Origin of the sequence: Wolbachia endosymbiont (group A) of Crataerina pallida, from assembly GCF_964028475.1 — a bacterium.
GTDB lineage: Bacteria > Pseudomonadota > Alphaproteobacteria > Rickettsiales > Anaplasmataceae > Wolbachia > Wolbachia pipientis.
Map to the genome: position 1 here is coordinate 749731 of NZ_OZ034785.1, position 57671 is coordinate 807401.

Here is a 57671-nt window from a genome sequence, read left to right on the forward strand (position 1 = left end):
TAACACGTAGCGGGATACTTAACCGTCATACCGTGATTTATTCACAGTATCTCTTAGCCACTAACAAGCAGCGGGATGACAGCAATCCTACGTCATGCCGCCGCGGTACCTCTAGATCCCGCTAACTAGTAGCAGAATGACGAATTTTTGTTTTTCAAATTATAGCTAAACATACTGTAATTGCTATTGAATGATGGAGAGACATACTCCATTATTTTAGCACGAAGTAACAAATTCAATGAATTGGTTCTTCAAAAATAATTTAAACTTTTACAGTAGGTCATGAAATATTATAGCGATCTCATTAAAAGAAACTTTTATAAGTATCGTTGATGAGAAAGGAAAAGTTGTTAAGGAAGAAGTTGTTGCAAGCGAAAGTAAGGCAATAGCAGATTAGCCAAGGCAAAAAATACGAACCCATAGGAATAGAAAGTGGATAGTTGTCAATATCAATGTGCAAAGAGTTAAGGAGTTTTGGATTACCAGTAATTTGTGTAGATGCAAGGCATATGGCAGCAGCGTTGTCTGCAAGAATCAATAAGAATGATAAAAACGATGCGAGGGGTATAGCGCAGATGATGAGAAGTGTTAGTAAAATCAGTTGTCAAATTAAAATAGCGCTTGGAAGCAGAAGACAGCTAATGTGTAGCAAACAGCAGGTTATTGGAACAATAAGAGGGTTGTTGAAGATACATGGTCGGTAAAGGATCAAAATTTGAAACTTTCGCTTTAAGAATACAAGAGGCAATAAATAATTTGGATGAAATCAGTAGGAGTTCAATTGAAGCGTTAGTTTGTAGTTTGGAAGCAATAGAAAAGTCATTAAGAAAGCTTGACAAAATGCTTTCAGAACAAGGTGAAAAAGACGATGATTGTAAATTGTTAACTACTGTTCCAGGAGTGGGGATTATAGTAGCAATGACGTATAAAGCTGCAATTGATAACCCACATAGGTTTGAGAAATCTGATACAGTTGGAGCATATATAGGGTTGACACCAAGGCAATATTCTTCTGGAGAAGTTGATCGGCATGGCAGCATATCAAAGATGGGACCAGCGGAATGTAGAAGTATGTTATATGAAGCTGCACAAACAATGCTTACAGTTACCAAGAGGACATTTAAATTAAAAAACTGTGGTTGCGAAGAAAAAAGGAATGAAAAAAGCAATTGTAGCAGTAGCAAGAAAATTAGCTGTAATTATGCATAGGATGTTGGTTGATAAAACAGAATTTTATTATCAATAAACATCAAAAGAGCATAGGACAATAATTTTATTGAAAATAAAGATAGCAATGCCGATGGAAGGGACAAGCAAGAACTTAGTTAGACTTCGTGGTAAATATGTTGCCGTCCACTTCCGCCTAACAAGTATAATGCGGCTTGACAAATTTATTGTCATCTCAGACCGCGGAGAGAACCATATGCTACTTTTAACTTATGTAAAATTACCAAGGATTATGGAGAAGATATGCTGTTTTGATTTGTGTGAAAATTATTGTTGACTTATGTGCAATTAGAGAACCTAAGTCACTTTAGCTATAATTCAGAATTGAGAGCTTTTAATAACTCTCTAACTCCCACTTAGGTCTTGGTGCAAAATTGAGAGAATCTATATAGCTTTTCTGTAACATTTCAATTCCTGCCCATCCAACCATTATTGCATTATCTGTACATAGGTTGTTGGGAGGAAAAAATATGTTTAAGTTTATGTGTTGCTTTAATTTTTCTCTCAAGAAATTATTTGCTGCAACTCCGCCGGTAATCACAAAGTCATTGATTTTGATATTTAAAGATTCGGCTATAATAATCGCATTACTAACCCTGTCCAGCAGTATGTCACTAATACACTCTTGAAACGAAGCACATACATCACACACATCTTGCTCGCTCATTTTCAGTTCTTGCACTAAGTTTTTTACTGCTGTTTTAATTCCAGAAAACGAAAAGTTACATCCAGAACGTTTTATCATTGCCCTTGGCAGTTTGAATCTTGTGCCATTGCCTTTTTTAGCCAACTTTTCAATTAATGGGCCTCCTGGGTAGCTTAAACCCAGCATCTTAGCAACTTTATCGAACGCTTCACCCAGCGAGTCATCAAGCGTTTCTCCAAGTTTAACGTATTTGCCTACATCCTGTGCAATTAAAAATTGACAGTGACCACCTGATATTAATAGGACTAAAAATGGAAATTTTACCTCATGCAGTAACCTAATAACCAATGCATGCGCTTCTAAGTGATTCACTGCAATGAACGGTTTTTGTGCTACATGCGCAATTGCTTTAGCCATCATTGTACCAACTATTAATCCACCTATGAGTCCTGGTCCTGATGTTGCTGCAATTGCATTGAGGTCACAAAAGTTAAGGTTAGATTTTTTTACAGCGCTTTTTATCAGGCCACTTAAATGTTCCATATGAGCACGTGAAGCTATCTCAGGAATCACCCCACCGCGTTTTTTGTGTTCTACTTGAGAAAGAATCTTGTGAGCAAGGACTTGCTTGTCACTATTTACAATCGCTACTGCAGTTTCGTCGCAGCTTGTTTCAACAGCTAAAATGGTTTTCATGTATATTTAGTTACTGTATTACCAAAACTATACTTTGAAACGCTGTAGAAGTTAACTGCAAAGTTAACTTCTATAGCTAAAAGATTTACCGACAACCGTCATTCCGCTACGTGTTAGCTGATGAGATACCGCGCACAACTGTACGAACATTCATTCTTAAAGGTAAACTGCACAGCAAATGGTGTCATTCCAGTGCTTGACACTGGAATCCAGCCTTGCCGTAATCTCATCAAGAACGTTGTGTTTTAACATAAGATCAGCCACTTTTATGCTCACCAACTTAGTGCCCAATCCAAATTCCTGGATTCCAGTGTCAAGCACTGGAATGACACCATCTACTACTCAAATTACCTGCAAATTGCAATGTTCGTACACCAAAAGAATGAATCGCGGTATGACGGTTCGCGGCGGCATGACGTAGGAAAACCTGCACTATAAGCTAATCATCATCTCCAAATATAGAGCTAATTTTTTTGCCCCCAGGAGAAAATTTATTAGTCCAACTGCTTTGCACTTTGGTTACGTCTTTAGTGGCAGTTTTATTGCTGTATTCCTTGATTTCCTTATCTATTCTCTCCATCATTTGTGAATCAAGGTAGCTCTTTTTCCATTGGCCAGTAGCAAGGAACACTTTGTTTAAGTCTTGAGTGCGGATTAAGTATTCTTTATCTTTAGGGTAAACCTCCTGCGCCCAAGCAAATAGCTCAAAATAGCGTGCAAATAATTCAGATGCACGTGATTTTGCAGTTTGATAAGCCTGTATCTCCTTAAATATAACTTGGCCGATAATTTTCTGCACAAGAATATTTGCTTGCTTTAGGTTCTGCTCAATATCCTGGTAAACTTTATGGAGGAATTCCTGCTCCAAATTTAAGTTCAGTTCATTTTCAACCATGTGTGAAAGTTCATGCACTATAATGTATGGGTTTGACTTCCTCAGTACAATAACATATCTATTTACACTGGAAGACCTGATTGTCTTACACACTCCCTCTTCCATATCCACTAATCCCTCTTGGTATATTTCAAATGAGAGCCTGTTTTGCTTTATTAGTGATAAAGTGAGGTTTAATGTGTTTCTAAACTTCTCAAATTGATAGAGATATTCGACATACCGTATTGCATTTTCACTGCTTCCTACTTGAGTTGCTTGTTTTATTAAATTCCTGATTAGCATACCTTATTATTAAAGGAATTCTTTTTATACTCAAGAATTGATTGGCTACAAAGTGTTTTTAGGAAGCCTGATTGCATAGCTAAAGTAATTCATGTTTACTGATAACCGTCATACCGCTGCTTGTCAGCGGGATCTATGGTGAGATACCGCGAATGAATCCATAGCTGTACGAACATTCATTTTTGAAGGTAAATTGCACAGCAAATGGTGTCATTCCAGTGCTCTTTTTTTGTCATCCCAGTCTGGGATCTATTTTGCATGTAACTCCAATTGTGTTTTGGCATAAAACGCGACACGTATTAGACTTATTTGCAAGCAAAGCTTGCTAGATCCAAGTAGTCAGGACACTGGAATGACACCATAGGGGCACTGCCGTCATAAAGGAACCAGTGTCAGCTACTTGGATGACAGCTAGCCTAACAACCGTCATCCCGCTGCTTGTTAGCGGGATCTAGAGATACCGCGGGGTTGTAAAGTAATTTTTTACATCTAATGCTCGGCCAGTGCCTGCATGATACCACGTATTATCTATACCAAGGTGTTCTGCTTGTAGATATTATACCAACAATCCACTATTTTTTTTATGTCTTGTGGTTTAGTTTCTGGACCTATACTGATTCTAATTGAACACTCTGCTTGCTCTTTTGTTGCCCCCATTGCAAGCAAAACATGGGAAGGCTCAACTTTTCCAGAAGAACATGCGGAGCCATTACTAACTGCAATATGATTCAAGTCAAAATGCATAAGCTGCACATCACTCTTTACTCCTGGCATATAAATAAAACTTGTGTTTGGCAGCCTCTTAGAGTTTTTACCGAAGATTCTTATGTCACTGGCAAGATTTAATAATTCACACTCTAATTGATCACGTAGCTCCTTTACTTCATCCATTTTTGATAGAAGGTCTGGAATATTTTGCAGTGCAGCAGAAAGGCCTGCAATCGCAACAATATTTTCCGTACCACCACGAAATCCCTTCTCTTGTCCACCACCTATTATAATAGGTTCTATCGCAAGTTCTTTATTGAATATTAAAACTCCACTGCCTGCTACACCGCCAAATTTATGGGCGGATAAAGTGAGTAAATCCACTCCTAAATCTTCCATATTAACTTTAATTTTCCCAACACTTTGAGCAGTGTCAGTGTGGCAAATTGCTCCAAACTTGTGTACTATTTTAGCCATTTCCTCAATAGGTTGAATAACTCCGGTTTCGTTATTTGCCATCATAACTGAAACTATTGCTTTGTTTCCTTTAAGTTCGCTTAGAATTTTTTCTAGCTCTAAAAAGTCAACAATGCCCTCCTGATTAACAGGTATTATATATGGATTACATGCAGAATTAAGAATTGAAGGATGCTCTATAGCTGAAATTATATGCAGGTAGCCTGCTATTCCTCTCATAACAAGGTTATTCGCTTCAGTTGCACCAGACGTAAAAACTATTTCTTTATCACTTGAGACGCCAATAGCACCACGTACGTTATCTCTTGCATCCTGAAGAATCTTCCTCGCTTCTTGTCCTCTTTTATGTAGTGATGATGGATTGAGCGTTTGTTTTAACAAGACCTCAAATATACTTTTTTTTACATTTTCACTAATTGGAGCAGTTGCATTGTAATCAGCATATACGCAACCACTATTTTCTAAAGAGAATGGACTCATCTGTCACTTAAATAAGTTTACCATCAACTATAGCCATAACTATGTACGTTAGCTTTAACACGATAAAAAATTTATTGCAAAAACAGCGAAATTAATACATAATTAATAACTCACGTCATCAATACCTGTCAAGCGGGTTCTTATTAGGAGTTACCATGGTTGAAGTTTTTTTAAATAATGCAACAAGAAAGATAGAAGGTGAATACCACCAAAGCAAAGATGCCAACGCGCCGGTTGTGCTGGTTTTACATCATCATCCTCAATATGGTGGTAATATGGATAGTAAAATTGTACATAGTACATATACGTCTTTTATCGATAACAATTTTTCTGCATTGAAAATTAACTTTCGTGGTGTGGGAAAATCTACCGGAACTTTTGATAAGGGTATAGGAGAATTAACTGACGCTGCGGTAGCCATTGATTGGCTTCAGGAACATAATCCTAGCAATGTTCCAATTTGGATCGCTGGTTTTTCTTTTGGAGCATGGGTGGCTATGCAGCTAACAATGCGCCGCCCTGAGATAGTGGGTTTTATTGCTCTTTCTCTTCCGGTAACTAAGTACGATTTTTCTTTTCTTTCTCCCTGTCCAGTTTCTGGGCTTATAATACAAAGCAGTAATGATACAATCTCAGAAGAAAGCGATGTAACAGAATTAGCAAAAAGGTTGATAAATTCAGTAAGAAGTGATCACATGAAATACTATATAATAGATGATACTAATCACTTTCTAAAGGATAAAGAAGAGGAAGTGACTCAAATCGTGGACAATTATATAAAACTGCGCTTGAATAGTGCAACTATTTCTTCTCAAAAGGTCAAAAAAGAGGTAAGGGTAAAAGAATATGCCTAATCTTTACAAACAAGAGAAATGAGTGTAGTAATATAAATGAAAAGGTTTTGTTATGTTTAAAAAGCTATTATTTCTTGTTTTAGCTGTGTTTATGTTATCGGGGTGTTCCCTAAGTAAACAGCGTAAGTTAAAAAGTCCGTGTATAAAAAGCAATGAAAGCATTTCATGCGAGTTGTACTCTGTTAATGATCATTGGTTAGATAAGTATAGGGCATAGAAATTGTGCTATTTTTCCTATTCACAACTTCACTAATGATCGATCTCTCAATTGGAAAATGCAGTCTGCCTTTTCTGCAAGGAGATGATTGTGTGTTACTATAAGCATAGAGCTGTTATTTTCCTTTACGTATGAATGTAGCAGTAAAAACACCTTAAAAGAATTTGTTGGATCTAAATTTCCTGTTGGCTCATCTGCAAGTAAAAGCTTTGGAGAATTTACAATGCTTCTTGCAATTGCAACTCTCTGCCTTTCCCCACCCGAAACTTCAGATACCATGCTACTTGCTTTGTTTTCCAGACCAAATTTTTCCAACATTGCTTGCGAATTTTTTTTTGCTTCAGCTTTGCTTTTTCCTGCAATGAGTTGAGGAAGCATAATATTTTCCAACACCGATAACTCTTGTAACAAATAGTGAAATTGATAAACAAAACTAAGAAAATTTCTTCTTACATGAGTTTTATGCTTATTACTGGCTTGTGTGCAATTTATTCCATCTATCGTAACTATACCTGAAGTTGGCTTGTCCAACAAGCCTGCGATTTGCAATATAGTTGTTTTCCCTGCACCTGAATCGCCAATCAGCGCTACTACTTGCCCTCTTGTGACACTTAAGTTGATATCCTTTACAACAGCAGAATTGTTCTTGAAGCTTTTATCTACGGAAGTTAGTTCTAGTGCTACATTACCACCCATGTTTAAAAGATCCAGAAGGCATCTAAGTTTTAGTAATAATTAAACCGAAAAACTGTTACCACAACCACATTGAGACTTAGCAAAGGCATTCTTTATTTGAAAACCAGAACCACTGAGATCCTCAGTATAATCTATAACTGAGTTATTTAAAAATTTTGCTGAACAATTATCAACCATTAATACAGGGTTTCCATTTTCATCATTAATTACTATATCTTTACCTTTTTCGCTAAAACTGGAGTGGCTTCTATAGTCCTCACTTTCTTCATAGTCATCATCTTCGTCTTCGTCATCAAACTCATCATCGTAATCATCGTCTTCATCATCCAAAGATAGATTTTTATTCATTTGATCCATAAGAAAATTGTATTTGAAGCCAGAACATCCACCACCTGAAACTGCAACCCGTAAAATGGAACTCTTATCCCCTTCCTGCTCTGCAAGAGAGTGGATTTTTTTTAGTGCATTATCAGTTAAGTTGATGTTGTAATTTGTTGACATAGTAACCACCGTTTATTATTGATAACTTATTATAGTAGAAATTTTACATGTCAAACAATAATTTTCTATTAAATTATGCATGTTTTCCAAGCAAAACAAAAGGGAGATACTTCAAAGAGCCAGAAGATGAGAATCGCAGCTGCTTTCAGCGTGATAGGGACCGTATCATTCACTCTAATGCGTTTAGAAAATTGGAGTACAAAACACAAGTTTTTATCAATTATGAGCACGACTACTATCGCACTCGGCTTACTCATAGCCTTGAAGTTGCACAAATTGCAAGGTCCATTGCGCGTAGACTTGGCTTAAATGAGGATATCACTGAATGCATAGCGCTCGCACATGATCTTGGTCATCCTCCATTTGGTCATGCAGGTGAAGATGCTCTAAAGAAATCAGTTCAAGATTTGAATCTTGATAACGAGAAGTATGAGTTTGATCATAATGTTCAAGCTATAAGGATTTTAACTTACCTCGAACAAAAACATGCTGATTTTGATGGTATGAATCTAAGTTGGGAGGTGATTGAAGGAGTTGCAAAACATAACGGTCCCTTGCTTGGTCAAAACGCGGAGTCTTCTACAAATAATCAGCTGTTATTAGAATACAACAAAAAATATGATCTAAAACTTGAAGAATTTTCAAGCATTGAAGCGCAAGTTGCTTCAATTGCCGATGATATTGCTTACAGTGTTCACGATCTTGATGATGCACTCAGGGCGAATTTAGTAACCATCGAAGATTTGCTGAATGTTCCTTTAATTGAAAAAATGTTTAAAGACATAAGGAGCAGATATTCAGAATTGCCTCAGAGCAAACTCATACATGAATCACTGAGTGGAACTATAGGAACTATGATAAGTGATGTTGTTTCTCAGACTGAAAGAAATATTGAAGATCACAAAATAAAAAGCGTAGAAGACGTAAGAAGTCTAAATAAAATGCTAGTCACATTTTCACCAGAAGTTGCGAATGCTACAAAAGAAATGAAAAGATTCAACATGGAGAAAATATACAGAAGCTATAAACTGAGTAGAACGATGAACAAAGCAAAACGCATAATACAGGAACTCTTTCAATGTTTTTATGAAAACCCAGGATTACTTCCCACAGAGTGGAGCAAACTCGCTTGTGAATCTCAGCGTTCAGTAATAATATGTGACTATATCTCAGGTATGACAGATAGATTTGCTATACACGAGCACAGAAGAATTTTTGATACCTCATACGAAATGACTTCTTTCTAATGACTGATGATCATTTCATGTCAATTGCATTAAGGCTTGCAGAAAAAAATCTTGGAAATGTTGCACCAAATCCTGCTGTCGGGTGTGTTATTGTAAAAGATGGTACAATTGTTAGTGAGGGATATACAGGGATTGGTGGGCGTCCGCATGCGGAGGTAGTCGCTTTGCAAAACGCTAAAGATTCAACTCATGGCGCAACTATATATATCACTCTTGAGCCATGTTGTCATCACGGAGTCACGGGGCCTTGCACTGCAAAAATCATAAAAGCTGGCATAAAAAGAGTAGTAATTGCAACTATTGACCCAGATAGTAGAGTTTCAGGCAGAGGCATGAAAGCTCTGAAAGAAGCAGGAATTGAAGTTGAGCAAGGTATTATGCAAAAAGAGGCAAAAGAACTGAATGTCGGTTTTTTCACCACTAAAGAATTACATAGACCATTTATAGCTTGCAAAGTCGCAACAACTCTTGACGGAAAAATCGCAACATTTACAGGCGATAGCAAATGGATAACAAGTGAAAATACGAGAAACTGGGTGCATGAGCTCAGAACGAAATATGATGTAATTATGATCGGCAGCAATACTCTTATTAATGATGATCCACTCTTAACTTGCAGATTACCAGGACTCGGAAGTAGATCGCCAATAAGGCTAATTATAGATAGTCAAGGGAGATTAAAGGAAGAGCATAACATTGCAAAGACTGCAGACAAAGTAATAACTTGGGTCATCACAAATAAAGAAGTAGAGAAAAAAATAAAAAACATTAACTACTTGAAAGTCAATTCAAACGATGCAGGCAAAGCCTGCCTAAAGGACATGGCATTAAAACTTGTTTCAGAAATCGGTATAACAAGGTTATTAGTTGAAGGTGGAGGAGTGTTAATCACAGAACTATTAAAGTGTAATTTAATCGACAGGTTGATAATATGCCGCAGTGGTAAAATTTTAGGCAATGATGCCACTCCTTTTGTAGGAGATTTAGGGATTCAATTCATTAACAACTGTTATCAGTTTAAAAAAACAAAGATAATAGAGTTTAGTGAGGATATAGTTGAGGTTTGGGATAGGTCGTCATAATCCTTACATACTCAAACAGTAAAAAAAAGGTATCCGTTCAGCCAATGGCGTCAACTTAAGGAAAAATATCAGCGATAGTGTATAAAATTTCTCTCTAAAACTTTTACCATTAAATTATCCAGAAGCCGCAGGAAACAGCACTTTTGTTTCTATTTTATTTCAACAAAGAAGTTTAAAATGTGTCCTTTTTAGGTGAAACATGCAAAAAGGAAAAAATTTTATTCTACAAATTAAAAATATAATATACTCGAAAGCTTTTCAGAGAATCCATTGTGTTGGAAAAAACAGTTTTACACGAACAAGAAAACTTCCTTTTTCGACAGTATTTTCTATGATTTTAAAGTTAGTTAAAAAAAAGTTTGGGAATAGAATGTGAACTTATGGAGCCATTGACATGTACCCTCAAAGCAAGCTTTTTCTAAAGCAAGATATAAGATTTGCCATACAGGCTTTCAAGAATTTAAGCATCCAAACAGCCTATCAGGATGAACCTGAGTTGGAGAGGCTATAGACTTATTGCAGCAGATGGTTCTGGTATGAGATTACCCAGCTCTGAGGAAATTGCATCCGAGTTTGGCCGCTTTAAACCAAATGGAACAACAGGCACAATGCCACCATTGGCAAGAGTTTCTTTGTTTGTTGATTTGTGTACTTCGCTGATTTGTAGTGCTCGTCTTGCGGCTTGGAATATAGGTGAACAAACGTTGGCGGAAGAGCAATTACCCGAAGTTATCACTCAAATGCGTTCATTAAATCAAATTATTTATCTATGATCGTGGTTATCCTTCAGTAAAATTCATTCAGCAGCATTATGATTTGGAAGTAGATTTTATTTTTCGCTTGCAAAAAAGAAATTATAGCAAGCTATGGGAACGCTGGCGAATTAGATTTCGATTTTATATTAGAAAATGAAAAGCTAAAAAATAAAATGAAAGGACAGAAAGTAAGAGTTATAGTGCTGACATTAGCCAACGGAGAAACAGAGGTATTGATTACTTCACTTTTTGACCGAGTAAAATTTACTTTGGAAGATATCAGCAAAGCTTATGTGTTAAGGTGGCATATAGAGGAGTGCTATAAACGACTCAAAATAGGTGCAGAATTAGAGAATTTTTCTGGCGTAAATTTAGAGGCTGTATTACAAGAATTTTGGGCAAACTTAGTCATGTGTAATATATTGTCGCTTCATATGTGTGATGCACAAGGGCCTTGGAATCCAGATCAAATTGCTGAGTATCGTTTAAATTTTTCAGTTTTATTTGGTGTAATGAGGCAGAAACTCTATCAGGTACTTATTGCGCCAAAAAACTTTCAAGCCCTTTTTAAGTATACGCGCTAAAGTTAAAATCCGACCAGGACGATTGTATAGCCGCGATAAGGTAGATAAGCCCAAACGCCATCATGTCTTTAGGAGAGTTTGCTAATGGAGGCTCTTAAGTTGACGCCATTGCCTGAACGGATACAACCCAAGAAAGGTTTTTCTACGTCATACCGCCGCGGTATCTCAGCATAGATTCCGCTAACGAGTAGCGGAATGACGAATTTGTTGTTTTTCAAATTGTAGGTAAACCTAAGCCACTTTAGCTATATAGGATTACTACGATGGATTTTTAAGATAGTTTATGGCCTTCTTAATATCTTCAGCCTTGAATATCGCCGATCCCGCAACTAAAATATCTGCACCTGCTTTTATTATATCAGCTGCGTTAAAAAAGTTAATTCCACCATCTACTGAAATTTGTGTTTTAAGGTTACGCTCTTGTATCATTTTTTTTATAGTAGATATCTTGTTCAACTGTGAATGAATGAATTCCTGCCCTCCAAAGCCAGGGTTGACTGTCATAATCAGCACAATATCTAGCTCATGTATTATATATTCAAGCACACTTGGAGAAGTTGAAGGAACAATTGAAACTCCAACTTGAATCGGTTTTTTTTCGTCGTTTACATTTTTGTATGACTTTATCTTTCTTATCAACCTCTCAAGGTGTGTCTCTGCTTCTGCATGTACAGTGATAATATCAGCACCAGCATTTATAAAGCTTTCAATGTGGTTACCAGGAGATTTGACCATTAAATGCACATCAAAAGGAAGATTGCTATATTTACGTATTGCAGAAACAACGCTAGGACCAATTGTAATATTTGGAACGAAATTCCCATCCATAACGTCTATGTGTATGTAATCCACACCTAAATCGCTAATTTTTCTTACTTCTTCCCCTAATTTTGCAAAATCTGCTGAAAGTATAGAAGGTGCAATTTTAATACTCATGAGCTGCCTTTTTTGCTAAAAAATAACTTATTTTTAAAACTCTGTCACCCTAATACTATGCGCACCATCTGAGTAGCTATAGAAACTGGATACTGATATCGGTATGCCTATTTAACTAGATCTTAAATTAGATAAAAAAAGGTAGTCTTGATAAAACTTATTTACAGCAAGTTTTTTTACATTTGGACTTTCTGTTTGTTCTTTTTTGTACCCTAATTTATAGCTTATTGAATCCTTGTATAAACTGATCGTTTTGTATGCTTTGTTCATCTCTCTAGGAAAGATGCCGTTAGCAATTACGACGCATAACCCTGTAGCTGTTGCAAAAGCTAGAGTGGTAAATGCTAGATTTTGTAAAAAATTCCTTCCACTAACTTTTTTTTCCTGTATATTAGCAGAGTGCTGTTTGTTTGACACTTCTTCTAGATATTCATACCATATGTGATTGCAGTTCGTACATTTTACCTTTCTTCCAGATGCACCTATTTGCTCGTGAGATACTAAATAAGTCTTAGTACAATTATAACATTGTATTTTCATAGTACTTACGTATAAAGTAGTAACAAGCTTAAATGATACAGAGCTACAAATTTAATATCAATATATATATAACAAATGGAAGGTTTGCAACTAAAAAAAGCACAGAGTGAGATAGAAGATATTTGGAAAAATAGAGAAAAATTTAATGACTGTAATCTAAAGAAAACAGCAAGAATAGCAATTAAAGAGGTAATTGAGCTCCTTGATAGTGGCAAAATTAGAGTAGCAGAAAAGCTATCAAGTGGAGAATGGGTAGTACATAAGTGGATAAAGCAGGCAATATTATTACATTTTCTCACTGAAGAAAGCAAAATAATAGACAATACCAATTGCTGGTTTGATAAGATCGGTAACAAGTTTAGTGAATGGAATGAGGAGAAATTTCGCCAGTTAAAAATTAGAGCAGTTCCTGGGTGTTTTGTCCGCCGATCTGCTTATATAGGTACAAATGTTGTTCTAATGCCAAGTTTTATCAACGTTGGTGCATATGTTGATTCAGGAACAATGATAGATACCTGGTCAACGATTGGTAGCTGTGCGCAAATAGGAAAAAACTGCCATATTTCCGGTGGAGTGGGAATAGGTGGAGTCCTTGAGCCTATTCAAGCTTCACCTGTCATTATAGAAGATAATTGCTTTATTGGAGCACGTAGCGAAGTGGCCGAGGGTGTGGTAGTGAGAGAAGGATCAGTCCTTGGCATAGGCGTGTTTATTGGGGCATCAACAAAGATTATTGATAGAGAAACTAGCAAGGTATTTTACGGCGAAGTGCCACCTTATTCTGTAGTGGTACCAGGGTCTATTCCATCTAAAAATAATATTTCAACCTATTGTGCAGTCATAGTAAAAAAAGTGGATGAAAAGACGAGATCGAAAATCTCTATAAATGAAATATTGAGGGATTAAACTATCTTACTCCTTGTCGTCACTTTTTTTATCATTATTACTAACCACAGTAATGGCATACGCGCATAACTCTGAGAAAGAGACTCCATTTTCTTGAGATAGTTTATATAATTTTTGTAGACTTTCTTTTACTTTATTAGGAATATTCCCTCCACGTTCTTTTACAAGCCAGGAATCTTGATGATGAATTGGATGAGCATCACTTTTTGGATTTCCTATGTATATTGCAAAAGGTGAACTTTGTCCTTTGAAGTCACATTGTACAGTAAATTTTTTTATAGATTCAGCCATCTAAAGACCTCTACTTTTCTTTTTGGTCGATTTTATAGCAGGTGGAAGAGGTGGTTTCTTTATAAAATCTTGTCTATTGACAACACTTTCTCTACCTTCCAAAGCTCGGCGAACATCAGCTCTGCTTAATTGCGACTCTTTTGCTACCTTCATTCCATGCTTTGCCATAATATTAGCACATGCTAGTACTTTTTTTACCAATTCTAGATCACCATTTAGCATTTGAACTAGCACTTGAAACACTTCCGCTAAAGTTAGCCCATCAGCATTTATAACCTTGTTTTCTATAAAATTGACAGCTTCTTCAAATTTGTATTCAATACTATCATCTTGAGGTATAAGGGCAACATAATCGGTGTTTTTGTCGTCCATAACTGAAGCACTATTACTCACAAACTTAAGTTTATACTATATATATAAATACTCTACTATTTTATATTATGGCACGCTATAGTTAAACATTTATTAATAACATGCTCACTTATATACACGAATTAATTGACAAAAGTCAAGGATCAATATCCATCAGTGATTTCATGAATGCCGTTTTGTACCATGAAAAATACGGCTATTATACAAGTAAATTACCGCTTGGTAAGGATGGTGATTTTACTACCGCACCTGAGATCAGCCAATTATTTGGTGAAGTAATTGCAGTTTGGATAATGCATACATGGGAAAAATTAGGAAAGCCATCAAAATTTTCTCTAGTTGAACTTGGGCCAGGCAAAGGAACACTCATTCACGATATAATAAGAGTCACTAAAAAATACAGCAGCTTTTTTAATTCAATGTTGATCCACTTAGTTGAAATAAGCCCTACTTTACAGAAGATACAAAAGGAAAAATTAAAGGGTTTAGGTATTAATTGGCACAAAAATATTGACAACCTACCAGAACAACCAACCATTTTTTTAGCAAATGAGTTCTTTGACGCTCTTCCGATAGATCAGTTTGTATATCATGATGAGGGGTGGTATGAAAATATGGTGACAAAACAAGATGATGGCAGTCTCTTGGTGTCATGCCAGTGCGTGACACTGGAATCCAGAAAAAAAGAATCATGGATTCCAGTGTCAGCTACTCAGATGACAAATGGAAAATTTTTTAATGGTGCAGTGGTGGAAATATGTTCAGTTGGGGTTGAAATATTAAAAAAACTTGAGAAGAAGATATATAATAATAAAGGAGCTGCTTTGATTGTAGATTACGGTTATGTATACCCCGCATATAAGAGCACTTTGCAATCGATAAAACAACATAAGTATGCTAATTTTCTTGAGAATGTTGGTAATAGTGATATTACCGCACTTGTGAACTTTCAAGCGTTAAGAGATCCATTAAAGCATGTAGATTGTGAGATTTTAACTCAAAGGGAATTTTTATATCTTTTTGGCATAAAAGAAAGAACCCAGGCTTTAATGAAAAGCGCAAGTGATGAACAAAAGAATAGGATCTTTAGTGAATTCTTAAGGTTGACTGAAAATATGGGCACTCTTTTTAAAGCAATGCTATTGATATAGCTAACCCAAGAAAGGTTTCCCTACATCATACCGCCGCGATATCTCAGCATAGATTCCGCTAACGAGTAGCGGAATGACGAGCTTATTGTCATGCTGCCGCGAACCGTCATACCGCCGCGGTATCTCAGCCGCTAACAAGTAGCGGAATGACAACAATCCTACGTCATACCGCCGCGGCGCTAACAAGAGATCCCGCTAACAAGCAGCGGGATGACGGTTGTCTCCTAGCTGTCATCCCAGTACTGGTAGACTCAAATCACAATGCTCGTATAGCTGCAACCCTGGAGGTACTGTTTCTCACCCACTGCAAATATTGCACGGTACTGTCCACTTGGTCGTCGTGGCGCGTTTCAGGAAACATTAAAATCTCATACTCAAAATCGTTCAGCCATACTGCTTGATGTGGCAGAAAAACCTTGCCAGACTCTATAATCGGAACAATTTGATGAAATCGAGTGAGCTTGTCATCATGTGGCACTATTTCAATAATCGGTAAATCACTGTTTGTCTTTAGCTCTTGCACCAATTGCTGACCACTCGTTTTTGCTTCAATCAAAATTGCGTGTGGTGACCATCTTGCAGCTAGTGACAAAACCTGTTCTTTAAGCTTTGGATACTCAAGCTTTGCGCGATATACGTCGAGTAAATAGAATTTATTATCTATTTTTGCCCAGGTGGTGCAGACACTAAAGTTGCTCATGTTACTTGTTGAAACCGCAGTATCCCAACTTTGTGTTATATGCGAGAGATTATCAGGAAATTTTTTATAGCGTTTCAACCACTCTGGTTTAATTATACCACTTGAAAGCGGCAGAGGGTTTTGTTGATATTGAGCAGCAAAAGCGTAACTCCCAAGTTCAGCTTTTATTATCTCAACTTCTTCTTTTCCTCCATCGAGGGGATATAGCAACTGACCTTCTTCTCTTGAATATAATATCCTTACAGGTGACGCTGGTTTATTATATAATCGCCTGGTCGCACAGTGCTGAGCTACTCGGATGACAGGAACGGGAGGCATTGGCTTTTTGATTGAATAAATAACCTGCTTATTTTCAGAAATCATTGGCAAACAAATATGATGCCATATGTTTTTTGGCTTGGAGAGAAGGTGTCCAGTTAAGTCCTCCTGGTGTAGCCTGTGCATTACAAGAACGATGACTCCTTTTTTTCTATCGTTCAGCCTGGTTACTAAAGTCTGATCAAACCAGTTTGTGGCACGCTTTCTAAGCGTTTCACTCAAAGCTTGAGCAGAACTGAGCGGATCGTCCACAATGATAAAATCACCACCTTCACCAGTTAGTGTTCCACCAACTGATGTTGCGATTCTGTATCCTCTCTGCACTGTTTGAAATTTATATTTTGTATTCTGGTCTTTGGATAGTTCTATCTCTGGAAATAGCGCTCTATACCAACTAGACTGCATCACGCACCTGGTGTCGAGCGAGTGCTTTTCGCTGAGCCGCTGAGAATAACTTGCAACTATTATTCTCGCAGTTGGTTGGTTTCCCAGTATCCATGCGGGCCACGCAACGCTTATGCACATGGACTTCATCGAGCGCGGAGGCATATTGAATATTATTCGTTTCACTTCACCAGCGCTCGCTGCTTCCAGCCTATCTGCTATGACTTTTATATACTGATAATCGTTATACTCACACCCCGGCACTACCGTTTGAAAGCACAGTTCAATGAATTTTAGAAAGTTCATGATATAATGTTGAAACCAACGCGTGACGCTGGGATGACAAAAAAAGGAGCACTGGAATGACACCTTACTTAACCGTCATACCGCGATTCATTCGCGGTATCTCTTAACATAGATCCCGCTAACACGTAGCGGGATGACGAATTACTTAACCATCATCTACACCGTCATACCGCGATTCATTCGCGGTATCTCAAAGCATAGATCCCGCTAACACGTAGCGGGATGACGAATTACTTAACCATCATCTACACCGTCATACCGCGATTCATTCGCGGTATCTCTTAACATAGATCCCCCTACTATACCTTAACATAGATCCCGCTAACAAGCAGCGGGATGACGAATTACTTAACCATCATTACACCGTCATACCGCGATTCATTCGCGGTATCTCTTAACATAGATCCCCTACTATACCTTAACATAGATCCCGCTAACAAGCAGCGGGATGACGAATTACTTAACCATCATCTACACCGTCATACCGCGATTCATTCGCGGTATCTCTTAACATAGATCCCGCTAACACGTAGCGGGATGACGAATTACTTAACCATCATTACACCGTCATACCGCGATTCATTCGCGGTATCTCTTAACATAGATCCCCCTACTATACCTTAACATAGATCCCGCTAACAAGCAGCGGGATGACGAATTACTTAACCATCATCTACACCGTCATACCGCGATTCATTCGCGGTATCTCTTAACATAGATCCCCTACTATACCTTAACATAGATCCCGCTAACAAGCAGCGGGATGACGAATTACTTAACCATCATCTACACCGTCATACCGCGATTCATTCGCGGTATCTCAAAGCATAGATCCCGCTAACACGTAGCGGGATGACGGTTGTTGTTTAGCTATAAATATTAAGAAATTTACCAAATGAAAAAAAAGGCAAAAGAATCCCCGTGGTTATTATCCGCTTTAAAATATTGGCGTTTTTTATGTTTTAAACGCTTGACAAGCGAGATTCAGCCGCTTTTAATTGCAACTAACCTACGCTGCAAATGTTTAAGAAATTTACTAAGCAGAAAAAAAGACAAAGAATCCCCGAGTTAGCTAGTCTTTTACTATCTCTGTCGAGTATTGGCATTTTTTGATGTCTTGTAACGCTTTATAAGCGCGTTCAGCTTATTTAGATAAAAATCTAGATGTAGATGAAGTTTTGTAAAGACATACAGTATCTATATACTGCAAAAAATTGAACATAAGACGCCGATACATTAAGTAATCCTTACCTTTTAATCTGCAGATTGGCGAAAGCAAATACAATAGCTTCACTATCATGATAAGGGCGCTGGCGAAGGGTGTCAAGTAAGTTTTTTCGTTTCTATTCCCAATAAAAGTTTGTTATATGGTTATGCAAGAAGTTTAATACTCATAGTTTCAAGCATATACTGAAATATTTCATTAGCAATTGCAACATCTTGGCGTGGGGCTTTGCCGTGTTCTATAAACACAGAGATTGCATAGCGCGGGTTATGGTAAGGGCCATAAGCGATAAATAACTTATGACTTTCACCCTTAGAGTTTATCTCTGGTGTACCGGTTTTACCGGCAATTTGTATACCGCTTAGCCCTTTCTTATAGGTTCCAGTTTTAGAATTCACCACATCAAACATAGCTTTTCGAACTATGCTAAGATGCTCACAATCCACATCAATATCGGGAAAATCTTGTATCGTTTCATTCATCTTAATGCGGGGAATTACCTCTTTTCCTGTTGCAATCCTCGCTGCAAGAACTGCAAGCTGTAGTGGTGTTGTAAGCATATACCCTTGTCCTATAACTAAGTTGATAGTGTCACCTAAATACCACTGCGAATATAGCTTTCGTGTACGCCAATCTCTATCTGGCAACAACCCTGGAGCTTCTTCTTTAAACGTTCCAATCAGTGGCCCACTTCCAATACCAAATTTTCTGGCCATTTCTACTAGAGAGTCTACACTTATTTTTTTCCCTATATTATAAAAGTAAGTGTTGCATGATAATGCCATTGCCTCATTTAAAGATACATACCCATGGACTTTGCTTTTCAGACAACGAAATTTCCGCTCACCTATTTTCATATAGCCCTTGCACGAGAATTTCTCTTCTGGTGTTATTATCCCGTCTTTTAAACCCGCAAGCGCAACTATTACTTTAAATATTGAACCAGGTGGAATTTGATATGATAACGCACGATTCACGAGCGGCAATGAAGGAGCATTCAAGCTCTCCCAAGTCTCATTTGATAGCCTGCTAGCAAAAAGATTATTATCGTAAGAAGGTGAATTATATAATGCTAAAATTTCTCCATTATTTACATCAATTACCACTGCGGAGCCTTGGTGATCTTTAAATACCTCTGCGGTTTTCTCTTGCAGATTAATATCAATTGTCAGTTGTACATCTTGTCCGTCTTGTTGTGGTATGCTTGATAATTCTTTTATGACGCGTTTTTTAGAATTTATTTCCTGCTCAGATTTTCCTGACTTGCCTTTCAATATATGATCATATGTATATTCAATACCGCTGATTCCTACTTCGCTTATGCCTTGCTGTCTTTTTGTATATCCGATTACATGAGAACACATTGAACCAAACGGGTAATAACGTTTATAAAGAGCAGTTATTTTTTCTGACGATTTTGCTATTTTAGACTCGACTTCTGATAATGTCTGCAAATCAACTTCCTTACCAGAACCATCAAACAAAACAACATACGAAATTTTGTTTACCGCAAGTTCAATGCTATTCCTATCTAAAATTTTGCCCCGCTTAGGCATAATAGTAGCAACTCTTATTCTATTACTATTAGATAGTGCTTCGTACTTTTGTCTGTTTCGTATTTGTAAATTATATAACCTGCAACTAAAAACCGCAGAAATGGTAAGCTGAATACCACCTAATATGAATGCTCTGCGGTTAAAGACTTTGTTTTTTGTCCACATAACATTCCTTCAAAACACACTTTTTTCCCCTCTTTTATTGTTACACTTCTGGCTTTTACCGTATTACAAACCCTTTTTTCCCACTCACTTAAGGTCACAAACTTATAACCTGATTTTTTTAGTATTTTAATAATATGAGGTAAAGCTTCAATTGTGTTTGACCTGTTATTGTGATCATGAAACAGTATAACTGCTCCATTATGTACATTACTTAAAACTCTTTCAACTAAAGTTTCTGGCTTATCACCTTGCCAATCTAGCGAATCAACTGTCCATAATATTGAATACATATTTAATTGATCAGTATTTTCAATCAGATTATCGTCATAACATCCATATGGCGGACGAAACCATTTTACATCTTGTTTTATTGCATTTTTAATTGCTGTATTTGTCTTTTCCAATTCTTGCAATTGTTCCTCACTTGAAAGTGATGTCAACTTCCTATGCGACCAAGAGTGATTGCCTAACTCATGACCTGATTCATGAATTTTCTTTACTATTTCAGACGTTTTTTCATTTATACGTTCACCAAGCACAAAAAATGTTGCTTTTGCTTCATAGCTTTCCAGAACATTAATAATATCGTTTATTCTATTGTTGGAAGGTCCATCATCAAACGTAAGCGCAACAAACTTATCGTCGTTATTCAATAATTTTTTTATATTACTTAAATTTCTATATGATAGATCTAGATTACAACTGAGCCCACAGTATGGTAAATTAAAATTACAATCACTACAAAAAGCCGTACTTGAATATAGTAAGAAAAAAGTGATTATCCTTATAAACATTTGTAATCAGCAAAGTGATAGAATACTACACTTTTTTGCTAAGTTAAGCCATCTTTAATTGCTGTAGCCTTTACTTCATCGCTTCTTTAATATATTGTATTAACAATTTTATATAATATATTATGATTGCAAATATAAATACCGTTGCGCTTCAGGGAATTAGCACAGTAAATGTCAATGCACAAATTCATATGGCAAATGGTATTCCAGCTTTTAATATTGTTGGATTGCCAGATAAAACTGTTGCGGAATCCAAAGAACGCATCAGAGCAGCGTTAAATTCAATCAATCTACTACTACCTCCAAAAAGAATTACAGTTAATCTCTCCCCTGCGGATTTACTGAAAGAAGGTAGTCATTATGACTTGGCTATTGCTATTGGACTACTTGTTGTAATGAATGTGATACCAGTTGAAAAAGTTCAGTCTTATATCATTATGGGTGAGCTTGCCCTTGATGGCAGAGTTATTCCAGTTTCAGGAGTGCTGCCAACAGCGATCAATGCAAAACAGGCAAATAAAGGAGTAATTTGCCCAAGGGGAAATGGAGTAGAGGCTTCATGGGTAAAGAATGTTTCAATTCTAGCTATAGAGAAATTAACTGATATTATCAGACACTTTAAGGGTGAGCAATTAATTCAGCCAGTAATTTTTAAATATAGTGATGCACCCAAAGAAAAAAGATTGGTTCCCGATATGAAGGATATTAAAGGCCAAGTTGTTGCAAAAAGAGCAGCTGAAATTGCAGCAGCAGGTGGGCATAATATGCTTCTTGTTGGCCCTCCTGGTACTGGAAAATCAATGCTTGCTAAGCGCTTTATAGGATTGCTGCCTGATTTAACCGAACAGGAGATGATTGATGTTAATATTATTTCCAGCATAACAAAAACTGGTAATGAAATATTCAAAGTAACTCGCCCCTTTCGTGAACCTCATCACTCATGTTCCATGCCAGCAATGATAGGAGGAGGAAAGAATGCAAAACCCGGAGAAATTACCATGGCTCACAATGGCGTGTTATTTCTTGATGAGCTACCTGAATTTCCAAGACTCGTGCTTGATTCTCTGCGCCAACCACTTGAAGATAGAAAAGTTACCGTTGCAAGGGCAAATGCTCACATAACCTACCCTGCCAATTTTCAACTGATAGCTGCAATGAACCCTTGCAGGTGCGGTTATTTAGGTGATGCAAGCAGATCGTGCAACAAAGCTCCAAAGTGTGGCACAGATTACAAAAACAAAATATCAGGCCCATTGCTTGATAGAATAGACATATGCATTGAAATGCCAAACGTTAGCATACTCTCTCCTGAAATCTCTGTGGAGGGAGAAAGTACTAAAATTATAAGAGAAAGAGTGATAGCAGCAAGAAAAGTTCAAACTGAGCGCTATAGTGAATTAAATATTCGTTGCAATTCAGAAGTAAGCGGTGAAGCATTTAATAAATTTACTGAACCAGATCAGGCAGGGTTAGAATTGCTAAAATACGTACTGAAAGAAAATTACATTTCCAATCGAGGCTACACACGCGTATTAAAAGTTGCAAGAACTATTGCAGATCTTGCAAAAAGTGAAGAAGTAAAAAGAGCACACATTGCTGAAGCGCTCAATTACAGAATAAAGGTATATTAAAAAATTAGTTTACTTGACAGGCAATTTTTTTTACTATATGCTTCCTTAATGAAATTTTAACATTCTATTTAAGGAGTAGAGTTATGGCATTAACAAATTATGAGTATAGAAAAGAGGATGGCATTTTTCATGCTATTTCAGAAGGATATATACAAGCTGAAAAATACTGGGGAATTCCTGGTGCTGCTGGTGGAGCTGGTCAGTACGCTATGCATAATAAAGGGAGAACAGCATTATTTCCGCTTGCAGTTGCAAGTGTTGTCTTTACAGCAATGCATATGAAAGCAGGCTTTGTTAGTGCAGCAGAAGCTTCTGGGTTTCTTGCTAAGACTGCCAGTTACTTTGTTGGAACAAATCAAGCAATAGCTGCTTCATTACCTGGATTTATCGGAACAGGTGTTGCTGGTCAGATAGTTGCGGGTGCCATAATGGCAATTGCTGCAGTTGCTGCTGTTTATGGAACATATCAAGTTGCCTCAAAATTAAAAGATGTTGCAGTTGAAGCATTGAAAGGGAAAGATCAGACAATATAATAATCTTCAACAAAATAAAAAGGGATAGGTTTCTGTCCCTTTTTATAAACGTTTTCTATTTTTTGCATCGGTTAAGTGATGTCATCTAAGAATCTAGTTATTATAATTAACGGCACTTATTAGTATAAATGTTAAGAATAAGTAAATCCCGTTTACTATTTACGCCTATAGAAGTGAAAAGTATTTGCATATTATTAAAAAAGCGGTAACTTATTATCAAGTGAATTCGCTAAATTTGAGTAATTTAAATGTCTATTGATCTTAGTCTGCCGGAGTTGCCTATATTACACCCAAGGATTACCGTTGTGGGAGTGGGTGGTGCTGGTGGAAATGCTGTGAATAACATGATCCAATCTAATTTGCAAGGAGTGAATTTTGTTGTCGCAAATACCGATGCTCAAGCACTAGAAAAGTCGTTATGTGATAAAAAAATTCAGCTTGGCATTAATTTAACTAAGGGGCTTGGTGCTGGTGCTTTGCCTGATGTTGGCAAAGGTGCAGCAGAAGAGTCAATTGATGAGATTATGGAGCATATAAAAGATAGTCATATGCTTTTCATCACAGCAGGAATGGGCGGTGGTACTGGAACCGGTGCAGCACCGGTAATTGCAAAAGCAGCCAGAGAAGCAAGAGCCGCAGTTAAGGATAGAGCGCCAAAAGAAAAAAAGATATTGACTGTTGGAGTTGTAACTAAACCGTTCGGTTTTGAAGGTGTGCGCCGTATGCGCATTGCAGAGCTTGGACTTGAAGAACTGCAAAAATACGTGGATACACTTATTGTCATTCCAAATCAGAATTTATTTAGAATTGCAAATGAAAAAACTACATTTTCTGATGCATTTAAACTTGCTGATAATGTTCTGCACATTGGCATCAGAGGAGTAACTGACTTGATGGTCATGCCAGGGCTTATCAATCTTGACTTCGCTGATATAGAAACAGTAATGAGCGAGATGGGCAAAGCGATGATCGGCACCGGAGAGGCAGAAGGAGAAGATAGAGCAATTAGTGCTGCAGAGGCTGCAATATCTAATCCATTGCTTGATAATGTATCAATGAAAGGTGCGCAAGGAATATTAATTAACATTACTGGTGGCGGAGATATGACTCTGTTTGAAGTTGATGCTGCAGCCAATAGAGTGCGTGAAGAAGTAGATGAAAATGCAAATATAATATTTGGTGCTACTTTTGATCAAGCGATGGAGGGAAGAGTTAGAGTTTCTGTTCTTGCAACTGGCATTGATGGTCGCAATAATAAATCAGAAACTTCACCTATAAGTCAGAGCGAAGACTCAGAGAAAGAGAAATTTAAGTGGCCATATAGTCAAAGTGAAAGTACACAAGACAAAACACTGGAAACAAAACCAGCTGAACAGGTAAGCGAAGGAGCTAAGTGGGGCAGCAATATCTATGATATACCAGCTTACTTAAGAAGAAAAAAATAATGCAATTTTGGCTACTTAAGTCAGAGCCAAGTGAATACTCATGGCAAAAAATGGAAAAGGAGCAGGTAGTTGAGTGGGATGGTGTGCGCAATTATCAAGCTCAAAATTACATGAAAATTATGAAAGCAAGCGATCTTGCGTTTTTTTATCATACAGGTAAAGAGAAAGCAATACTTGGAATCGTTGAAGTATTTAAAGAGTATTATCATGTTAATGATCCCAAGTTCGGATTAGTGAATGTAAAGTTTTTGAAACCTTTAAATAACCAAGTAACGTTAAATAATATAAAACAAAACCCACTTTTGAAAAATATGACTATATTAAAACAACCACGTTTATCAATTGCCCCAGTTTCGGAAATTGAATGGAATGAAATAATAAGGATGAGTGATGTGTAATACTTGTCATTTCAGTTCCTAAATGATGTCATCTCAGCACACAACGCACAGCTGTATGAATATTTGTCTCGAAGGCAGTGCATTAAACGTTATAGCCGATTTTGCATCAAACACAAAGGTGTCATTCCAGTGCTTGACACTGGAATCCAGCGTTAATGCAACCACATTAAAGCCGTTGTGTTTTAATATAAGATTAGCTACTTTTATATTCACTAACTTGATGTCTAATCAAAATTCCTGGATCCCAGTGCCTAGACACTGGGATGACATCCTTCTAGTGTACAATATTCGTACAGTTGTGTACATGACACAAGGGTCTATAACTCTTCTTTTTTGGATTCCAGTGTCAGCTATTTGCATGACACCCTTACTGATGTGTCACTCATGTTAGAAGTAAATATTCTTGACAAGAAATGGTGCAGCATTATAGAAAATCCTAAAAATTTTGTATTAGGTGTCATCAATGCTTCTCTAAAAGAATTAAAAATAGACCACTATAAACCAAATATATCAATAGCTCTGGCTGATGATGACTTGCTACATCAACTTAATTTAAAATTTAGAGAAATGGATAAGCCAACTAACGTACTATCATTTCCGTATGAACAATTGTCTAATGAGTGCGATTTAGGAGACATAGCAATTTCAATAGACACAATAAAAAGAGAATCGCATGAGTATTATATACCCATTCTTGCTCACATTGCACACATGTTAGTGCATGGATTACTGCATTTACTTGGTTATGATCACCAAAAAAAAGATGAAGAAATTATAATGAAAAATCTAGAAAGAGAGATTTTAGCTTCGCTTGGCTACAATATGTGCACGATTTAAAAGGAATTTAATAAAAATATAGTAGATGATAATAAAATATGTTATCTACAAAGGGTTTTAGCTATAAACAATAAAAGGTAAGTGATATGGTTCAGTTTTCTTTGCCAAAGAATTCTAAAATTAATCAAAAGGGCAAAATTTATCCTATTCCTGCTAGAGCAAAAAACATCAGAAGATTTCAAATTTACCGTTGGTCTGCTGATGACGAGAAAAACCCTAGAATAGACACATTTTTTATTGATATGGATAATTGTGGCCCTATGGTACTTGATGCATTAATAAAAATAAAGGATGAAATAGATTCGACTTTAACTTTCAGACGTTCTTGTAGAGAAGGCATATGTGGATCTTGTGCCATGAATATTGACGGAACCAATACTCTTGCATGTACTAGATCTATACATGATATAAAAGGTGACGTAAAAATATATCCATTACCTCACATGTATGTAATAAAGGACCTAGTCTCGGATTTGAGCCAATTTTATGAGCAATACAAATCAATTAAACCTTGGTTACAAGCAGATAAGCCTGCCCTACCAAATAAAGAATACTCTCAATCTTCTGAAGATAGAAAAAAATTAGATGGCTTGTCCGACTGTATATTATGTGCTTGCTGTTCGACTGGTTGCCCAAGCTACTGGTGGAATAGTGATAAATTTTTAGGACCAGCAATACTATTACAAGCTTACAGATGGATTGCTGACAGCCGTGATAATAAGACAGGTGAAAGACTTGATGTTTTAAACGACCCATTCAAGTTGTATCGTTGTCATACAATAATGAATTGCACAAAAACTTGTCCTAAAGGACTTAATCCAGCAAGAGCAATAGCGAAAGTAAAACAGCTCATGGTAGAGAGAGAAGGAGTTTAAGTATTATCTTTTGCATTCTTCGTAAGAGAACAGCAAACCTTCCGAAGCGTAGGGTATTGTTAATACCCTGAACGCTTTTCCGTTTGTGAAGTGCATCGTATCATCGTACGATTCAAATAATTTTTTGAACAACTCATGTCTTTGGTTACTAATAGTTTGAAAATCCTCTTTTTCTAAAAGCTTTTTAGATTCGAAGAGGTAAAGCATAACTTCGTGATAAGTTGGGTAAGATGCCAAAAATTTTGGGTCAAATTGAAAGGTTTTTATAAAAGCATTATTATAACATTTTAGCTTTTGATTCTTACTATATATTACTATAGCAACCGGTAACCTCTCAAGCAAATTTTTCTGTGTAGCTAAATAACTGTTTAATTCAGTATATAATTTCTCTGCATCACTAACATCTTTCCCATACATTACTATGCTACCAGAACCTTGTATTGGAATTTTAACAAAATCGAAAACCTTAGGTTCGTTCTTATAAGTTATGACATGTCTTCCTGGTTTTGTGCTATGAGCGCTACCGGTAATAGCAAATTTCTTAGAACCATCTACATATTTATCATAAAACAAGTTATAAAATTCCACCTTTCTACTCTTGTTATATCTTAGTATTGGAAATGGTAAAGAGTTGAAAACGTTTTTATAGCTCTCCACTTCCTGTGTAAGCTTACTATTTTCTAACTCAAGTCCGTTAGCCTTTATCTTACAGTCTGAGACATTCCTTATCCATAACAGTACACCTATCACATTGTTAGAATCATCTATTATGCTTCTACCGTAACATATGCAATAAACCTCACTGTCTTTTGACTTTAAATCTAGAGTAAAAGATTTATTTATTTCCTTTGCTTCAACAAAATTTTTGATTAAGCTTTCTGATTGCTCAAAAAAATTCACAAACTCATTAAATGAGTAAAAAACAGTATTAAGCAAAATTAGTAAATTGGGAGAGAACTTTTCTATACGTTTTTTTGCATCCCAAATATAAAACCCATCATTCACAGTATCAATTAAATTATTTATGATAACATTTTGATGCTGTAAGTTCTTAATCTTATTACTAATTTTTAATTTAGAATAAGAGAGAAAGAATAATATTAGAATCAATATTAAAACCACTTCATACAAAAAAAACATAGCACTTTTAAAACAAATGTAAAAATTTGTAACCGCTCAGAATTATGCTGAAGAGGTATATAAGTAAAGATTGCCTAACATTTGAAAGCCCAATCTCTTATAAAGGTTCACAGAAGATTTCATACAATGTGCTACTATATATTTGCATTCAAGCTGTTTAGCTATCTTTATTCTTTCTAAAACCATTTGGGTACCTATTCCACGATTCCTGTAAATTGGTAAAACTCCATCACTATAAAAACCAGCTACGCTGTCTTGAACATAAAGACCGCATGTCCCAATAATTTCATTATTTAGTGTTACAAGAAAAAATCTTAATCTTGAGTTCTTATCATCATAATTTGATAATCCGCGAAAAAATGTGCTGACAATTCCAACGCCATGATAAAAAATTTTAGAAGTGTGTAGATCTAACTGTTCTAAGAGGTTGCTACCATTCACAGCATTTAACCTCAAGTTTGGAATAACATCAGCAGGTAAAAAGTAATTTTTCATATTAAGTAAAGCTTTTTTTGGTGTGCTAACGTGTTTTATTTCACACTTTTCTAAAATATCTCTTATTTTCATATGTGAATTTATTACCCATGTTGCTTCTATATCTCTTGTTCTGAGATAATCTAGAGTTTTTTGTATAGAAAGCTCGGTACATTGATCTCCACAGAACACAAAATTAAATAATGACTCCCTGGTACCATTTATTGTAAATATGATGTTATCAAATTCATCGTGTACTTCCCACTCAGATAAATTCGCTGTGTACAGTATATAATCCTTTAGATTTTGAACAATTAAGCTTGAATAATAAATTTTTTTATCCTGCATACACCAACAATAAACAATAAAAGGCTCCTATAAGAACACAGGCTAAAATTGCAGCTATAACGTCATCTAGCATAATACCTAAAGGACCTTTGGTATTTTTATCGATTAAATTTATAGGCCACGTTTTTATTATATCAAAAAACCTAAAAGAAAAAAAGCACAACAACAATGAAGAACAATTCATCTCTTGGCTTAACAATATCGAAACTAAAAGTATCGTCAGCAATTGACCAACCACTTCGTCAATTACTACCTCTTTTGGATCACATGAAGTCTTGTAATGTTTTATATAATTACCTGTAGACCATAATCCAATTAAGAATAAAAAAGAAATAATTGCTGCACCTAAAATTTTGTTGCTCAGGATTACAGGAACAAGCGGAAAAGAAGCCAAACTACCCACAGTACCTGGCATTTTTTTTACTGTTCCAGACAGCCACCACGTTGATATTAATTTATATAAAAATTTCACAATATATCCAAATACAAAATTAACTTACAAGAACAGAAATAGTATCCTCTATAGAGGCGCTTTCATACAATAATCTATAGACCGCTTCACATATAGGCATTTTTATCTTTAGCTTTCCTGCTAAATTAAATATGGACTCAGCAGTGCTAAAACCTTCAATCACTGACTTGCCTTCTGACAAAATCTGCTGAACATTAAAGCCATTGTCACTATTACCTATTTTAAACCCAAAAGATAAGTTTCTTGAATTCAAGGATGTGCATGTCATAATTAGGTCACCCAGACATGCTGGCCCAAGTAGTGTATTTATATCCACACTACCGTCACCAATTTTTGCTGAGTATAAAGCCTTAATTTCGCTCATACTTTTCGTAATCAATGCTGCATGAGCATTAAACCCAAGTTTACTACCTAGAACAATCCCACACGCTATAGCAAAAACGTTCTTTAACGCTGCACAAATCTGTACTCCTATAATGTCGTTACTAAACTCCAATTTAACATTTTCTTGTTGCAGCTCTGATACTAGCTTTGAACCTAATGTGTTATTTTGGCATGCAAGAACCATTGAATAGGGTAATTTTCTTGCAACTTCTACAGCAAAGCTAGGACCTGAAAAAATAGCAATAGGATTGTTAGGTAAAATTTCATTTACTATTTCACTAGGTAATTTTAATGTAGACTTTTCTATTCCCTTACAAGCTAAAATTATTGCTACATCTTTTTTCAGATTACAATTATGCAATTGCTGACATACCTTCCTCAGAGACTGAGTGGGAACAGCGAGGATTGTTACTGAAGCATTAATTATGTCTTCAATAGCCAATTTTACTGACACATTATCAGAAATTCGACAACCGGGTAGCTTGTCACTTTCTCTTTTCCCGTTGATTGATTCAAATGTAGTTTCATTGTGAGTCCACAAAATCACATCTTTCTTACTACCTAATGAAATTGCGATTGCTGTACCCCATGCACCAGCACCTAAAATTGATATTGCCACACAATATTCCTGAAAATATTACTTATACTTTAAAATAGTAGGATAAGTAAATTAAAAATATAACACAGACATATAGAATAGTTAAATATTTATTAACCGAAGTATTCTTTTAATAATAGTAACTTTAATTCAATATTTACTAAAAATATTATTACTATCATGGTATGTCTATTATATTTTAGATCTATTTATATAACTTTGGAACAATATATTTACTATTAATTAATAAGTGTAATTTTGATCATTTGTTAATAAAAATTTGATTTATTACTTTCCTTAGTTATATATATTACTAAAATTATAAATTATTTATGGGGTGTAAAATATGCGTATATTATTAATTGAAGATGATCAAGTAAGTGCAAAGACTGTAGTTAACGCCTTAACTTCTGATGGACACTTCTGTGACGTTGTTACTTCTGCACAAGATTATAACAATAATATGGTTTCCTCAAACGGAGATTACTATGACCTAGTTATTTTAGATATACACTTACCTGGTGATATTGACGGATATGATATATTGTTAAGACTAAGAAGTGCAAAAATCAAAGTTCCTGTCTTAATACTTTCATGCATATCCGCTGTCAATCACAAAGCTAAAGGACTCGGGTATGGTGCCGATGATTACTTAACCAAGCCATTTCATAAAAGCGAGTTATTAGCTCGAATTAAGGCCATAGTGCGTCGTACTAAAGGCCATCCTGAATCGGTGATAAAGATTGGTAATATAAATATCAATTTTGATCACAGGGTTGTTGAGGTGAAAGGTAAAACGGTTCACCTTACTAATAAAGAGTATTCTATGATAGAATTGCTAGCACTGCGTAAAGGAACAGTACTAACAAAAGAAATGTTCTTAAATCATCTTTACAATGGCTTGGATGAACCTTCAGATAACAAGATAGTTGATGTTTTTATGTGCAAATTACGTAAGAAACTTGAAAGTGCAAATGATGGAAAAAGCCACATAGAAACCGTTTGGGGCAGAGGGTATGTTCTGAAAGAGTATATTGATGATGATGAATATTCTAATGTTAATGTAGGCGAAAGTAGTGATGGCTATCAAGCAGAACAAGTGAAGGACAACGCATGAAATGCCTACACATTTAAATATAGCATGGCTTATATCGCACGTATCATGTGAACGCCTAGGTGAAATATAAGCCGAGTTCTGTTTATGTAGCTATTTATCTGGAGTAAATGTTACCATTTACCGCATGCGATTTACCCGAGTAGATATGAGGAAAACATAAAATCTACTTCTATTTAATCTTGCTCCTAGTGTTGGTTACTCGACTACCAATGTTGCCATTGCCATGGTGTGCTCTTACCACACCTTTTCACCCTTACCTAAAAATATTTTAGGCGGTAATTTTCTGTAGCCCTATAACTGGAGTTACCTCCGGCGGGCATTACCCGTCACTATTTTTCCTTGGAGCCCGGACTTTCCTCTGCTATGTTTATCACACAACAGCAGCTACTTATTTCACCTAGGAATTATACTTTAACATGAAAATCACAAAAGCAAAAGACAATTTCCTAACAGTCTACATATTAAAAACATTTAGACAAATAGCTAAAGGTGATATTCCGGCACATCATCACTATCCCAAGATAAGCTTTTTTCACTTTTAGACTCCGCTTCAGTTAGTCAAGAGCCTGGTCCACCGCTTGAAGACGATGAGCTACTTCTTGATCGACTACTACTTTCTACTGATATACTATTTAGCACTGTTTCAGATTGATATATAGTTCGCATTCTGTTACCAGTGGTAAAAATTTCTTCATCGCTACTTGAAGATGATCGCCTTCTATAACCCAAATCAGTTAGTTCTAATACAGGAGCAGCATTACGACCCTTAACATATCTATATGCTATGAATCCTATAATTCCAACAATACCTATTGCTCCAACCAAAGATCCCCCTATCATTCCTGCCTTATTAGACCCTATAGCAAGTTGAGTAGGTTGTGGTGAAGAAGTAGACTGAGGAAGTAAAGTCGTGGTGAATATAGGAGTTGTTGACTCTTTTGTTCTAGTACTTGGTATACTAAATACTGTTTGTGTAGTTTTCTCTGAGCTTGTTGTTGGCGCAGTTGGTTCCACTGTTACTGTGCTTGTTTGAGTCGTTGACTCTGTTGAAGGTTTATTCGTTGTAGAAGTAGGTGCAACGGCTTCTGTTGTTGGCTTCACTGTTACTGTACTTGTTTGAGTCGTTGACTCTGTTGAAGGTTTACTCATCGTAGAAGTCGACGCACCAGTCGCTGCTGTAGGTTTTACAGTACTTGTCTCAGTCCCTGAAGTTACTATCGGCACACTAGTTGACGTTGTAGCAACCGTGGTCGCTTGTGAAGTAGTAGTTGTTTTTGCTACTGTCGTTGACTCCGTTGAAGGTTTACTTATTGTAGAAGTAGGTGCAACGGCTTCCGTTGTCAATTTATAGCTCTTTCCACAGAAGTCCGGATATGATAAGATAAGGATAGATGGCGATAAGGAGGTTGGATGCCGGCAGCATATAGTTATGATTTAAGAAAAAAAGCAATGGAAGCACTAGACGAAGGGGAAAGCAGAGAAGCAGTGGCAGCAAGATTTAAAATTGGACGAACTACTTTGTGGGAGTGGCAGCAAAGAAAAAAAGAAACAGGCGACTTTCAGTCAAAAAAACTCGGTAATGGAGGTTACAATCAGAAAATTATCGACTGGAATAAGTTTATCGAATTTGCTAAAAAACACGGTAGAAAAACTCTGTCGGAAATGGCTAAACTTTGGGGCAACGTTAGTATCCAAACGATCCACCGAGCTCTCAGAAAAATTGGATTTACGCGCAAAAAAAGACATATGGATACAAGGAAAGGAACGAAGAAAAACGTGCTGAATTCTTAAAAATTATAGCAACAAAAGAACCAGAAAACTTAGTGTATATAGATGAGTCTGGGATTGATAACACGGAGGACTATCCATATGGGTATTGCCAGAAAGGACAGCGATTTTATGCCCTAAAATCTGGAAAAAAAACTCAACGAATCAGCATGGTTGCAGCCTTAAGTAGAAGAAAGATAGTTGCTCCATTAACATTTGAAGGCCACTGTAATATGGATATTTTTAATGGATGGTTTGAGCAATTTTTGGCACCGATCTTAGAACCTGGACAAACTGTCATTCTTGATAATGCTACTTTTCATAAGTCTGATAAGCTTATCAAGCTCGCTAAAGGAGTCGGTGCAGAAATTTTGTATCTGCCGCCTTATTCTCCAGATTTTAACAAAATTGAGCATCATTGGTTTGCTATAAAAAACAGAGCCAGGAAAAACATTCCTCTATTCGAATCCTTTCGTCGTGCTGTTGATTCTGCCTTCCTATGACCTATTCGGACTATTATGAGAAATGCTATAGTAGTCTTCACAGCGTCGGTTTCTGCTGTGCTAGTAATTGCAGCAGTCGGCGTCTTCTTAGAAGTCACAACCGTTTCTGCAACAGTTATAGGAGCCACGGTACTACTAGAAATAATATCTGGCGTTAATCGACCGTTAATGATATTAACAAAATCACTGAGAGTTTTGATGCTATTTGCCGGTATTATTGTTGCTTCAGAAGATTTTCCAGAGCCGTTTTGATTAAAAGTTACAATATTTTCTCCACTTACCGCAGTTACGATAAAACCACCCTGACCGTTGCCTTTAATATATAATTGCTCTATAGGATCTGTAAATTGATAGATAGGAAAATCTGACACTGATCCATTTTTAAGTAGAGTTGCTATATGTAACCTCTGCTCATTAGCTGATTGGTCATTTTCAAGAAAAGCAACTAGATCATTTCCTTCCGTTTGTTCAACATACTGCAAAAAGCTTATTTCATGTTCTCTAGAAAGAGATAGTGCTTTATTATCTATTTGACCTTTTCGATTACCAAGTAAAAAGCCATTAACTCCATCCTTCAGACCCTGAATCACTTTAGCCATATCAAATTTAAAAATACGTGTTTTTCTCACCTCTTGATTTTCCTTAGTAATCCTTTTGCTCACTTGCGAATAAAGCATCGTGTTTCCATTTAATGCCAATTGCCCCTGATTATCAAAATTGAACAATTTTCTTTCTGTAACACCTTTTTCTCCAGTCAATACCTTAAATTTTCCGCTCTCGCTTGACTTTAAGACCAAGAAACTAAAGTTTGATCCTTTAAGTTATGGGCGATTACAATTACGTCACCATTACCAACTTTCACTGCTCTTGGTTGAAAGTAACTATTGCCCACATTTGCAAGACTATTATTATCAATATTCTTTTGTAATTTTCTTTTATCTAAATGTTCAACTGAAGGAGTATTAACTGATTGTTTAATTCCGTAAGTGTTAAAAGATAAGCCTTTAACGCATTTTTCTCCTTCTTCGCTAATTCCTTCTTCAGGAAAGATAACTCCAACTTTATCTATTTCAGCTGAATCTTCTATTAATGTGAGAGATAATTGATCTTTGAATTCATTTGCTACGCTGATATTTGTACCACATTCGTATGTTTTTGATTGATATAATGGACTAATAAGTAATTTTACTTTACTGCTCCCATTACCATTATCTTGATAGCTGAGTCCGTAAGCAACTCCATTCCCCTCAATTAATTCTACGTTTGTTGGATTAAAACCTATCGCTTCTTTAATTTCCGGTGTATTTGAGTTGATCCCGAGCAATCTTCTTAATATAGACATAATTTTATTTAAAATATTAATAAAATGCTATTATGATTACTCCTGTGTGTTAATGTCAATGAAAATTTTAACTAAAATTAAAAAATTAATATAATATTTTATACTAAAAGGTAAATATAAGCTTGAAGAGGGCTAAGAAGCTTTATGCTATTTCTCAAAAAACCAACAATTGCAATCATTGGTTCTACAGGTATAATCTGTTAAAGTTTACACGAGTCTCATGAATGATAGAAAAAGAAGAGCAGTTTAGTTTTACATCAGAAAACCTCAAGAAAGCGGGAAAGTTTATAGAGATGTATCCCAAAGGTAGAGAAGGTAGTGCTGTTATGCCTTTACTATATCTGGTTCAAGAGCAATGCGGATGGGTTTCTGAATCTGCTATGCGTTATGTTGCTGATATGCTGCATATTCCACATATTCGTGTATATGAAGTGGCAAATTTTTACACCATGTATAATTTAAAACCAGTAGGCAAATATCTAATACAAATTTGTAGAACAACTCCTTGCTGGTTGTGCAATAGTGAAGAAGTTTTAAATACCTTAAAAAAAAAACTTGGAATCAATATCGGTGAGACTACTAAAGATAATTTGTTCACTTTAAAAGAAGTTGAATGCCTAGGTGCATGCGTTAATGCTCCCGTTGTGCAGATCAATAATGACTTCTATGAAAATCTTACTCCTGAGAAAGTAGAAAACATCATAACAGAACTTTCAGGCAAATAGATGAAAGAAGAATTTTCATTCAAGAGAATCAAGCAATCAGGTTCTGCAAGAGTTGGAACAATTAAAACTCCAAATGGAAGCGTAGAAACCCCCGCTTTTATATTCTGCGCAACAAAAGCTGCAATTAAAGCTGCAGATATTGAAAGAATAAGTGAAGCTGGTACCCAAATCATACTTTCCAACACCTATCACCTAATGCTTCAACCAGGAGAGAATACTGTTGCAAAACTTGGTGGTTTGCGCAAGATGATAGGATGGAATGGGCCAATGCTAACTGACTCAGGTGGATATCAGATATTTAGCTTAGGCCACGGATCAGTTTCGGAAGAGATAAAAGGAATAAGAAAAAAACAAAAAACTTTGATCAAAATTAATGAGGATGGGGCAATTTTTCGTTCTTACATTAATGGTAAAATTTATTGCTTAACTCCTGAAAAATCTGTACAAATTCAACAGAAATTAGGTGCAGATTTAATCCTAGTTTTAGATGAATGCACTCCATTTCACGTAAGCAAAGAATACACAGCAAAATCAATGCTCATGAGCCACAGATGGGCTGAACGTTCTTTAAATGAATTTGAAAAAAACAATAATGGCAAGCAGGCACTGTATGGAATTAGTCAAGGCGGAGTGTATCAAGATTTACGTAGAGAAAGTTGTGATTTTATCAACGATTTGCCATTTTTTGGTCAAGCAATAGGTGGATCACTTGGTCAAAGTAAAGAGCAGATGCATGATGTAGTTTCTTTCACTATGGACCACCTGAAAAAAGACAGGCCTACTCATTTGCTTGGTATTGGTGGAATTGTGGACATCTTTCGCGGAGTAGAGCTTGGAATTGACACGTTTGATTGCGTGCATCCAACCCGCTTAGCAAGGCATGGTGGCGCACTTGTTAAAGTAAAAAACAGAAATTCTATTTCTTCAAAGTGCAAAGAGCATATTAATTTGCGGAATCAACGATTTGAGCTGGACAACAACCCAATTGAAAGTGACTGTTTATGTTTTACCTGCAGAAAACATTCAAGAGCTTATATACACCATTTACTGAAAGCTAAAGAGCTCCTGGCTTACACGCTCGTTACCATTCATAATATTTTCTTTATGAATAAGTTAATGGCATCAATAAGGCAGGCTATATTAGATGATAGGCTAGATCGGGAGAAAAATAATTGGATTAGTGAGATACCACTACACTGTGAATTATACACCTAGTTCATATTTTTCTACGCTTATTTTATATTCCCTAAAACAGAAAAAGCCTTCCTCTTCCTACTCTTTCTTCCTTGGCTAATCCATATAGCTCTTTCCACAGAAGTCCGGATATGATAAGATAAGGATAGATGGCGATAAGGAGGTTGGATGCCGGCAGCATATAGTTATGATTTAAGAAAAAAAGCAATGGAAGCACTAGACGAAGGGGAAAGCAGAGAAGCAGTGGCAGCAAGATTTAAAATTGGACGAACTACTTTGTGGGAGTGGCAGCAAAGAAAAAAAGAAACAGGCGACTTTCAGTCAAAAAAACTCGGTAATGGAGGTTACAATCAGAAAATTATCGACTGGAATAAGTTTATCGAATTTGCTAAAAAACACGGTAGAAAAACTCTGTCGGAAATGGCTAAACTTTGGGGCAACGTTAGTATCCAAACGATCCACCGAGCTCTCAGAAAAATTGGATTTACGCGCAAAAAAAGACATATGGATACAAGGAAAGGAACGAAGAAAAACGTGCTGAATTCTTAAAAATTATAGCAACAAAAGAACCAGAAAACTTAGTGTATATAGATGAGTCTGGGATTGATAACACGGAGGACTATCCATATGGGTATTGCCAGAAAGGACAGCGATTTTATGCCCTAAAATCTGGAAAAAAAACTCAACGAATCAGCATGGTTGCAGCCTTAAGTAGAAGAAAGATAGTTGCTCCATTAACATTTGAAGGCCACTGTAATATGGATATTTTTAATGGATGGTTTGAGCAATTTTTGGCACCGATCTTAGAACCTGGACAAACTGTCATTCTTGATAATGCTACTTTTCATAAGTCTGATAAGCTTATCAAGCTCGCTAAAGGAGTCGGTGCAGAAATTTTGTATCTGCCGCCTTATTCTCCAGATTTTAACAAAATTGAGCATCATTGGTTTGCTATAAAAAACAGAGCCAGGAAAAACATTCCTCTGACCTATTCGGACTATTATGAGAAATGCTAATAGTTAGCGTCTTTTGCACATGTGCGTTGCATTTTTTAATCTTCTTTAAAAACTTGACAATACATGACAACACTGGTATGTTAAAAATATAGTTTTTGTGAGGTATTTATGGTTAACAATAAAGAAAAACATCAAATAGCGTTTTGCGTTTCAGCCGTTACATTCTTAGCTGGGTTATCATTAATCGCAACTGCAATTGCAGTGGGTACCGTACCTGCTATAGCTGCTTGTCTAGTGATAGGAGGAATTTTGACTGTCTTGTCTGGTGTGCAAGCAGTAGAAAGCTATTTATTTTTACGAAACAGCGAGAAAACTTTGAATAAACTGATAAGTAATATACGCGATGAACCAGAAAGCAAACTTTTTATAGAAAGGATTTTGCAACCGTTCATTGAACTTTTTAGTGAGCTTAAGCAACATAATTAAAGTACACTAAGCTTTAAGCATAGAAACCACTTTATCGTAACTTGGCAATGATTCAATTTCTCCAATTGCAGCTAGAGTGGTTTTTTCATGCTGAGATAACAATTCTTCTGCTGCTTTTTTTACGTTAGCAGTGGTAACTGCACTAATTTTTTCTATTAATTCATTTTTACTGATGTACCTATTATAGTTACCGTAGTAGTGTCCCAATGTTTCAGCACGTGAGCTAACACTTTCGCGTGACATTAAAATTTGGGATTTTACTCGCTCTTTCACTCTATTTACTTCTTCTTCCTTCAGATCATCTGTAGACAACTTCTTCAACTCTGTCGTTATAGATTTTAAAAGCTTATCTAAGTTACTACTGTCTGTACCAGCAAAAATGGAAAACATTCCTGTATTAGTATAGCTGGAATTAAATGAATAAACAGAGTAAGCTAATCCCTGCTTTTCCCTTACTTCCTGAAATAAACGTGATGACATTCCGCTCCCTAATATAGAATCAAGCACTTGAAACGTGTGATATTTATCGTCATGGCGAGAAACACTAGGTAGACCAATTAGCAAGTGTACCTGATCTAATTTACGATGTTCTAAATACTCACCACCAGTACAGCTCGCATTTTGGCTTTTTTTCAGCTTTTTAGAATGAATCTTTGAGAGAAAATCTTTGGTTAATGCAACAACTTCTTCATGTTCAACATTTCCTGCAACGGCAAATAGCATATTCTCACCAAAGTAATGCTCATTTATGTAATTATCTAGATCTCCTCGAGTAAAAGATTTTACAGTATTTTGCGTGCCTAAGATTGACCTACCAAATGGTTGGTCTTTATAAGCTGCCTCAAAATATTTGTCGAAAATAATGTCACTTGGTGAATCATTAGTTTGAAAAATCTCTTGTATTACAACACCCTTCTCACGTTCCAATTCATCTTCTGGAAACGTGGAATTCATCAATATATCTATTAATATATCAATACCAGTTTTTATGTCTTTCTTGAGGACTTTTGCATAATAGGTGGTGCTTTCCCTACCGGTGCTAGCGTTGAAAACTCCACCTATGTCATCAAAAGCTTTTGCAATTTCAAAGGCAGTTCTTGTCTTCGTCCCTTTGAAAGCCATGTGTTCTAAAAAATGGGATATTCCATTTTGCTTTGCACTTTCTGCTCTACTGCCAACACCAACTCGTATGCTTAAAGCTACGGAATCAATATCACGCACCTGCTCAGTTATTATGCGCAGACCATTATCTAATTTTGTTACCCGGGGTATATTCATCTCATATATTCTTCTAAGTTCTCTTCTGCAAAATCCCAATTAATCAAATGATCAAGGAAAACTTTTATGTAGTCAATTCTACGGTTTTGACAATCTAAATAATAGGCGTGCTCCCACACATCCATAGTGAGTAGTGGCACTTGGCCATAAATTATTGGCAAATCTGCATTTGGAGTCTTGGTGATTTTGAGCTTTCCTAACCTACCTTTTTCGAGCACTAACCATACCCATCCACTGCCAAACTGGCTTACTCCATGACTCGAAAATTCTTCATAAAATTTATCAAAGCCACCGATATCGTCTTGAATTTTTTTTGCTAGAAGACTACCATCTTTAGGCTTACCACCACCATTTTTTTTCATTGAATTCCAATAAAAAGTGTGATTCCAAACTTGTGCTGCATTATTAAATATAGGCAAGTTGCCGCTATTACCATGCACTTTTGTTATTAATTCCTCAATTTTTACATGTTGATAATCCGTATTTTCAACTAGCTCATTGAGTTTATTTAAATATCCTTTATGGTGCTTATCATAATGAAAATCTAAGGTTTTTGCAGATATATAAGGCTCCAAAGCTGTTTTATCGTATGGTAATTCAGGTAAAGTAAAACTCATAAAAACCTCTTTATTTCTAACCTACTTGGATGGTAGGGCAATATATGCTTTTGTGCAACATATAATTAATAGCTAAAACATTTAGGTATCTATTGCATTATTCTAAATTATACTACAATAACGATTATTATATAAGCCATAGAAATGGATTAAATGCAAAAGTTACTTGACACCCTTCGCCAACCCCCTTATCATGAAACTGAAGCTATTTATTTATCTTCTCTGTACAGATTAAATGACAAAAAAACTCACGTATCTGGCGTCTCATGCTTAATTTTTTGCACTATGTGCACCTTATGTCTTATAAAATTTCTACCTACATAAGCTGAAACGCGCTTATAAAGCGTTTAAAACATAAAAAAACGCCAACTTAAAAAATGGATAGTGAATAACTAGCTACCCTAGGGTTTCTTTTGCCTTTTTTTCTGTTTAGTAAATTTCTTAACGTTTATAATTTAGATTAGTTGCGGTTTAAAAGTAGCTGAATCGCGGTTATTAAACGTTTAGAATAAAAAAACGCCATACTTGAAAGTATAATGTAAGTAATTAGCCAACCACGGGGCTTCTTTTGCCTTTTTCTCCGCTTGGTAAATTTCTTAATGTTTATACGGAAGGTGTCATTCCAGCGCGTGACGCTGGAATCCCCAAAAAAGGATGATGTCATCCGAGTAGCTGACACTGGGATCCAGTTTTCCATATAATCTCATCGAAAACGTTGTAACCACTTTCTATGCTAGTTTGCTTGTGAGCAACCTGGATCCCAGTGTCTGGACACTGGGATGACATCATAGGGGCGCTGGCCTGACAATCGTCATTCCGCTACGTGTTAGCGGGATCTAGAGATACCGTGACGGTATGACAAGGGAGAACAGTTGTATTCCTGCACAATTTATTCTCATGACAAAAACGTCTTAACTTTCTCTCTACTTTTTCTGGGTAAGGTCAATTTTGTGAAAAAATGGATTGAATTATAGGTAGATTTGGCTATTATTTGTAATACATGGGTATTGGATAAAATGTTTGAATTTAGTTCTGTGCTGCTAGCTCGAATTCAGTTTGCCTTCACAATAGGCTTTCACATTATATTTCCTGCTTTCACGATCGGGCTTGCAAGTTTTCTAGCCTTTTTGGAATGGTGTTGGCTTAATACTGGTGATACACGTTTCCGTGATGTTTATAAATTCTGGATCAAGATTTTTGCCGTTGCTTTTGGCATGGGAGTGGTATCTGGAGTTGTAATGTCATATCAACTTGGTACCAATTGGTCGATTTTTTCTGACCGCATAGCCAATGTTCTCGGCCCTCTATTTTCCTTTGAGGTTTTAACAGCCTTTTTTCTGGAGGCATCTTTTTTGAGTATTATGCTATTTGGATGGAATAGAGTAAGTTCTCGTATGCACTTTGCTTCTACTTGTATTGTTGCAGTGGGAACGCTTATTTCAGCTTTTTGGATTATTGCAGCCAACAGTTGGATACAAACACCCGCTGGATTCACGATTGGTGAGAATGGTCTCCTATATCCAACCAATTGGTTAGAGATTATTTTTAATCCTTCTTTCCCTTATCGCTTTATTCATATGGTAACAGCAGCCTATCTTACAACAGCTTTTGTGGTTGGTGGTGTAGGAGCATTTTATCTTTGGAGAAAACGACATGCTCCTCAAGCAAGAATTATGCTTGGTATGGCAACCATTATGGTAGCTTTAGCTGCACCATTTCAGCTGTTCATGGGAGATAGGCATGGATTAAATACACTAAAGCATCAACCTGCTAAGATTGCTGCAATGGAAGGTATATGGGAAACCGAAAAAGGGGCTGGCTTACTTTTATTTGCTTATCCGGATCAGCAAAATGAAATTAATCACTACGAGATAAAAATTCCTAATCTTGCCAGCTTGATCTTAACACATGATTTTTTAGGAGAAGTAAAAGGATTAAAGGAATGGAAAAAAGAAGATAGACCACCTGTAGTATGGGTATTCTGGTCCTTCCGTATAATGGTTGGAGTTGGAATTTTAATGATCATAATTGGGTCAGTAAGTGTTATACAGTATCTTCGTGGCAAATTATTCCAAAGTTGTTTCTTACATGGATGGTGGATATCAATGATGCCGTCTGGGTTCATAGCGTTACTTGCAGGTTGGTTTACTACTGAAATTGGCCGTCAACCTTACACTGTATATGGAATTATGCGCACAATTGAATCATTTTCATCTGCGATTACCGGTCCTCAGGTTGCATGGTCTTTGATTGCATTTATCGTTATGTATACCCTTATATTTGGAGCAGGTAGTTACTATATTCTGAAACTTATATACAAAGGAATTCCTGTCATTAAAGAAGAAGAGCAATTTTATAAACACGGTATTGGAGCTTCAGTGATTGATGCTGGTACATCTGGAAAGGACAACAATCATGTTTGATTTTTCTTCCTTAATTAATTTACCCCTAATCTGGGGATTACTAATTGCCATAGCTGTTTTACTGTATATTTTAATGGATGGGTTTGATTTAGGTATTGGTATTTTACTTCCTTTTGCACCGTCAGATAAATGCCGTGATCACATGATAAGCTCAATTGCACCATTTTGGGATGGAAACGAAACATGGTTGGTATTGGGTGGTGGAGGGTTGTTTGCTGCTTTTCCTCTTGCATATTCAATATTAATGCCTGCTTTTTATATTCCAATCATTATTATGCTGCTTGGCCTTATAGTGCGCGGAGTATCCTTTGAGTTTCGTTTTAAGGCAGAAGGAAAATACAGGCGATTATGGGATTATGCCTTTCATTTTGGGTCACTTGGTGCTGCATTTTGCCAAGGCATGATTTTAGGTGCATTTATACATGGTGTAGAAGTAAACGGACGCAACTTTTCTGGTGGCCAATTTGATTGGGCAAGTGCTTTTAGTGTAATGACAGGCATTGCTGTGATATTTGGATATGCACTTTTAGGTTCTACATGGCTCATAATGAAGACAGAAAATATAACACAAGAATGGGCACGCAAGGTTGCTTCTTATACGCTTGGTTTTGTAGGTATTTTCATGGGACTAGTGAGTGTAGTGACACCATTTTTAAATGAACGTATTAAAAACTTTTGGTTTAGCATGCCAAATTTTTATTATTTATTTTCTATTCCATTACTCACATCTTGGCTATTTTTCATGCTGTGGTTTGATCTTCAGAATACTAAACGGGAGTACCGTCCATTCTTTCTCAGTATTGCTATTTTTTTTATGGGATATTTAGGTTTAGGAATTAGTATCTACCCATGGATTATACCTTTTCAATATACCATTCTGGATGCAGCCGCTTCTGGGCCAAGTTTATCTTTAATGCTCATTGTTATAATACCGCTTTTACCAATCATTTTAACTTACACTGGTTATTGCTATTATGTCTTTCGTGGAAAATCAAATTATGAACACACATATTAAGGAGTTAGTGACCTTATGGTTAAAACGTTACCCTTAAATCAAGCAGTCGTTCAGGCAATGGCGTCAACTCAAGAACCTTCATTAGCAAACCCTCCTATGGATTTTCTGAAAAGTTTTTGAGTATATTGTATTTTTAATTTGTAGAATAAGTTTTTTTCCTTTTTGCATGCTAACCAAAAAGGGTTCTGTCATCCTTCTTGTCATATAAGTAGCTTGACGCGGGCATTCAGTTTTCTTTATAATTTTCTTTGTGAAAGAACAAAAATGCTTATTTGTAACCATAGCTGGCTTACCAAATGCTGGGAAGTCTACATTAATTAACAGCATCATAGGCAAGAAAATTGCAATTGTCACCCCTAAAGTGCAAACAACAAGGACGCAAATAAGGGGTGTTGCAACATGCAACAACACACAAATTGTCTTTACTGACTCCCCAGGAATTTTCTCAGCAGAAACAAAACTTGAAAAAGCTTTAGTCAAATCTGCATGGTCGGCAGTTAAGGATAGTGACATCACTTTGTTGCTTGTTGATGTAAGCAATTATTTGAAAAATATAGAAAGAATTAAGACTATATTTATGCGGCTGCAGCGCACAAAAGGCAGATGCATTTTGGTTATCAATAAAACTGATTTGGTAAAAAGGCCTGAATTAAAGATGGCGCATGAGCATCTGAATTTGCTTTATAAATTTGAAAAGGTTTTTATGATATCAGCATTAAAGAATGATGGACTTTCTGATTTGATGAATTACTTGTCTGAAGTTGCATCGGTGAGCCCCTGGTTTTATGAAGAAGATCAAATAACCGATTCCTCGACAAATTTTTTATCAGCAGAAATTACGAGAGAAAAATTATTCTTGAACTTGCGTGAAGAATTGCCATACTCTACAGCTGTTATAACTGAACAATTTGAGGAAAAAAAAGATAAGAGTTTAGTCATCAAACAGATCATATTTGTGTTGAAAGATAGTCATAAAAAAATAGTACTAGGAAAAGATGGCAGTAATATTAAAAAAATTAATATCGAAGCGCGTGCTGAACTAGAAAAATTATTTGAGTGCAAGGTACACCTCTTTTTATTTGTGAAAGTGCGACCTTGGATCGACCGTCCGGAGGAGTATATAGGCAATGCTTAATTCTTTATTGGTATTTGATATTGAAACTATACCAGATGTAAATTCCTGCAAAAATTTACTCAATATTAGTGATGATAGTAGTGTAGAAGAGAAGAGGGATGCATTAACAAAATATCATCTTGAAATAACAAACGGGCAAAACTCTTTTCTGCGTCAGCCTTTTCACCTTGTTGTAGTTATTAGTTTTTTACTTTGCAATATAAGCTACCAGAGTGGTTATGAGGTGTTCACACTGCAAGAAATAAGATCTGGAGGCACACTAAATTCCAGTGAAAAGGAGCTAGTGAAAGGATTTTTTAACTACATATCAGAGAAAAAGCCAAGATTAGTTTCGTTCAACGGACGCACTTTTGATATACCAGTGCTGAAGTATCGTGCTATGGTCCATGGCATTCAAGCAGAATATTTTCATAAAGCTGGCGATAAGTGGAATAGTTACAATCAGAGATATAGCAGTGATTGGCATTGTGATTTGCTTGAATCCCTCTCTGATTTTGGAGCTTCTGCGAGAGTAAAAATGAACGAAGTTTGTGCAGCATTTAATCTTCCTGGTAAGATTGGAGTTGATGGGTCACAAGTTATGGACTTATACGATAGCGGCAAGATACAAGAGATTCGAGATTATTGTGAAACAGATGTAATTAACACTTATTTGATTTACTTAAGGTTCATGCATCATCAGGGAAGGATTACTACTGAAAGCTACAACAAAAGTGTGGAAGAGCTGCTTTTAGAGTGCGAAAAAAAAGAATACCTAAAGAAATTTAAAGAAGAATGGCAAATAACTTGTGGTGGAAAAATTTTACTTCCATAGAATAAATAGTCGAGTTATAATGCACTAACAAGCGAACCTCTGTACTAAATTTTGGTTAATATACACGTTGAGCATATTAAGAAAGTTGCTTTTAAGGTATTGCATTTTACTTTTATTTTCGTTATAAGGTTGCTTTAAGTTGAATTTTCAACATTTTTATACTATTTACATTTAAGATATGATTTCGAAATTTTTTGGGGGCACTTCATGAAAAAGTCTATGTATACTAGAACTGCTCTAGTTTCTTTATTAACTTTATGTTCTTTCAGCAGTTTTGCAGCTGACTTTCCTGATGAGAGTATGAAGGAAATAAAAAAGCAAGAGAGCACAAAAACTTCTGGAAAAACAGAAGTTATGAAAACATCAAATAAAAAACTGAAAGAAAAGATGGACAGAATATGTAATGCTGATCCAAGAAAAAAAGCTGAAGAGCTTAAGAAAAAGGAAGAGATGAGATTAGCAGCCGAGCAGAAGAAAAAAGAGGAGATCAGGCTAGCAAATGAGAAAAAAGCAAAGCTTATAGAGGATTCAAAAGCGAAAGCTCTAAACGCTAAGAATTCTAATATAGAAAAAGGTAAAGTTTCAAAAACTAAGCGTTCTAAAACTAAGAATGCTAAAGTTGAAGCTAAAGATGTAAAGAAGGATATAAAAGTTGTTAACAAAAATACAGAGGAAAAAGGTAAGGCAAGTCCTGTTGTTTCAGTTGGTGGAGTTGATATTATCGATACCAATCAAGGGCAAAGTAATTTAAGAATAACTTTTGGTGGTGTTGTTGATGCTCAAGGTTATGGCAAAGCTGGACCAAGTGGCGCAGATTATAAACGTTATAACGTTATGCCAAACAGATCTACAGAGTATTATAATGCCACTCCAGATATAACAAAAGGAGCAAATCCAATATTCTATGAAGGAATAGGAAATATTGGTGATTACAGCAACGATATGGGTATGATTGCTGATGCAATATTGCACCTCAGAGCAGAAAATAAGAATGAAGATTTAGGTCTTCTTTATGGTGCTGACGTGCAGTTTCATGTCCCAGTGACCGAAGGTAAGGGAGCTTCACAGGGTGTTTATGCTGCAAAAGGCAGAAGTGCGCATGTGTTTGTTAACTCAAAATATGGTGACGTGAAGCTTGGTTACCAATTTGGTCCTGAGGCTCTGATGAGGCTTGATGCAACAAGAATTGCGACTGTTGACGGAGCTGCAGATAGTGACTGGTTCAGAAAAGTGAACTTAGAAGGAAGCGCTGCTAGCTTTCCATTTTATGTAACACCACGTCTTTACACTGAAAGTTTTTCGAGTGAAAGTGAAAAATTCTCTTTCCGTATGGCAGGGAAATATAACAAAGGCGTTATGACTACACTGCCATTTAGAGTTGCTTACTACTCACCAAATTATATGGGCGCAAGATTTGGTATCAGCTACTCACCTCGTTATGATAGTGGTTTGTTTACTGTAAAAGAAACAGTTTCAGAAGATAAAGGCGGTAAGATAGAACATAAGGAAACGATAAAGCATGTCGGCCCAGACTATGAGCACATAGTAAGTGCTGGTGCATCATATGAATATGACTTTGATAAACATAACATAAAAGTTAAAACTTCTGCAGTTGGTGAATATGGCTTTCCAAAGCAACCAAGTAAAGATAAGCATCTTTATAAGGAATTTGTGGAGTATAATGACCTGATGGGTGTTAATTTTGGTGTAAGCGCTGATTATAAGATTAATGAAGATCAAGGCGTAAAGTTTGCTGCCTCTTTTGCATACTTGGGCAAATCTGGTCAACCGAAGGGTGTTAAAAAATTAATTGGTGATACCTATACGAAAATTGATAGTAAAGATGCTACTGATGGCAAAAGAGTGGAAGGGCTGAAAGCTCAATTTGGTAAAGATAGTATAGATACCATGTATTGGACTGTAGGAGCTGGGTATCAACATGAGAATATCTACACAAGTTTGACGTATTTTGGCAGCAGAATGAATGACAAAGATATGCTTCATGATGGTGCACTTGGCGTTCAATATGATCTGTCTCCTGCATGCAGTAAGAACAAATTTGTTCCTTACGCAGCTCTCCATTATTTTATGACTAACGAAACAGGTAAGCTGAAAGATGAGTCTGATGCTGATGTACCTTCTAACCAAGGAATTCTCCTTCTTACTGGTGTGAAGTTTTCTTTCTAACCAGCCAGTACACACCACAGTTAACTGTGGTGTATTCTTGTCTGTTAGTGTTTATTTGTCGATCAAATAAACATATGGTGTCCTCTCTCCTGTCATCCCAGTGCCCAGACACTGGGATCCAGCTTTCCATGCAACTTCATCAAAAGCGTTTATTCAGCATAAGATCAGCCACTTTTTATGCTCACCAAATCAGTTTGCTTACTTACAAGCAAAATTTCCTGGATTCCAGTGTCAAGCACTGGAATGACACCCTATGGTCACCGGAATAACGCTTTATGGCTACTTAGATGATGAGAAAAGAACACACTGCCCTTATTCTACTGGCCGTATAGCTACTTTCAAATTTAATCAATTAAGCAGGAGGCCCCTATGCAAACCACACTAAAAAATCATTTAGCTGGAGAATTACTTACCACTGCTACGTGCTGGAAATTAAAGCTCGCAGGTGGAGAAGTAATGGGATTCACTGACTATGATGAAGACTTAAATATTGATAATATACTCTATAAATCTTCAAGTGGATTTACAGCCAGTAGTATAATATTAAACAGCGATTTAAAGACTGATAATTTGGAAATTGAGGGAATATTAAATAGTGTTGATATCAAAGAAAAAGATGTTTTATCAGGAAAGTACGACTTTGCAAATATTGAGATATTTCTTGTGAATTATAAAGACTTGACCCAGGGAACAATGAATCTACATTCAGGAATTTTTGGTAAAGTGACATTAAGTAGTGGAAGATTTATTGCTGAAATTAGAGGGCTCTCAGCAAAGCTTGAGAGAAGCATAGCAGAATTATACTCTCCTGCATGCAGAGCACAATTTTGCGATGATAAATGTAAAGCCGATACTAAAAAATTTAGTAAAATAAGTACAATCACTAAAGTAATAGATGAAAGAAGATTTGAAGACACGAATTTAACTGAGAGTGATGAATATTATAAGCACGGAGTAGTAAAATTCTTTGGCTCAATAGCGTTTGAAGGTGTAGTAAAAGAATATAAAAATAAAGTAGTTACGTTGTTTACTTCGCCTCCATACCAAATTTTTGCTGGAGATAAATATTCAATACTCGCAGGTTGCGATAAAACATTTCCAACTTGCAGAAGCAAGTTTAACAATACTGTGAATTTTCGTGGTGAACCCTATATACCAGGTTTTTATATTGTTTAGCAGTACAATTTTCAATATTATGAATAAGCATGGAAAGGTGGCTGAGTGGTCTAAAGCACACGCTTGGAAAGCGTGCACATATGAAAATATGTCGGGGGTTCGAATCCCCCCTTTTCCGTATGTTACTTCTAGAATAGTATAAAACCCCCGGTCGCGCACACAACTGTACGAACATTGTAATATGGTACAATGTTACAACTATGCGGTGGTAATTTACGATAAATTCATGTAGCCATTTCAAATTTAGCCATACCAATGTCAGTAAATTGATTAAGCAAATAACACTTGAGTAGCAGTTCCTTCCCACGATTAATTTCAGATTTGTTCCGAAAATTAAACCCGAATGTTTGTTTCAGTCGCGAGAAAAAACTTTCTACATAAGATCTTTTTCCGTAGTTTGTTTGCCTTTTCCACCTCTTCATTCCATCTTCGCTGTATGACTTTATTAGTCTAATTGCAGCATTTCTCTCTGCCATACTTTGGATGCTCTGCTGCATTGTTTTTTTGGAGGAATTTTTGTCTTTATGCCGCATTCATCACACAATTTATAGAGTTTATGTCTGTCATATGCTCTGTCTGCATATAGTGCTTTTATGGCATGCTGAAAATTATAGCATTTCTCATAATAGTCCGAATAGGTCATAGGAAGGCAGAATCAACAGCACGACGAAAGGATTCGAATAGAGGAATGTTTTTCCTGGCTCTGTTTTTTATAGCAAACCAATGATGCTCAATTTTGTTAAAATCTGGAGAATAAGGCGGCAGATACAAAATTTCTGCACCGACTCTTTAGCGAGCTTGATAAGCTTATCAGACTTATGAAAAGTAGCATTATCAAGAATGACAGTTTGTCCAGGTTCTAAGATCGGTGCCAAAAATTGCTCAAACCATCCATTAAAAATATCCATATTACAGTGGCCTTCAAATGTTAATGGAGCAACTATCTTTCTTCTACTTAAGGCTGCAACCATGCTGATTCGTTGAGTTTTTTTTCCAGATTTTAGGGCATAAAATCGCTGTCCTTTCTGGCAATACCCATATGGATAGTCCTCCGTGTTATCAATCCCAGACTCATCTATATACACTAAGTTTTCTGGTTCTTTTGTTGCTATAATTTTTAAGAATTCAGCACGTTTTTCTTCGTTCCTTTCCTTGTATCCATATGTCTTTTTTTGCGCGTAAATCCAATTTTTCTGAGAGCTCGGTGGATCGTTTGGATACTAACGTTGCCCCAAAGTTTAGCCATTTCCGACAGAGTTTTTCTACCGTGTTTTTTAGCAAATTCGATAAACTTATTCCAGTCGATAATTTTCTGATTGTAACCTCCATTACCGAGTTTTTTTGACTGAAAGTCGCCTGTTTCTTTTTTTCTTTGCTGCCACTCCCGCAAAGTAGTTCGTCCAATTTTAAATCTTGCTGCCACTGCTTCTCTGCTTTCCCCTTCGTCTAGTGCTTCCATTGCTTTTTTTCTTAAATCATAACTATATGCTGCCGGCATCCAACCTCCTTATCGCCATCTATCCTTAATCTTATCATATCCGGACTTCTGTGGAAAGAGCTATAACTCCTTTAAGTAAATCGCAAGCTCCATAGTGATCAGACCGTTACTGTATTTTGCAGCTATGGCTTTTTTGCTGTTTATATTCAACATTACATGCAATTTTCTTGTCTGTTCATAACCACGATATTTTCTGTCAGCGCTATTTTCCTTGCTGTGTGTTGTTATAAATGCTGATGCTTGTGCTATCTATGGCAATTTCGATATCTTCCATATTATTTTTATCAATTCTGCAATCATTGATCTTAATATTAAGTTTTTTTTGAAGCTTGCGAATAGCTGATAACTGCCAAATCTCTTCCTATTTGTTGCAAATATCCTTTTATAAACCCGACTGTTTGTCTTAAGCCAATTCTAAAAAGATTAACGATTATATGCACTAAAATCACAACTTTATCACTATAAATATAGTTGCCGCCCTGCATTTTTGGACTATTTTCATACCAATTTTCGATAGCTTTATCGATGTAACGAAAAATATTTCCTCTTTTTTCTAGAAATTTGTTATATTCATGGCAGTTACTAACTCTCATTTTTTGTGGCATATTTTTCCTTAAGCGGTTAAATGGCTATTTTATAATGAATTTTGTCAGTAGCCACCAGATTTTTTCAGTTGCGATGCAACAGAGCCATCCCAGTGTCAAGCACTGGGATGACAGGAAAAGAGGCTATTTGGATGACATCTTTCTTCTTGGTATAAATTACTTTTATATCTCAATGTTCGTACAGCTATGCACGTTGCCGCATAGTGGATGAGGTGTACTACCTCTAAGAGTATACATTATCTCACATAATAATATAATATTTCGTTCATAAATCAACGTTTTTAACATGCAGCAAGAACATTTCCGTTGTAATTAAGGTTCTTAAGATGTATATTAATGAATCTTGTTTTCAATAAATAATGAAAGTAATAATTGTCATGATAATGTTATTGTGTAGCAGTTACACAATGGCAAGCGAGAGAATAAGTCTAGTGGATAAAAAACTATCTCAAGGATATGTAGCTCCAGTGCTTACAGAAAATAGCGTTATTTTATCAGACAAGCACGGCGCTTTATATTCCTTTGATATTGATAACTCAAAGGCTATGAATTGGAAATTACACCTCTCACACAGAAAAAAAATTAGTAACATGAGCCTATTGCGTCACAGAGGAAACGTTTTCTTTATAGTGGATAACGTTCTACACACAATAGATGCAAAAACCGGCGAGATTCAGTGGGAAAAAGAATTGAGAGCTCCAGTAAGAGGGAAAGCAGCAGTAATAAACAATAAATTGGTAGTATTGACTATTGATAATTATCTGTACGTGTTTGATATAAAAGATGGCAGCTTCGTTTGGACTTATCAAAACGGCATCAATGAGGTTCGAGGTTTGTATTCCATATCGCCAGCAATTTCTAATGATAAAATAATAGCACCATTTTCAAATGGTGAGTTAATAGCTTTTAATGAAGACGGTAAAAAATTGTGGAGCCAAAAATTGGCTACAAACCTTTTGGATACACAGCTCACAGATGTAACTACTACACCGAGAGTGCTTGGCGATACTTTAATAGCTACAAATAATTCTTATATTTATGGTATTGACGTAAAATCAGGAAATATTTTATGGTCAAAGTCACTGCAAGTAAAAAGTGTATCAGACATTGAGTCATATTATAGTCCTCTTATTCCTGCAGAGAAACAAAAAGAAGGCGGAAGAATTTTTATAGTTACTAAAGACGATAAAATAATTGGCCTGGATATAAAAAATGGAGAAACAGTCTGGGCATCTGATTTAATAGAAAATACGCAATTGTTTGCTCCAATTATGCATGCCCATACACTGTGGGTGACAAGCAATAAAGGTTCAATGTTTGCTTTTCCGGGATCTGAAAGTGCAGGAAAGGTAGTCAAAGTACCTGGTAATGTGTTTCACACTCCAGTGTTTACTCGCAATAAGATATATGTAACAACTGAGGGAAAAGGTGTTTATTCTTTAGAAAATAGGTTTGTTTTTTATGACTGATTATGATTTAATTGTTATAGGTGGTGGCCCAGGAGGCTATAAGTGTGCTATCGCTGCTGCAAAACTTGGATTGAAAGTTGCCTGCATAGATAAAAATAGCATTTTTGGTGGTACGTGCCTGCGGGTTGGGTGCATACCCTCCAAAGCATTGCTCCATTCTTCCTATCAGTATGCTCACACGAAAAATGATCTGTCGAAGCTTGGCATAAAAATTAAGGACGCAAGTTTCGATTTAAAAGAAATGCTAGGCTATAAGGACGCCAGAGTTCAGGAACTTGGAAAAGGTATAGAATATCTGTTTAACCTTCACAAAATCACTAAAATCAATGGGCTTGCTTCTTTTGACCAAGGTAATCTTGAAGTTTCAGTTGAAGGTAAGGTGCTGAAGACAAAAAATATAGTAATTGCAACCGGTTCTGATGTTATTTCTTTGCCAGGAATTAATATCGATGAGAAAAGTATTATTTCATCAACTGGTGCATTATCTTTAACTGAAGTACCAAAAAAACTTGTCGTAATCGGAGCTGGGGCAATAGGGCTTGAAATGTCTTCTGTATGGAGGAGGCTAGGGTCTGAAGTCACTGTAGTAGAATTTTTTGACAGAATCGCTGCAGCAATGGATGGAGAATTAAGTAAGTCTCTACTTTCTAGTCTACAAAAACAAGGAATAAAATTTTTACTTAGCACTAAAGTCGAGGAGATAAAACAAAATAGTAACTCTCTGAGTGTGAAAGTTTGCTCTGTAAAAGATAATCAAACAAACACTATAGAAGCAGATAAGGTGCTGGTTGCAGTAGGTCGCAAACCATGCACTGAGGGTCTTGAAAAAATAGAGAAAGACAGTCGTGGTTTCGTTCAAGTTAACAACAGATATGAAACTAATGTGAAAGGAATATTTGCTATTGGTGATGTGATCGGTGGAGCAATGCTTGCTCATAAAGCAGAGGAAGAAGGGGTAGCAGTTGCAGAGATAATCGCTGGGCAAGTACCTCACGTTGATTATGGAATCATACCATCTGTCATTTACACTCACCCTGCGGTTTCTTCGATTGGTAAAACCGAAGAGGAACTCAAAAATGCTGGCCGTAAGTACAAAGTTGGTAAATGTCAATTTGCTGCAAACGGCAGAGCAAAAATCACTGATGATGCTGAAGGATTCGTGAAAGTGCTGACTTGTAGCAGAGCAGATACAATACTAGGTGTGCATATCATAGGAGCATACGCTGATACGCTAATCAACGAAGCAGCAGTTGCAATGGCATATGGCGCAGCAGCAGAGGATATATACAGAATTTGTCACTCTCATCCTGATATAAATGAAGCCTTTCGAGATGCGTGCATCGATGCTTTCTTTAAAAAATAATTGTGGACCTCGGTTCAATCATTGAAAAATGGTATGAGTGGCTGAGGTGCAACAGATCTTATTCACCAAACACTTTAGAGTCATACATGAGGGACTTGAAGGATCTTATAAGTTTCCTAAATACTCACATTGGTGGAGAAGTAAATGTTGGTACTCTGAAAAATTTAAGCATACCTGAGTTAAGAAGTTGGCTTACCTCTCGTTACGCAAGAGGTGTAAACGCAAGATCCAACACTCGAGCACTCTCAGTAATCAGAAATTTCTTCAAGTACATAAAAAATAACCACAATATAGACAATGAAGCTGTATTTTCCTTATCAAGGCCAATTCAGAGAAGAACTTTGCCCAAAGCATTATCAATACCTGATATAAAAACTTTATTGAAAGAAATGAAACTATCCGATCTGGGCGAATCTTGGGTGGTAAAAAGAGAAATTGCGATTATCGTCCTGCTATATAGTACAGGCTTAAGAATCAGCGAAGCGTTGAACCTTAGGGTTAGTGATATTAACAATGAAAGTTTAATAGTAACAGGTAAGGGAGATAAACAAAGGCAGGTATTCATTCTTCCGGTAGTAAAAAAGTGTATACAAGAATATGTAAAAGCCTGTCCTTATCTTGGCACTAATAATGAAACACAATATCTTTTTTTGGGAGTAAGAGGAAAAAAATTGGGAAGAACTTATGTGGCCAATCGTTTGCAAAAAATAAGGAGAATGTTAAATTTACCAGAAATTTTATCTCCACATGCATTTCGCCATAGTTTTGCTACTCATTTGCTTCAGGAAGATATTGACATAAGATCAATACAACAACTGCTTGGTCACTCAAGCCTGGAAACTACTCAAATTTACACTCACCTCAATTATCAAGATGTTTTTAACATGTACAAAAATTTTCAGCAGGGCCTGGAGAAGAAATCAAAACTTTAACTTCGTTCTAAACCACCAAGCTGAGTGCTTTCAACATCACTAAGTATTGTGTTTGCTTTATATAAACTACAACATCCTAATAAAAAAAAGCCAGTGCAACTGCTGTAAAGAAAGCACTTATTATCCCTGGATAATCTTCTATTACTAAACATGCAACAACAGTATATACTCCAAGCAATATAAAACATGCAGAAGCGTAGTTGCTCAGTTTTCTACCAGAAGAAATTGCTTGCGAGGATTTTTCGTTTTTATTACTACGGAGCAGTCTATTTTCTGATGAAAGCCTATCTCTTTCTTCCCTTACTTGTTTCAAATCTCTTTTTAATCGTGAAATTTCGACAGTGTCGCTTGCTCTTCCATACACAATTCTATTAAGTCGAGTTACTTCACTATTTAGATCATTGATTTTTGTTTTTTGAGCCGATTTTTCCTGCCTTAAATCTTCTTCTAACTGTGAAATTTTGTTAATGCCTCTCGTTCTTTCGCGTACGACCCTATCCAGCTCTCGTTCTTTTTCTGTGAGTTGAGCTTTCGTTCTTTCAAGTTCACCTTTAAGTTCTTGTATAACTTGCTCAGAACCTACCGGTATATCATTCGTACTTGCCAAAGGTTGTAATGTATTTGCAGGAAATTTTTCATTTAGATAATTTGTAATAGATTCGATTGGATTATTAACACCCCTCAATGCAGCAGTAACAATTGCATGACTCATGAAGCAATTATCTTCTACTAATTTTTTTACATCATCTAAATCTTTTTTATTAATAGTAGCGGTTAATCGCTCTGTAATGGCTTGTTCAATTATTTGCTTCACCCACGAATTTTGCTCTATAGCTTGTATTGGCTTTATTTGACTAAAATCTAGCTCTTTATGTTTTAAAAGTTTTGTCAATACTTCTTTGTTATCTGATGTTATTCCTTGTAAACATGATTGAATAATTAAGCTAAGCGGCGTTTCTATTTCTTCATTTCGGCTTCTTTTCCAGCAATTAGGGTTAAACTCTTGATTTAATGGTCTTTTCGCTTGGTAAATGTTTCTGCTAGAAAGAGCACCTAACAACTCGTTTGCTTTTTGTGCTTTTTTAAATTCTAATTTTATTACGCGCTCAAATCCTCTTGCAATACAATCTTCAGGGCTTTTATATTCATAATTTTTGATATCAGTTTTTATATCTGGGTGCGTGAGCAATATTTTTACCACATCTTTAGCCCCAACTTGACAAGCAATATGTAAAGCTGTGTCTTTGCGCATATTAGATGTTGTTATAAATTCTGATATTTCACTTTGTGTACTAGGATCATATCTCGTCCGTGTTGTAGACACAGATTGCTTACTCTGAGCATTAATATTGATACTTCTGTTTTGTATAAGCAATTTAGCCATTTTCTCTAACGTAGCCTGTCCATCACCGCTGACAGCGCAGACATTGACAATAGACATCAAAGGTGTCATGCCCTCCTTATCAAACGCATTAACATCCGCACCTTCTTTCAGAGCTTGTTTAAAAGCTTCCGGGTTTTCGTTATCAATAGCCTTAAATAACTTTTGTGTTGGTTCATCGAGCTGTCTTGAAGTTGTCTGATTATATCTATAACCATTAGTATTTATCCCATCCCCTCCATAAAGCATATTAAACCTACCTAATAATTTACTAATATAATTATGAAAAAGAAAAGGAAAATTGCAAGCGATTTATTCAAAATCCTAGAATTAACTACGACTCTAAAAACTTTTCTGCATCAAGCGCAGCCATGCATCCTGTTCCTGCTGCAACTACTGCCTGACGATATACCTTATCTTGAACATCACCTGCAGCAAACACTCCTGCCCTACTAGTTAAAGTTGTTCCAGGTTTTGTAATGATGTAACCCTGCTCATCCATTTCAACAAAGCCTTTAAAAATACCCGTATTTGGTGCATGCCCGATTGCAATGAACACTCCATCCACTTTTAATTCTTGGGTTTTATCGATCTCTGCTGATTTAATCGCAATACCAGCAACCCTTTTTGGATTTTCTTCTCCAAGAATCTGCTCTACGGTATGGTTCCACATTACTTTTATTTTATCATTTTTAAAGAGCCTATCTTGCATTACTTTTTCCGCTCTTAATTTATCACGCCTGTGTATTAATATCACTTCTTTGGCAAATCGAGTTAAAAATATTGCTTCTTCAACAGCAGTGTTTCCACCACCAATCACAGCTACAACTTTATTCCTAAAAAATGCACCATCGCAAGTCGCACAAGCTGAAACCCCATAACCCTGAAATTTCTTTTCACTTTCTAAACCAAGCCACTTCGCTTGCGCACCAGATGCAATGATAATTGCATCTGAATAGTAGTCATTGATATTACCAGAAGATCTAAATCTATACTCATTAAAGTCCTCAAGTTGTTCAACGCTTTTTATCTCATCATCTATTATTTTTGCTCCAACCTTTTCTGCATGAAACCTCATTTGCTCCATTAGTTCTGGACCCTGTATTGAAACAAAACCAGGATAGTTTTCAACATCTGTAGTAATTGTAAGCTGACCACCAGGCTGCATTCCCGTTACTACAATTGGCTCTAAGTTTGCACGTGCTGCATATATAGCGGCAGCATAACCCGCTGCCCCAGATCCAATAATAAGAACTTTTGTACTAAATTTATAATTCTTCACTGTATGAGTTTAGATAATCAGCTACTCCTTCATCGCTTGCCTGCATTGCTGGCTTACCTTTCTTCCACCCTGCTGGACATACTTCACCATGCTCCTCATTATGTTTAATTGCATCAACGATTCTAACGAATTCATCGATATTACGCCCTAAAGGCAAATCATTTATCGATTGATGACGTACAATAAATTTATCATCAATAACGAAAGTTGCTCTCAGCGCAATTGAGTCATCATATAAGACCCCATAGTCTCTTGATATAGACTTTTTGATATCAGACAC

General features: G+C 36.2%; 56 protein-coding genes, 1 tRNA gene, 1 other RNA gene and 3 pseudogenes (1 of these 61 running past the window's edge). 30 read left to right on the forward strand and 31 right to left on the reverse strand.

What is annotated here, in order from left to right; genetic code table 11:
• Positions 1-452 precede the first annotated feature (452 nt).
• A complete protein-coding gene (locus tag ABWU55_RS03635) occupies positions 453-704 on the forward strand; it encodes a hypothetical protein (RefSeq protein ID WP_010081945.1) in 252 nt (83 codons plus the stop codon).
• The gene (locus ABWU55_RS03640; protein WP_353286540.1) at positions 694-1209 is read left to right on the forward strand and encodes a transposase; all 516 of its coding nucleotides are present in this window, start codon (positions 694-696) and stop codon (positions 1207-1209) included. Before ABWU55_RS03635 ends, ABWU55_RS03640 begins: the two co-directional genes overlap by 11 nt.
• Positions 1210-1561: 352 nt before the next feature.
• Here the strand turns inward: ABWU55_RS03640 and tsaD are convergent, their stop codons facing one another.
• The 3 genes from tsaD to ABWU55_RS03655 all read right to left on the reverse strand — a co-directional run bounded on the left by tsaD (position 1562) and on the right by ABWU55_RS03655 (position 5411).
• Complete coding sequence (gene tsaD, locus ABWU55_RS03645; protein ID WP_209473117.1) at positions 1562-2569, reverse strand: tRNA (adenosine(37)-N6)-threonylcarbamoyltransferase complex transferase subunit TsaD; 1008 nt, start codon at positions 2567-2569, stop codon at positions 1562-1564.
• A gap of 439 nt (positions 2570-3008) precedes the next feature.
• Positions 3009-3746 carry a hypothetical protein gene (locus tag ABWU55_RS03650; protein ID WP_012673220.1) on the reverse strand — a complete coding sequence of 246 codons (738 nt, stop codon included), beginning with the start codon at positions 3744-3746 and terminating at the stop codon, positions 3009-3011.
• 528 nt (positions 3747-4274) lie between these two features.
• Positions 4275-5411 carry a cysteine desulfurase family protein gene (locus ABWU55_RS03655; protein WP_353286541.1) on the reverse strand — a complete coding sequence of 379 codons (1137 nt, stop codon included), beginning with the start codon at positions 5409-5411 and terminating at the stop codon, positions 4275-4277.
• 155 nt (positions 5412-5566) lie between these two features.
• Here ABWU55_RS03655 and ABWU55_RS03660 point away from each other — a divergent pair, with 155 nt between their 5' ends.
• Complete coding sequence (locus tag ABWU55_RS03660) at positions 5567-6265, forward strand: alpha/beta hydrolase (protein ID WP_209473125.1); 699 nt, start codon at positions 5567-5569, stop codon at positions 6263-6265.
• A gap of 238 nt (positions 6266-6503) precedes the next feature.
• On the opposite strand, the gene ABWU55_RS03670 is transcribed toward ABWU55_RS03660, so the two are convergent.
• Together ABWU55_RS03670 and ABWU55_RS03675 are read right to left on the reverse strand one after the other, a co-directional pair.
• Positions 6504-7178, reverse strand: coding sequence for an ABC transporter ATP-binding protein (locus ABWU55_RS03670; protein WP_007549198.1), 675 nt, complete (start codon positions 7176-7178; stop codon positions 6504-6506).
• Positions 7179-7217: 39 nt separating this feature from the next.
• Entirely contained in the window at positions 7218-7679 is a 462-nt protein-coding gene (locus ABWU55_RS03675; RefSeq protein ID WP_010081891.1) for a HesB/IscA family protein, read from the reverse strand.
• 47 nt (positions 7680-7726) lie between these two features.
• Here ABWU55_RS03675 and ABWU55_RS03680 point away from each other — a divergent pair, with 47 nt between their 5' ends.
• From ABWU55_RS03680 to ABWU55_RS03690, 3 genes and pseudogenes are all read left to right on the forward strand, one after another.
• Positions 7727-8926, forward strand: coding sequence for a deoxyguanosinetriphosphate triphosphohydrolase (locus tag ABWU55_RS03680; RefSeq protein WP_070356885.1), 1200 nt, complete (start codon positions 7727-7729; stop codon positions 8924-8926).
• Positions 8926-10008: a bifunctional diaminohydroxyphosphoribosylaminopyrimidine deaminase/5-amino-6-(5-phosphoribosylamino)uracil reductase RibD gene (gene ribD, locus ABWU55_RS03685; protein ID WP_353286543.1), complete on the forward strand. Its 1083-nt coding sequence runs from the start codon at positions 8926-8928 to the stop codon at positions 10006-10008. Before ABWU55_RS03680 ends, ribD begins: the two co-directional genes overlap by 1 nt.
• A 199-nt stretch (positions 10009-10207) precedes the next feature.
• Positions 10208-11432 (forward strand): annotated as a pseudogene (locus tag ABWU55_RS03690) (IS4 family transposase).
• 173 nt (positions 11433-11605) lie between these two features.
• On the opposite strand, the gene rpe reads toward ABWU55_RS03690, so the two are convergent.
• Positions 11606-12283, reverse strand: a complete 678-nt coding sequence (gene rpe / locus ABWU55_RS03695) for a ribulose-phosphate 3-epimerase (protein WP_038198978.1) — start codon at positions 12281-12283, stop codon at positions 11606-11608.
• Positions 12284-12394: 111 nt separating this feature from the next.
• A complete protein-coding gene (locus ABWU55_RS03700) occupies positions 12395-12823 on the reverse strand; it encodes an MJ0042-type zinc finger domain-containing protein (protein WP_155968292.1) in 429 nt (142 codons plus the stop codon).
• 75 nt (positions 12824-12898) lie between these two features.
• Here ABWU55_RS03700 and dapD point away from each other — a divergent pair, with 75 nt between their 5' ends.
• Complete coding sequence (gene dapD / locus ABWU55_RS03705; RefSeq protein ID WP_353286544.1) at positions 12899-13729, forward strand: 2,3,4,5-tetrahydropyridine-2,6-dicarboxylate N-succinyltransferase; 831 nt, start codon at positions 12899-12901, stop codon at positions 13727-13729.
• A gap of 6 nt (positions 13730-13735) precedes the next feature.
• Here dapD and ABWU55_RS03710 read toward each other — a convergent pair whose 3' ends face one another.
• Both ABWU55_RS03710 and ABWU55_RS03715 read right to left on the reverse strand, forming a co-directional pair.
• Entirely contained in the window at positions 13736-14020 is a 285-nt protein-coding gene (locus ABWU55_RS03710; protein WP_010962783.1) for a DUF2610 domain-containing protein, read from the reverse strand.
• Positions 14021-14392, reverse strand: coding sequence for a hypothetical protein (locus tag ABWU55_RS03715; protein WP_022626336.1), 372 nt, complete (start codon positions 14390-14392; stop codon positions 14021-14023).
• A 101-nt stretch (positions 14393-14493) separates the two neighbouring features.
• On the opposite strand from ABWU55_RS03715, the gene ABWU55_RS03720 reads away from it, so the two are divergent.
• Complete coding sequence (locus ABWU55_RS03720; RefSeq protein ID WP_209473138.1) at positions 14494-15543, forward strand: class I SAM-dependent methyltransferase; 1050 nt, start codon at positions 14494-14496, stop codon at positions 15541-15543.
• A gap of 256 nt (positions 15544-15799) precedes the next feature.
• On the opposite strand, the gene terL is transcribed toward ABWU55_RS03720, so the two are convergent.
• The 3 genes from terL to ABWU55_RS03735 all read right to left on the reverse strand — a co-directional run bounded on the left by terL (position 15800) and on the right by ABWU55_RS03735 (position 20991).
• The gene (terL, locus tag ABWU55_RS03725; protein ID WP_265023704.1) at positions 15800-17251 is read right to left on the reverse strand and encodes a phage terminase large subunit; all 1452 of its coding nucleotides are present in this window, start codon (positions 17249-17251) and stop codon (positions 15800-15802) included.
• Positions 17252-18622: 1371 nt separating this feature from the next.
• On the reverse strand, positions 18623-20197 hold the full coding sequence (locus tag ABWU55_RS03730) for a penicillin-binding transpeptidase domain-containing protein (protein WP_006280388.1): 1575 nt from the start codon (positions 20195-20197) through the stop codon (positions 18623-18625).
• The gene (locus ABWU55_RS03735) at positions 20152-20991 is read right to left on the reverse strand and encodes a polysaccharide deacetylase family protein (protein ID WP_065106681.1); all 840 of its coding nucleotides are present in this window, start codon (positions 20989-20991) and stop codon (positions 20152-20154) included. The genes ABWU55_RS03730 and ABWU55_RS03735 overlap by 46 nt, the downstream gene beginning before the upstream one ends.
• 122 nt (positions 20992-21113) lie before the next feature.
• Here ABWU55_RS03735 and ABWU55_RS03740 point away from each other — a divergent pair, with 122 nt between their 5' ends.
• The 4 genes from ABWU55_RS03740 to ABWU55_RS03755 all read left to right on the forward strand — a co-directional run bounded on the left by ABWU55_RS03740 (position 21114) and on the right by ABWU55_RS03755 (position 24998).
• Complete coding sequence (locus ABWU55_RS03740; protein WP_095742738.1) at positions 21114-22622, forward strand: YifB family Mg chelatase-like AAA ATPase; 1509 nt, start codon at positions 21114-21116, stop codon at positions 22620-22622.
• 83 nt (positions 22623-22705) lie between these two features.
• On the forward strand, positions 22706-23155 hold the full coding sequence (locus ABWU55_RS03745; RefSeq protein WP_264329516.1) for a hypothetical protein: 450 nt from the start codon (positions 22706-22708) through the stop codon (positions 23153-23155).
• A gap of 248 nt (positions 23156-23403) precedes the next feature.
• Entirely contained in the window at positions 23404-24600 is a 1197-nt protein-coding gene (gene ftsZ / locus ABWU55_RS03750; protein ID WP_010962790.1) for a cell division protein FtsZ, read from the forward strand.
• Positions 24600-24998: an EVE domain-containing protein gene (locus ABWU55_RS03755; protein ID WP_007549395.1), complete on the forward strand. Its 399-nt coding sequence runs from the start codon at positions 24600-24602 to the stop codon at positions 24996-24998. The genes ftsZ and ABWU55_RS03755 overlap by 1 nt, the downstream gene beginning before the upstream one ends.
• A gap of 33 nt (positions 24999-25031) precedes the next feature.
• Here the strand turns inward: ABWU55_RS03755 and ABWU55_RS03760 are convergent, their stop codons facing one another.
• Positions 25032-25211 carry a hypothetical protein gene (locus ABWU55_RS03760; RefSeq protein ID WP_353286581.1) on the reverse strand — a complete coding sequence of 60 codons (180 nt, stop codon included), beginning with the start codon at positions 25209-25211 and terminating at the stop codon, positions 25032-25034.
• Between the two features lie 15 nt (positions 25212-25226).
• Positions 25227-25358 carry a hypothetical protein gene (locus tag ABWU55_RS07840; RefSeq protein WP_255322244.1) on the reverse strand — a complete coding sequence of 44 codons (132 nt, stop codon included), beginning with the start codon at positions 25356-25358 and terminating at the stop codon, positions 25227-25229.
• A gap of 24 nt (positions 25359-25382) precedes the next feature.
• On the opposite strand from ABWU55_RS07840, the gene ybeY reads away from it, so the two are divergent.
• Positions 25383-25835, forward strand: coding sequence for an rRNA maturation RNase YbeY (gene ybeY, locus ABWU55_RS03770; protein WP_266408984.1), 453 nt, complete (start codon positions 25383-25385; stop codon positions 25833-25835).
• A gap of 86 nt (positions 25836-25921) precedes the next feature.
• A complete protein-coding gene (locus ABWU55_RS03775; RefSeq protein WP_264378091.1) occupies positions 25922-26710 on the forward strand; it encodes a succinate dehydrogenase iron-sulfur subunit in 789 nt (262 codons plus the stop codon).
• Positions 26711-26713: 3 nt separating this feature from the next.
• Here the strand turns inward: ABWU55_RS03775 and ABWU55_RS03780 are convergent, their stop codons facing one another.
• From ABWU55_RS03780 to ABWU55_RS03795, 4 genes are read right to left on the reverse strand one after another with little or no spacing between them, the layout of a single operon-like run.
• Positions 26714-27850 (reverse strand): hypothetical protein, encoded by a 1137-nt coding sequence (locus ABWU55_RS03780; RefSeq protein ID WP_353286545.1) that lies wholly within the window; start codon positions 27848-27850, stop codon positions 26714-26716.
• A 42-nt stretch (positions 27851-27892) separates the two neighbouring features.
• Entirely contained in the window at positions 27893-28672 is a 780-nt protein-coding gene (locus ABWU55_RS03785; RefSeq protein ID WP_006280097.1) for a GNAT family N-acetyltransferase, read from the reverse strand.
• Complete coding sequence (locus ABWU55_RS03790; RefSeq protein WP_006279290.1) at positions 28662-29144, reverse strand: phosphatidylglycerophosphatase A; 483 nt, start codon at positions 29142-29144, stop codon at positions 28662-28664. Before ABWU55_RS03790 ends, ABWU55_RS03785 begins: the two co-directional genes overlap by 11 nt.
• Before the next feature lie 19 nt (positions 29145-29163).
• Positions 29164-30147, reverse strand: coding sequence for an NAD(P)H-dependent glycerol-3-phosphate dehydrogenase (locus tag ABWU55_RS03795; RefSeq protein WP_353286546.1), 984 nt, complete (start codon positions 30145-30147; stop codon positions 29164-29166).
• Positions 30148-30472: 325 nt separating this feature from the next.
• On the opposite strand from ABWU55_RS03795, the gene ABWU55_RS03800 reads away from it, so the two are divergent.
• On the forward strand, positions 30473-31243 hold the full coding sequence (locus tag ABWU55_RS03800; RefSeq protein WP_010962797.1) for a response regulator transcription factor: 771 nt from the start codon (positions 30473-30475) through the stop codon (positions 31241-31243).
• A 51-nt stretch (positions 31244-31294) separates the two neighbouring features.
• On the opposite strand, the gene rnpB is transcribed toward ABWU55_RS03800, so the two are convergent.
• Both rnpB and ABWU55_RS03810 read right to left on the reverse strand, forming a co-directional pair.
• Positions 31295-31644, reverse strand: an RNA gene (rnpB, locus tag ABWU55_RS03805) — RNase P RNA component class A.
• A 157-nt stretch (positions 31645-31801) separates the two neighbouring features.
• On the reverse strand, positions 31802-32587 hold the full coding sequence (locus tag ABWU55_RS03810; RefSeq protein ID WP_353286143.1) for a hypothetical protein: 786 nt from the start codon (positions 32585-32587) through the stop codon (positions 31802-31804).
• A 66-nt stretch (positions 32588-32653) separates the two neighbouring features.
• On the opposite strand from ABWU55_RS03810, the gene ABWU55_RS03815 reads away from it, so the two are divergent.
• Positions 32654-33513 (forward strand): IS630 family transposase gene (locus ABWU55_RS03815; RefSeq protein WP_156518142.1). Its coding sequence is split into 2 segments (ribosomal slippage): positions 32654-32978 and positions 32978-33513, totalling 861 coding nucleotides; the frame shifts between segments, so codons are not numbered across the junction.
• 29 nt (positions 33514-33542) lie between these two features.
• Here the strand turns inward: ABWU55_RS03815 and ABWU55_RS07845 are convergent.
• Positions 33543-34855, reverse strand: a pseudogene (locus ABWU55_RS07845) (hypothetical protein); the annotation flags it as partial.
• Between the two features lie 224 nt (positions 34856-35079).
• Between ABWU55_RS07845 and nuoE the strand changes: the two are divergent.
• The 4 genes from nuoE (at position 35080) to ABWU55_RS03845 (ending at position 38216) form a co-directional block, all read left to right on the forward strand.
• The gene (gene nuoE, locus ABWU55_RS03830; protein ID WP_264329512.1) at positions 35080-35580 is read left to right on the forward strand and encodes an NADH-quinone oxidoreductase subunit NuoE; all 501 of its coding nucleotides are present in this window, start codon (positions 35080-35082) and stop codon (positions 35578-35580) included.
• Positions 35581-36795, forward strand: a complete 1215-nt coding sequence (tgt, locus tag ABWU55_RS03835; protein ID WP_151807958.1) for a tRNA guanosine(34) transglycosylase Tgt — start codon at positions 35581-35583, stop codon at positions 36793-36795.
• A 147-nt stretch (positions 36796-36942) separates the two neighbouring features.
• Positions 36943-37790, forward strand: a protein-coding gene (locus ABWU55_RS03840) for an IS630 family transposase (RefSeq protein ID WP_353286146.1) whose coding sequence is annotated in 2 segments (ribosomal slippage) — positions 36943-37267 and positions 37267-37790 — 849 coding nt in all. Because the reading frame shifts where the segments join, the coding sequence is not laid out codon by codon here.
• A 108-nt stretch (positions 37791-37898) separates the two neighbouring features.
• Entirely contained in the window at positions 37899-38216 is a 318-nt protein-coding gene (locus tag ABWU55_RS03845; protein ID WP_010082444.1) for a hypothetical protein, read from the forward strand.
• Positions 38217-38222: 6 nt separating this feature from the next.
• On the opposite strand, the gene ABWU55_RS03850 is transcribed toward ABWU55_RS03845, so the two are convergent.
• The 3 genes from ABWU55_RS03850 to ABWU55_RS03860 all read right to left on the reverse strand — a co-directional run bounded on the left by ABWU55_RS03850 (position 38223) and on the right by ABWU55_RS03860 (position 40897).
• Positions 38223-39494, reverse strand: coding sequence for a M16 family metallopeptidase (locus ABWU55_RS03850; RefSeq protein ID WP_010962800.1), 1272 nt, complete (start codon positions 39492-39494; stop codon positions 38223-38225).
• The gene (locus tag ABWU55_RS03855; RefSeq protein ID WP_010082437.1) at positions 39491-40111 is read right to left on the reverse strand and encodes a superoxide dismutase; all 621 of its coding nucleotides are present in this window, start codon (positions 40109-40111) and stop codon (positions 39491-39493) included. The genes ABWU55_RS03850 and ABWU55_RS03855 overlap by 4 nt, the downstream gene beginning before the upstream one ends.
• A 660-nt stretch (positions 40112-40771) precedes the next feature.
• Positions 40772-40897 carry a hypothetical protein gene (locus ABWU55_RS03860; RefSeq protein ID WP_341811037.1) on the reverse strand — a complete coding sequence of 42 codons (126 nt, stop codon included), beginning with the start codon at positions 40895-40897 and terminating at the stop codon, positions 40772-40774.
• 230 nt (positions 40898-41127) lie between these two features.
• Between ABWU55_RS03860 and ABWU55_RS03865 the strand changes: the two genes are divergently transcribed.
• The 7 genes from ABWU55_RS03865 to ABWU55_RS03895 all read left to right on the forward strand — a co-directional run bounded on the left by ABWU55_RS03865 (position 41128) and on the right by ABWU55_RS03895 (position 48979).
• Entirely contained in the window at positions 41128-42534 is a 1407-nt protein-coding gene (locus ABWU55_RS03865) for a cytochrome ubiquinol oxidase subunit I (protein ID WP_353286563.1), read from the forward strand.
• Positions 42527-43549, forward strand: coding sequence for a cytochrome d ubiquinol oxidase subunit II (gene cydB, locus ABWU55_RS03870; RefSeq protein WP_010962802.1), 1023 nt, complete (start codon positions 42527-42529; stop codon positions 43547-43549). The genes ABWU55_RS03865 and cydB overlap by 8 nt, the downstream gene beginning before the upstream one ends.
• A gap of 250 nt (positions 43550-43799) precedes the next feature.
• Positions 43800-44684: a GTPase Era gene (gene era, locus ABWU55_RS03875; protein WP_010082484.1), complete on the forward strand. Its 885-nt coding sequence runs from the start codon at positions 43800-43802 to the stop codon at positions 44682-44684.
• Positions 44677-45498 (forward strand): 3'-5' exonuclease, encoded by an 822-nt coding sequence (locus ABWU55_RS03880; protein ID WP_006279435.1) that lies wholly within the window; start codon positions 44677-44679, stop codon positions 45496-45498. The genes era and ABWU55_RS03880 overlap by 8 nt, the downstream gene beginning before the upstream one ends.
• A gap of 207 nt (positions 45499-45705) precedes the next feature.
• Entirely contained in the window at positions 45706-47685 is a 1980-nt protein-coding gene (locus tag ABWU55_RS03885; RefSeq protein WP_353286147.1) for a porin, read from the forward strand.
• Between the two features lie 369 nt (positions 47686-48054).
• The gene (locus ABWU55_RS03890; RefSeq protein WP_182320644.1) at positions 48055-48861 is read left to right on the forward strand and encodes a DUF2163 domain-containing protein; all 807 of its coding nucleotides are present in this window, start codon (positions 48055-48057) and stop codon (positions 48859-48861) included.
• Between the two features lie 31 nt (positions 48862-48892).
• Positions 48893-48979: transfer RNA gene (locus ABWU55_RS03895), tRNA-Ser, on the forward strand.
• 106 nt (positions 48980-49085) lie between these two features.
• On the opposite strand, the gene ABWU55_RS03900 is transcribed toward ABWU55_RS03895, so the two are convergent.
• The 4 genes and pseudogenes from ABWU55_RS03900 to ABWU55_RS03915 all read right to left on the reverse strand — a co-directional run bounded on the left by ABWU55_RS03900 (position 49086) and on the right by ABWU55_RS03915 (position 50964).
• The gene (locus ABWU55_RS03900; protein ID WP_022626339.1) at positions 49086-49337 is read right to left on the reverse strand and encodes a hypothetical protein; all 252 of its coding nucleotides are present in this window, start codon (positions 49335-49337) and stop codon (positions 49086-49088) included.
• Positions 49307-49504: a hypothetical protein gene (locus ABWU55_RS03905; protein WP_353286148.1), complete on the reverse strand. Its 198-nt coding sequence runs from the start codon at positions 49502-49504 to the stop codon at positions 49307-49309. The genes ABWU55_RS03900 and ABWU55_RS03905 overlap by 31 nt, the downstream gene beginning before the upstream one ends.
• Positions 49501-50359 (reverse strand): annotated as a pseudogene (locus tag ABWU55_RS03910) (IS630 family transposase). Before ABWU55_RS03910 ends, ABWU55_RS03905 begins: the two are co-directional and overlap by 4 nt.
• 311 nt (positions 50360-50670) lie before the next feature.
• The gene (locus tag ABWU55_RS03915) at positions 50671-50964 is read right to left on the reverse strand and encodes a transposase (RefSeq protein ID WP_080717625.1); all 294 of its coding nucleotides are present in this window, start codon (positions 50962-50964) and stop codon (positions 50671-50673) included.
• Between the two features lie 359 nt (positions 50965-51323).
• Here ABWU55_RS03915 and ABWU55_RS03920 point away from each other — a divergent pair, with 359 nt between their 5' ends.
• From ABWU55_RS03920 to ABWU55_RS03930, 3 genes are read left to right on the forward strand one after another with little or no spacing between them, the layout of a single operon-like run.
• Positions 51324-52433: a PQQ-binding-like beta-propeller repeat protein gene (locus ABWU55_RS03920; RefSeq protein ID WP_353286149.1), complete on the forward strand. Its 1110-nt coding sequence runs from the start codon at positions 51324-51326 to the stop codon at positions 52431-52433.
• Positions 52426-53796, forward strand: a complete 1371-nt coding sequence (lpdA, locus tag ABWU55_RS03925) for a dihydrolipoyl dehydrogenase (protein WP_353286150.1) — start codon at positions 52426-52428, stop codon at positions 53794-53796. The genes ABWU55_RS03920 and lpdA overlap by 8 nt, the downstream gene beginning before the upstream one ends.
• A 2-nt stretch (positions 53797-53798) precedes the next feature.
• Positions 53799-54728, forward strand: coding sequence for a tyrosine recombinase XerC (locus ABWU55_RS03930; protein WP_264374007.1), 930 nt, complete (start codon positions 53799-53801; stop codon positions 54726-54728).
• Between the two features lie 76 nt (positions 54729-54804).
• Here ABWU55_RS03930 and ABWU55_RS03935 read toward each other — a convergent pair whose 3' ends face one another.
• The 3 genes from ABWU55_RS03935 to ABWU55_RS03945 all read right to left on the reverse strand — a co-directional run.
• Complete coding sequence (locus tag ABWU55_RS03935) at positions 54805-56358, reverse strand: ankyrin repeat domain-containing protein (RefSeq protein WP_353286151.1); 1554 nt, start codon at positions 56356-56358, stop codon at positions 54805-54807.
• Positions 56359-56443: 85 nt separating this feature from the next.
• A complete protein-coding gene (gene trxB / locus ABWU55_RS03940; protein ID WP_010962814.1) occupies positions 56444-57391 on the reverse strand; it encodes a thioredoxin-disulfide reductase in 948 nt (315 codons plus the stop codon).
• A protein-coding gene (locus ABWU55_RS03945; protein ID WP_012673206.1) for a peroxiredoxin crosses the window boundary here: on the reverse strand, positions 57378-57671 show its 3' end. It continues 306 nt past the right edge of the window; 294 of the gene's 600 nt are visible here — the last part of the coding sequence; its start codon lies off the right edge, out of view; its stop codon occupies positions 57378-57380. Before ABWU55_RS03945 ends, trxB begins: the two co-directional genes overlap by 14 nt.

Excerpts from the sequence above, each read along its gene's own strand:
- ABWU55_RS03635 (WP_010081945.1), top strand. The coding sequence starts at position 453 with ATGTGCAAAGAGTTAAGGAGTTTTGGATTACCAGTAATTTGTGTAGAT.
- ABWU55_RS03640 (WP_353286540.1), top strand. The coding sequence starts at position 694 with ATGGTCGGTAAAGGATCAAAATTTGAAACTTTCGCTTTAAGAATACAA.
- tsaD (WP_209473117.1), bottom strand. The coding sequence starts at position 2,569 with ATGAAAACCATTTTAGCTGTTGAAACAAGCTGCGACGAAACTGCAGTA.
- ABWU55_RS03650 (WP_012673220.1), bottom strand. The coding sequence starts at position 3,746 with ATGCTAATCAGGAATTTAATAAAACAAGCAACTCAAGTAGGAAGCAGT.
- ABWU55_RS03655 (WP_353286541.1), bottom strand. The coding sequence starts at position 5,411 with ATGAGTCCATTCTCTTTAGAAAATAGTGGTTGCGTATATGCTGATTAC.
- ABWU55_RS03660 (WP_209473125.1), top strand. The coding sequence starts at position 5,567 with ATGGTTGAAGTTTTTTTAAATAATGCAACAAGAAAGATAGAAGGTGAA.
- ABWU55_RS03670 (WP_007549198.1), bottom strand. The coding sequence starts at position 7,178 with ATGGGTGGTAATGTAGCACTAGAACTAACTTCCGTAGATAAAAGCTTC.
- ABWU55_RS03675 (WP_010081891.1), bottom strand. The coding sequence starts at position 7,679 with ATGTCAACAAATTACAACATCAACTTAACTGATAATGCACTAAAAAAA.
- ABWU55_RS03680 (WP_070356885.1), top strand. The coding sequence starts at position 7,727 with ATGTCAAACAATAATTTTCTATTAAATTATGCATGTTTTCCAAGCAAA.
- ribD (WP_353286543.1), top strand. The coding sequence starts at position 8,926 with ATGACTGATGATCATTTCATGTCAATTGCATTAAGGCTTGCAGAAAAA.
- rpe (WP_038198978.1), bottom strand. The coding sequence starts at position 12,283 with ATGAGTATTAAAATTGCACCTTCTATACTTTCAGCAGATTTTGCAAAA.
- ABWU55_RS03700 (WP_155968292.1), bottom strand. The coding sequence starts at position 12,823 with ATGAAAATACAATGTTATAATTGTACTAAGACTTATTTAGTATCTCAC.
- dapD (WP_353286544.1), top strand. The coding sequence starts at position 12,899 with ATGGAAGGTTTGCAACTAAAAAAAGCACAGAGTGAGATAGAAGATATT.
- ABWU55_RS03710 (WP_010962783.1), bottom strand. The coding sequence starts at position 14,020 with ATGGCTGAATCTATAAAAAAATTTACTGTACAATGTGACTTCAAAGGA.
- ABWU55_RS03715 (WP_022626336.1), bottom strand. The coding sequence starts at position 14,392 with ATGGACGACAAAAACACCGATTATGTTGCCCTTATACCTCAAGATGAT.
- ABWU55_RS03720 (WP_209473138.1), top strand. The coding sequence starts at position 14,494 with ATGCTCACTTATATACACGAATTAATTGACAAAAGTCAAGGATCAATA.
- terL (WP_265023704.1), bottom strand. The coding sequence starts at position 17,251 with ATGAACTTTCTAAAATTCATTGAACTGTGCTTTCAAACGGTAGTGCCG.
- ABWU55_RS03730 (WP_006280388.1), bottom strand. The coding sequence starts at position 20,197 with ATGTGGACAAAAAACAAAGTCTTTAACCGCAGAGCATTCATATTAGGT.
- ABWU55_RS03735 (WP_065106681.1), bottom strand. The coding sequence starts at position 20,991 with ATGTTTATAAGGATAATCACTTTTTTCTTACTATATTCAAGTACGGCT.
- ABWU55_RS03740 (WP_095742738.1), top strand. The coding sequence starts at position 21,114 with ATGATTGCAAATATAAATACCGTTGCGCTTCAGGGAATTAGCACAGTA.
- ABWU55_RS03745 (WP_264329516.1), top strand. The coding sequence starts at position 22,706 with ATGGCATTAACAAATTATGAGTATAGAAAAGAGGATGGCATTTTTCAT.
- ftsZ (WP_010962790.1), top strand. The coding sequence starts at position 23,404 with ATGTCTATTGATCTTAGTCTGCCGGAGTTGCCTATATTACACCCAAGG.
- ABWU55_RS03755 (WP_007549395.1), top strand. The coding sequence starts at position 24,600 with ATGCAATTTTGGCTACTTAAGTCAGAGCCAAGTGAATACTCATGGCAA.
- ABWU55_RS07840 (WP_255322244.1), bottom strand. The coding sequence starts at position 25,358 with ATGCAAATAGCTGACACTGGAATCCAAAAAAGAAGAGTTATAGACCCT.
- ybeY (WP_266408984.1), top strand. The coding sequence starts at position 25,383 with ATGTTAGAAGTAAATATTCTTGACAAGAAATGGTGCAGCATTATAGAA.
- ABWU55_RS03775 (WP_264378091.1), top strand. The coding sequence starts at position 25,922 with ATGGTTCAGTTTTCTTTGCCAAAGAATTCTAAAATTAATCAAAAGGGC.
- ABWU55_RS03780 (WP_353286545.1), bottom strand. The coding sequence starts at position 27,850 with ATGTTTTTTTTGTATGAAGTGGTTTTAATATTGATTCTAATATTATTC.
- ABWU55_RS03785 (WP_006280097.1), bottom strand. The coding sequence starts at position 28,672 with ATGCAGGATAAAAAAATTTATTATTCAAGCTTAATTGTTCAAAATCTA.
- ABWU55_RS03800 (WP_010962797.1), top strand. The coding sequence starts at position 30,473 with ATGCGTATATTATTAATTGAAGATGATCAAGTAAGTGCAAAGACTGTA.
- nuoE (WP_264329512.1), top strand. The coding sequence starts at position 35,080 with ATGATAGAAAAAGAAGAGCAGTTTAGTTTTACATCAGAAAACCTCAAG.
- tgt (WP_151807958.1), top strand. The coding sequence starts at position 35,581 with ATGAAAGAAGAATTTTCATTCAAGAGAATCAAGCAATCAGGTTCTGCA.
- ABWU55_RS03845 (WP_010082444.1), top strand. The coding sequence starts at position 37,899 with ATGGTTAACAATAAAGAAAAACATCAAATAGCGTTTTGCGTTTCAGCC.
- ABWU55_RS03850 (WP_010962800.1), bottom strand. The coding sequence starts at position 39,494 with ATGAATATACCCCGGGTAACAAAATTAGATAATGGTCTGCGCATAATA.
- ABWU55_RS03855 (WP_010082437.1), bottom strand. The coding sequence starts at position 40,111 with ATGAGTTTTACTTTACCTGAATTACCATACGATAAAACAGCTTTGGAG.
- ABWU55_RS03860 (WP_341811037.1), bottom strand. The coding sequence starts at position 40,897 with ATGTCATCCCAGTGTCCAGACACTGGGATCCAGGTTGCTCACAAGCAA.
- ABWU55_RS03865 (WP_353286563.1), top strand. The coding sequence starts at position 41,128 with ATGTTTGAATTTAGTTCTGTGCTGCTAGCTCGAATTCAGTTTGCCTTC.
- cydB (WP_010962802.1), top strand. The coding sequence starts at position 42,527 with ATGTTTGATTTTTCTTCCTTAATTAATTTACCCCTAATCTGGGGATTA.
- ABWU55_RS03880 (WP_006279435.1), top strand. The coding sequence starts at position 44,677 with ATGCTTAATTCTTTATTGGTATTTGATATTGAAACTATACCAGATGTA.
- ABWU55_RS03885 (WP_353286147.1), top strand. The coding sequence starts at position 45,706 with ATGAAAAAGTCTATGTATACTAGAACTGCTCTAGTTTCTTTATTAACT.
- ABWU55_RS03890 (WP_182320644.1), top strand. The coding sequence starts at position 48,055 with ATGCAAACCACACTAAAAAATCATTTAGCTGGAGAATTACTTACCACT.
- ABWU55_RS03900 (WP_022626339.1), bottom strand. The coding sequence starts at position 49,337 with ATGGCAGAGAGAAATGCTGCAATTAGACTAATAAAGTCATACAGCGAA.
- ABWU55_RS03905 (WP_353286148.1), bottom strand. The coding sequence starts at position 49,504 with ATGACCTATTCGGACTATTATGAGAAATGCTATAATTTTCAGCATGCC.
- ABWU55_RS03915 (WP_080717625.1), bottom strand. The coding sequence starts at position 50,964 with ATGCCACAAAAAATGAGAGTTAGTAACTGCCATGAATATAACAAATTT.
- ABWU55_RS03920 (WP_353286149.1), top strand. The coding sequence starts at position 51,324 with ATGAAAGTAATAATTGTCATGATAATGTTATTGTGTAGCAGTTACACA.
- lpdA (WP_353286150.1), top strand. The coding sequence starts at position 52,426 with ATGACTGATTATGATTTAATTGTTATAGGTGGTGGCCCAGGAGGCTAT.
- ABWU55_RS03935 (WP_353286151.1), bottom strand. The coding sequence starts at position 56,358 with ATGCTTTATGGAGGGGATGGGATAAATACTAATGGTTATAGATATAAT.